This is a genomic window from Siminovitchia thermophila, assembly GCF_016909185.1.
Taxonomy (GTDB): Bacteria; Bacillota; Bacilli; order Bacillales; family Bacillaceae_C; genus Siminovitchia; species Siminovitchia thermophila.
In genome coordinates, this window is the sequence record NZ_JAFBFH010000033.1 from 1 (window position 1) to 56305 (window position 56305).

General features: G+C 41.3%; 51 protein-coding genes. 36 read left to right on the top strand and 15 right to left on the bottom strand.

Features of this window, described 5'->3' with window-relative positions:
* Positions 1-452: 452 nt before the first annotated feature.
* From JOC94_RS18185 to dnaA, 8 genes are all read right to left on the bottom strand, one after another.
* On the bottom strand, positions 453-632 hold the full coding sequence (locus JOC94_RS18185) for a hypothetical protein (protein ID WP_077109413.1): 180 nt from the start codon (positions 630-632) through the stop codon (positions 453-455).
* A 628-nt stretch (positions 633-1260) separates the two neighbouring features.
* Positions 1261-3756 carry a DNA gyrase subunit A gene (gene gyrA, locus JOC94_RS18190; RefSeq protein WP_077109412.1) on the bottom strand — a complete coding sequence of 832 codons (2496 nt, stop codon included), beginning with the start codon at positions 3754-3756 and terminating at the stop codon, positions 1261-1263.
* Between the two features lie 65 nt (positions 3757-3821).
* A complete protein-coding gene (gene gyrB, locus JOC94_RS18195) occupies positions 3822-5741 on the bottom strand; it encodes a DNA topoisomerase (ATP-hydrolyzing) subunit B (RefSeq protein ID WP_077109415.1) in 1920 nt (639 codons plus the stop codon).
* Between the two features lie 58 nt (positions 5742-5799).
* Positions 5800-6039: an extracellular matrix regulator RemB gene (gene remB, locus JOC94_RS18200; protein WP_077109411.1), complete on the bottom strand. Its 240-nt coding sequence runs from the start codon at positions 6037-6039 to the stop codon at positions 5800-5802.
* 12 nt (positions 6040-6051) lie between these two features.
* The gene (gene recF / locus JOC94_RS18205) at positions 6052-7170 is read right to left on the bottom strand and encodes a DNA replication/repair protein RecF (RefSeq protein ID WP_077109410.1); all 1119 of its coding nucleotides are present in this window, start codon (positions 7168-7170) and stop codon (positions 6052-6054) included.
* Positions 7171-7184: 14 nt separating this feature from the next.
* Positions 7185-7400, bottom strand: a complete 216-nt coding sequence (gene yaaA / locus JOC94_RS18210) for a S4 domain-containing protein YaaA (protein ID WP_077109409.1) — start codon at positions 7398-7400, stop codon at positions 7185-7187.
* Positions 7401-7574: 174 nt separating this feature from the next.
* Positions 7575-8711, bottom strand: coding sequence for a DNA polymerase III subunit beta (dnaN, locus tag JOC94_RS18215; RefSeq protein WP_077109408.1), 1137 nt, complete (start codon positions 8709-8711; stop codon positions 7575-7577).
* A gap of 169 nt (positions 8712-8880) precedes the next feature.
* On the bottom strand, positions 8881-10230 hold the full coding sequence (gene dnaA / locus JOC94_RS18220) for a chromosomal replication initiator protein DnaA (protein ID WP_077109414.1): 1350 nt from the start codon (positions 10228-10230) through the stop codon (positions 8881-8883).
* Positions 10231-10734: 504 nt separating this feature from the next.
* Here dnaA and rpmH point away from each other — a divergent pair.
* From rpmH to JOC94_RS18275, 11 genes are all read left to right on the top strand, one after another.
* Positions 10735-10869, top strand: coding sequence for a 50S ribosomal protein L34 (gene rpmH / locus JOC94_RS18225; protein WP_077109407.1), 135 nt, complete (start codon positions 10735-10737; stop codon positions 10867-10869).
* 71 nt (positions 10870-10940) lie between these two features.
* Positions 10941-11300 (top strand): ribonuclease P protein component, encoded by a 360-nt coding sequence (gene rnpA, locus JOC94_RS18230; RefSeq protein ID WP_077109406.1) that lies wholly within the window; start codon positions 10941-10943, stop codon positions 11298-11300.
* 85 nt (positions 11301-11385) lie between these two features.
* The gene (spoIIIJ, locus tag JOC94_RS18235) at positions 11386-12174 is read left to right on the top strand and encodes a YidC family membrane integrase SpoIIIJ (protein WP_077109405.1); all 789 of its coding nucleotides are present in this window, start codon (positions 11386-11388) and stop codon (positions 12172-12174) included.
* A complete protein-coding gene (gene jag, locus JOC94_RS18240) occupies positions 12171-12803 on the top strand; it encodes an RNA-binding cell elongation regulator Jag/EloR (protein WP_077109404.1) in 633 nt (210 codons plus the stop codon). Before spoIIIJ ends, jag begins: the two co-directional genes overlap by 4 nt.
* Positions 12804-13235: 432 nt before the next feature.
* On the top strand, positions 13236-14621 hold the full coding sequence (gene mnmE / locus JOC94_RS18245; RefSeq protein WP_205180041.1) for a tRNA uridine-5-carboxymethylaminomethyl(34) synthesis GTPase MnmE: 1386 nt from the start codon (positions 13236-13238) through the stop codon (positions 14619-14621).
* 42 nt (positions 14622-14663) lie between these two features.
* Positions 14664-16562: a tRNA uridine-5-carboxymethylaminomethyl(34) synthesis enzyme MnmG gene (mnmG, locus tag JOC94_RS18250; RefSeq protein ID WP_077109402.1), complete on the top strand. Its 1899-nt coding sequence runs from the start codon at positions 14664-14666 to the stop codon at positions 16560-16562.
* A 14-nt stretch (positions 16563-16576) separates the two neighbouring features.
* Positions 16577-17293 carry a 16S rRNA (guanine(527)-N(7))-methyltransferase RsmG gene (gene rsmG, locus JOC94_RS18255; protein ID WP_205180043.1) on the top strand — a complete coding sequence of 239 codons (717 nt, stop codon included), beginning with the start codon at positions 16577-16579 and terminating at the stop codon, positions 17291-17293.
* A 97-nt stretch (positions 17294-17390) separates the two neighbouring features.
* The gene (gene noc / locus JOC94_RS18260) at positions 17391-18254 is read left to right on the top strand and encodes a nucleoid occlusion protein (RefSeq protein ID WP_077109400.1); all 864 of its coding nucleotides are present in this window, start codon (positions 17391-17393) and stop codon (positions 18252-18254) included.
* 166 nt (positions 18255-18420) lie between these two features.
* Positions 18421-19182 carry a ParA family protein gene (locus JOC94_RS18265; protein WP_077109399.1) on the top strand — a complete coding sequence of 254 codons (762 nt, stop codon included), beginning with the start codon at positions 18421-18423 and terminating at the stop codon, positions 19180-19182.
* Positions 19175-20023 carry a ParB/RepB/Spo0J family partition protein gene (locus JOC94_RS18270; protein WP_077109398.1) on the top strand — a complete coding sequence of 283 codons (849 nt, stop codon included), beginning with the start codon at positions 19175-19177 and terminating at the stop codon, positions 20021-20023. Before JOC94_RS18265 ends, JOC94_RS18270 begins: the two co-directional genes overlap by 8 nt.
* 35 nt (positions 20024-20058) lie before the next feature.
* Positions 20059-20760, top strand: a complete 702-nt coding sequence (locus tag JOC94_RS18275) for a DUF554 domain-containing protein (RefSeq protein ID WP_077109397.1) — start codon at positions 20059-20061, stop codon at positions 20758-20760.
* Between the two features lie 72 nt (positions 20761-20832).
* Here the strand turns inward: JOC94_RS18275 and yyaC are convergent, their stop codons facing one another.
* Positions 20833-21429, bottom strand: coding sequence for a spore protease YyaC (yyaC, locus tag JOC94_RS18280; protein WP_077112048.1), 597 nt, complete (start codon positions 21427-21429; stop codon positions 20833-20835).
* Positions 21430-21604: 175 nt separating this feature from the next.
* On the opposite strand from yyaC, the gene JOC94_RS18285 reads away from it, so the two are divergent.
* From JOC94_RS18285 to dnaB, 13 genes are all read left to right on the top strand, one after another.
* Entirely contained in the window at positions 21605-22519 is a 915-nt protein-coding gene (locus JOC94_RS18285) for a mechanosensitive ion channel family protein (RefSeq protein WP_408021934.1), read from the top strand.
* Positions 22520-22521: 2 nt separating this feature from the next.
* Positions 22522-22719 (top strand): DUF951 domain-containing protein, encoded by a 198-nt coding sequence (locus JOC94_RS18290; RefSeq protein WP_077112046.1) that lies wholly within the window; start codon positions 22522-22524, stop codon positions 22717-22719.
* 108 nt (positions 22720-22827) lie between these two features.
* Positions 22828-23928 (top strand): redox-regulated ATPase YchF, encoded by a 1101-nt coding sequence (gene ychF, locus JOC94_RS18295; protein WP_077112045.1) that lies wholly within the window; start codon positions 22828-22830, stop codon positions 23926-23928.
* A 274-nt stretch (positions 23929-24202) separates the two neighbouring features.
* Positions 24203-25345: a thiolase family protein gene (locus tag JOC94_RS18300; RefSeq protein ID WP_205180045.1), complete on the top strand. Its 1143-nt coding sequence runs from the start codon at positions 24203-24205 to the stop codon at positions 25343-25345.
* 24 nt (positions 25346-25369) lie between these two features.
* Entirely contained in the window at positions 25370-26923 is a 1554-nt protein-coding gene (gene menE, locus JOC94_RS18305) for an o-succinylbenzoate--CoA ligase (RefSeq protein WP_205180047.1), read from the top strand.
* 97 nt (positions 26924-27020) lie between these two features.
* The gene (locus tag JOC94_RS18310; protein ID WP_077112042.1) at positions 27021-27365 is read left to right on the top strand and encodes a DUF378 domain-containing protein; all 345 of its coding nucleotides are present in this window, start codon (positions 27021-27023) and stop codon (positions 27363-27365) included.
* Between the two features lie 143 nt (positions 27366-27508).
* Positions 27509-27799 (top strand): 30S ribosomal protein S6, encoded by a 291-nt coding sequence (rpsF, locus tag JOC94_RS18315; RefSeq protein WP_077112041.1) that lies wholly within the window; start codon positions 27509-27511, stop codon positions 27797-27799.
* 51 nt (positions 27800-27850) lie between these two features.
* Positions 27851-28360 (top strand): single-stranded DNA-binding protein, encoded by a 510-nt coding sequence (ssb, locus tag JOC94_RS18320; protein WP_077112040.1) that lies wholly within the window; start codon positions 27851-27853, stop codon positions 28358-28360.
* 24 nt (positions 28361-28384) lie between these two features.
* Positions 28385-28621 (top strand): 30S ribosomal protein S18, encoded by a 237-nt coding sequence (gene rpsR / locus JOC94_RS18325; protein ID WP_077112039.1) that lies wholly within the window; start codon positions 28385-28387, stop codon positions 28619-28621.
* A 696-nt stretch (positions 28622-29317) separates the two neighbouring features.
* On the top strand, positions 29318-30253 hold the full coding sequence (locus JOC94_RS18330) for a YybS family protein (RefSeq protein WP_205180049.1): 936 nt from the start codon (positions 29318-29320) through the stop codon (positions 30251-30253).
* 25 nt (positions 30254-30278) lie between these two features.
* Complete coding sequence (locus JOC94_RS18335) at positions 30279-32252, top strand: DHH family phosphoesterase (protein WP_077112037.1); 1974 nt, start codon at positions 30279-30281, stop codon at positions 32250-32252.
* A complete protein-coding gene (rplI, locus tag JOC94_RS18340; protein ID WP_205180051.1) occupies positions 32249-32698 on the top strand; it encodes a 50S ribosomal protein L9 in 450 nt (149 codons plus the stop codon). The genes JOC94_RS18335 and rplI overlap by 4 nt, the downstream gene beginning before the upstream one ends.
* Before the next feature lie 124 nt (positions 32699-32822).
* The gene (gene dnaB / locus JOC94_RS18345) at positions 32823-34187 is read left to right on the top strand and encodes a replicative DNA helicase (protein WP_077112035.1); all 1365 of its coding nucleotides are present in this window, start codon (positions 32823-32825) and stop codon (positions 34185-34187) included.
* 252 nt (positions 34188-34439) lie between these two features.
* On the opposite strand, the gene JOC94_RS18350 is transcribed toward dnaB, so the two are convergent.
* The 3 genes from JOC94_RS18350 to JOC94_RS18360 are packed head-to-tail and all read right to left on the bottom strand — an operon-like array spanning position 34440 to position 37823.
* Positions 34440-35837 carry an amidase gene (locus JOC94_RS18350; protein ID WP_205180053.1) on the bottom strand — a complete coding sequence of 466 codons (1398 nt, stop codon included), beginning with the start codon at positions 35835-35837 and terminating at the stop codon, positions 34440-34442.
* A 1-nt stretch (position 35838) separates the two neighbouring features.
* Positions 35839-37158 carry an MFS transporter gene (locus JOC94_RS18355; protein ID WP_205180055.1) on the bottom strand — a complete coding sequence of 440 codons (1320 nt, stop codon included), beginning with the start codon at positions 37156-37158 and terminating at the stop codon, positions 35839-35841.
* 14 nt (positions 37159-37172) lie between these two features.
* Positions 37173-37823 carry a GntR family transcriptional regulator gene (locus JOC94_RS18360; protein ID WP_077112032.1) on the bottom strand — a complete coding sequence of 217 codons (651 nt, stop codon included), beginning with the start codon at positions 37821-37823 and terminating at the stop codon, positions 37173-37175.
* Between the two features lie 651 nt (positions 37824-38474).
* Between JOC94_RS18360 and JOC94_RS18365 the strand changes: the two genes are divergently transcribed.
* The 9 genes from JOC94_RS18365 to rlmH all read left to right on the top strand — a co-directional run bounded on the left by JOC94_RS18365 (position 38475) and on the right by rlmH (position 48644).
* Entirely contained in the window at positions 38475-39761 is a 1287-nt protein-coding gene (locus tag JOC94_RS18365) for an adenylosuccinate synthase (RefSeq protein ID WP_077112031.1), read from the top strand.
* Positions 39762-40462: 701 nt separating this feature from the next.
* On the top strand, positions 40463-41197 hold the full coding sequence (gene yycF, locus JOC94_RS18370) for a response regulator YycF (protein ID WP_205180057.1): 735 nt from the start codon (positions 40463-40465) through the stop codon (positions 41195-41197).
* A gap of 5 nt (positions 41198-41202) precedes the next feature.
* The gene (gene walK / locus JOC94_RS18375) at positions 41203-43029 is read left to right on the top strand and encodes a cell wall metabolism sensor histidine kinase WalK (protein ID WP_077112030.1); all 1827 of its coding nucleotides are present in this window, start codon (positions 41203-41205) and stop codon (positions 43027-43029) included.
* Positions 43026-44333, top strand: a complete 1308-nt coding sequence (locus JOC94_RS18380) for a two-component system activity regulator YycH (protein ID WP_205180059.1) — start codon at positions 43026-43028, stop codon at positions 44331-44333. Before walK ends, JOC94_RS18380 begins: the two co-directional genes overlap by 4 nt.
* A gap of 1 nt (position 44334) precedes the next feature.
* Positions 44335-45144 (top strand): two-component system regulatory protein YycI, encoded by an 810-nt coding sequence (locus tag JOC94_RS18385; protein ID WP_205180061.1) that lies wholly within the window; start codon positions 44335-44337, stop codon positions 45142-45144.
* An 8-nt stretch (positions 45145-45152) separates the two neighbouring features.
* Positions 45153-45947, top strand: coding sequence for an MBL fold metallo-hydrolase (locus JOC94_RS18390; protein ID WP_077112027.1), 795 nt, complete (start codon positions 45153-45155; stop codon positions 45945-45947).
* Positions 45948-46159: 212 nt separating this feature from the next.
* Complete coding sequence (locus JOC94_RS18395) at positions 46160-47365, top strand: S1C family serine protease (protein WP_328799810.1); 1206 nt, start codon at positions 46160-46162, stop codon at positions 47363-47365.
* A 528-nt stretch (positions 47366-47893) separates the two neighbouring features.
* Positions 47894-48052: a CxxH/CxxC protein gene (locus JOC94_RS18400; protein ID WP_205180065.1), complete on the top strand. Its 159-nt coding sequence runs from the start codon at positions 47894-47896 to the stop codon at positions 48050-48052.
* Positions 48053-48164: 112 nt separating this feature from the next.
* A complete protein-coding gene (rlmH, locus tag JOC94_RS18405; RefSeq protein ID WP_205180068.1) occupies positions 48165-48644 on the top strand; it encodes a 23S rRNA (pseudouridine(1915)-N(3))-methyltransferase RlmH in 480 nt (159 codons plus the stop codon).
* On the opposite strand, the gene JOC94_RS18410 is transcribed toward rlmH, so the two are convergent.
* From JOC94_RS18410 to JOC94_RS18420, 3 genes are all read right to left on the bottom strand, one after another.
* On the bottom strand, positions 48579-50300 hold the full coding sequence (locus tag JOC94_RS18410) for a recombinase family protein (protein WP_205180070.1): 1722 nt from the start codon (positions 50298-50300) through the stop codon (positions 48579-48581). The two genes, rlmH and JOC94_RS18410, sit on opposite strands and share 66 nt — an antisense overlap.
* Positions 50301-50382: 82 nt before the next feature.
* Positions 50383-51885 (bottom strand): recombinase family protein, encoded by a 1503-nt coding sequence (locus tag JOC94_RS18415; protein WP_205180073.1) that lies wholly within the window; start codon positions 51883-51885, stop codon positions 50383-50385.
* Positions 51882-52055, bottom strand: coding sequence for a hypothetical protein (locus JOC94_RS18420; RefSeq protein WP_205180075.1), 174 nt, complete (start codon positions 52053-52055; stop codon positions 51882-51884). The genes JOC94_RS18415 and JOC94_RS18420 overlap by 4 nt, the downstream gene beginning before the upstream one ends.
* Positions 52056-52715: 660 nt before the next feature.
* On the opposite strand from JOC94_RS18420, the gene JOC94_RS18425 reads away from it, so the two are divergent.
* From JOC94_RS18425 to JOC94_RS18435, 3 genes are all read left to right on the top strand, one after another.
* Positions 52716-53657 carry a phage/plasmid replication domain-containing protein gene (locus JOC94_RS18425; RefSeq protein WP_213089118.1) on the top strand — a complete coding sequence of 314 codons (942 nt, stop codon included), beginning with the start codon at positions 52716-52718 and terminating at the stop codon, positions 53655-53657.
* A 285-nt stretch (positions 53658-53942) separates the two neighbouring features.
* Positions 53943-55337, top strand: a complete 1395-nt coding sequence (locus JOC94_RS18430) for a DUF2971 domain-containing protein (protein ID WP_205180077.1) — start codon at positions 53943-53945, stop codon at positions 55335-55337.
* Positions 55338-55541: 204 nt separating this feature from the next.
* Positions 55542-55976, top strand: coding sequence for a helix-turn-helix domain-containing protein (locus JOC94_RS18435; RefSeq protein WP_205180078.1), 435 nt, complete (start codon positions 55542-55544; stop codon positions 55974-55976).
* The last annotated feature ends 329 nt before the right edge of the window (positions 55977-56305 follow it).

Below are 56305 nucleotides of genomic sequence, written 5' to 3' on the forward strand. Positions count from 1 at the left end.
TCAATCTGACGAGAAGATGTCAACAACTTTTTAAAATCTTTTTTATCGCGACGCTCTCGCTCGTTCAGACAACGATTATTAATATAACACCTTTTTACTGGCTTGGCAATAGGTTTTTTAAAATTTTTATGGGATTAAAATTTAGAGGAGGATAAGATGTTTCCACTTGCCAAAACGTGCGCTCTGCCGAGGGCTAAGACCGTGGCGAGCCGCATCGAAGGGGAATTAATTCCCCATTGACCCTCCCTCTAATGCTCGCCGAGCAAAAAAACAAAATAAAAAGATATGATAAATTCTCTTGTATTTCATTTCGTTTATTTTGCCATTATCATTTTTCTCAAATCATCAAGTTCAAGTTCGCCATCAACATACCTTTCAGTTTAAGCTCCGATTTTCTTTGATTAATGGTTGGGATTTACCGCCAAAATTTCGGAACATCATACTATACATCTTTATCTGTTATTAAAAATATTTTCCCCTAATTTCATTTTAGTGTAATCATATAGAAATCCCTTTTTTCTCTTTTTAATAACATCAATATTTCTAGTAAGAATCATTGAAATTAATAAATTTATCAACTTTACACCGACTAAAATAAATACTAAAAAACTTACTAATTCCAAATTACTCATATTGATTACCACCCTTTTGCTGCACAAAAAGTTTTAAAGATTTTAGGTGCCTTTGGACTGTTTTTCCACTTTTTACAAGCCGTATAAGCCCCTAGATCTTTTGATTGATATAGTGTTCGGATCATAAAAGCACGTGTTTTTTCACACAACATGTGCTGGTTGTAAGAGATGTCAATCTTATTAACGGCCACTTCATCAATTGTTCGCATGTACCCAATTAAATTTTTTGCGGCTTTTTATATTTCACAAAACGACTAAAACCTTGAGCCATTGCCTTCAAACTTTTGCCTAAATCCTCGCCATCATCGTTATTTTTCACTGATAACGCCTTACAGTATTCCTTTCCACATCATTGTCAAGATGTCGCTATCCAATCCACAATGTCCGTTTGGGCCCGTTTTGCAATCTGTTCCGTAGCCTGTAGTTGCAATTGTTGCCTTGCGCCTGGTTTTTTATGTCACTTTTCAATTTACTCTTGCTGAGTAAGCTAATCAAAATGATAAACGCACGAACCAATCTTTACAATTGAACATCAAAAATATTTCTTAATAATCCAAATACACGCAGCCCGTATATCCATTTTTCACAAAAAAAGAACATCGGGGAATGCTCCGATGCTCCGCATTGCTTATTCGTACAATTCTTCACCTGTGATTTCTTCATCACTCGGCGTTGTTGATATTTCTTCAATTCCTTCGGCTTTTTCCACTTTTGCGACCGTGGCGACAGATTCCTCTTCATCAAGCCTGATCAGAATGACACCTTGTGTATTACGGCCCATGACGGAAATATCTTCAACCGCCATACGAATTAAAATGCCGCCGGCAGTGATCAACATCAGGTCTTCATCACCTTTAACCGTTTCTACAGCAACGACACTTCCCGTTTTCTCGGTAATATGGCAAGTAATTAGACCTTTTCCACCGCGGGATTGTATCCGGTAATCAGCTGCTGGCGTCCGCTTGCCGTAGCCATTTTTTGTTACGACAAGAACATCGTGGTCCTCCTCGAGAATTTCCATTCCAACAACTTCATCGTTTTCGGTTAAATTAATCCCTTTTACGCCAGTTGCCGTTCTTCCCATTGGGCGTACATCTGTTTCAGGAAAGCGGATGAGCAGTCCGTTCTTCGTTCCAATCACGATATCTTTATCGTTATCCGTTAGTTTTACCGAAATAAGTTCGTCGTTTTCCCGAAGGTTCAGGGCGATCAGTCCATTATTTCGGATGTTGGCAAAGGCTGATACCGGCGTTCTTTTAACAATTCCTTCTTTTGTCGCAAAGAACAAGAACCAGTCTTCCAGGACTTCTTCCACGGCGATGATTGTATTGATCCACTCACCTTTATCGATCTCCAGCATATTAATGATCGGCAGTCCCTTGGCCGTCCGGCTGTACTCGGGAATCTCATAACCTTTCTTCCTGTATACTTTTCCTTTGTTTGTAAAGAAAAGGATGGTGTCATGAGTAGACGTCGTAAGTAAATGTTCTACGAAATCATCTTCATTTGTTCCCATTCCTTGAACACCCCGGCCGCCCCGTCTTTGGCTACGGTATGTGGAAATAGGCAGCCGCTTGATATAACCGTTATGGGTTAACGTGATGACAACATTTTCCCTTGGAATCAAATCTTCATCTTCGATGTGTCCCACTCCACCGGAAACAATCTCAGTCCGGCGGCCATCATCAAAGCGCTCTTTAATTTCCGTCAATTCATCGCGAATAATTTGCAACACTTTTTCTTCATCAGCCAGAATGCCTTTTAATTCCGCAATCAGCTTTAGAAGTTGCTGATATTCATCTTCGATTTTTTCTCTTTCAAGACCGGTCAAGCGCTGAAGCCGCATATCAAGAATCGCCTGAGCTTGCTTTTCGCTCAAGTTGAATTGTTCCATTAACCCGGTTCGGGCAATGTCGGTTGTTTCCGACCCCCTGATCAAGCTGATGATGGCATCAATATGATCAAGGGCAATTCTTAATCCTTCTAAAATATGGGCACGGGCCTCCGCTTTTCTCAATTCAAATTCTGTTCGCCTGCGAATGATGACTTTCTGATGTTCCAAATAATGTTCCAAGCATTGCTTTAAGTTCAACACTTTCGGCTGTCCGTCCACAAGCGCCAGCATATTAATACCAAAACTCGTTTGCAAGGCCGTCATTTTATATAGATTATTTAAAATAACATTTGCGTTGGCATCCCTGCGGACTTCCATGACAATTCTCATGCCGGAACGGTCTGATTCATCCCGTAACTCAGTAATGCCGTCCAGTTTTTTTTCACGGACCAGTTCGGCAATTCGCTCGATAAGCCTTGCCTTATTCACTTGGAAGGGAATCTCATGGACGATAATCGTTTCCCTTCCGTTTGATTTCGTTTCAATCTCAACCCGGGCCCGCATAATAATGGAGCCACGGCCTGTCTCGTAAGCCCTTCTGATACCGCTTCTTCCCACGATCAGTCCCGCTGTCGGAAAATCCGGTCCTTGAATATATTCCATCAATTCTTGAATCGTTATTTCAGGGTCCCTGCTCAACATCAGAATGCCGTTAATAACTTCACCAAGTTGGTGGGGAGGAATATTCGTTGCCATTCCTACGGCAATCCCGGAAGAGCCGTTGACAAGCAGGTTTGGAAAACGGGCGGGCAACACGACCGGCTCTTTTTCCGAACCGTCATAGTTCTCTTTATAATCAATCGTGTCTTTATTTAGGTCCCGTACAAGCTCCATCGAAATCTTAGACATCCTGGCCTCGGTGTACCTCATGGCGGCCGCCGAGTCGCCATCAATGGAACCAAAGTTCCCATGTCCGTCCACAAGCATGTACCTGTAGCTGAAATCTTGCGCCATCCGAACCATCGTTTCATAAACAGGCGAATCTCCGTGAGGGTGGTATTTTCCGATAACCTCCCCAACGATCCGCGCTGACTTCTTATAAGCTTTATCACTTGTCATCCCAAGGTCATTCATGGCATATAATATCCGCCTATGAACAGGTTTTAATCCATCCCGGACATCGGGAAGGGCGCGGGAGACGATGACGCTCATCGCATAGTCGAGAAAGGATGAACGCATTTCCTGACTTAAATTGATTTCCTTCACATTTGATTCAGGCATATCTGTCATGCTAAAACCTCCCTTATCCCGAAAAAAGCAAGTGAGGATTCTCACAAGCTTTTAACCGGCAAAAATTAAATATCCAAATTCTTTACGTATATTGCATTCTCTTCGATAAACAACCTGCGCGGTTCCACTTTTTCACCCATGAGCATATCAAATGTTTCATCTGCATCAATGGCGTCTTCCAAGGTCACCTGCAGGAGCGTCCTCGCTTTCGGATCCATCGTCGTTTCCCAAAGCTGCTCGGGATCCATTTCTCCGAGTCCTTTATACCTTTGCACAATCGGTTTTGGCTGCTCCGGCAACTCTGCGATCAGAGCATCTAATTCACGATCGGAATAGGTATATAATTCCTTTTTCCCTTGGCTGATTTTATAAAGCGGGGGCTGGGCTATATAAATATAACCCGCTTCAATCAATGGCCGCATATAACGGTAAAAGAGCGTAAGCAACAGCGTCCGGATATGGGCGCCATCCACGTCCGCGTCCGTCATGATCACTATTTTATGGTATCGGGCTTTGGAAATGTCAAAATCGTCTCCGATTCCTGTGCCAAGAGCCGTAATGATCGCCCGCACCTCATTGTTGGACAGGATGCGGTCAAGACGGGATTTTTCAACATTAATAATCTTTCCCTTTAGGGGTAAAATAGCTTGGAAGTGCCGATCCCGCCCTTGTTTTGCGGAGCCGCCGGCGGAGTCTCCTTCCACGATATACAATTCACTGATTTCAGGATCTCTGGAAGAGCAGTCGGCGAGCTTCCCTGGAAGACTGGATATTTCCAATGCATTTTTTCGCCGTGTTAGTTCACGCGCTTTTCGAGCCGCCATCCTCGCTCTGGCGGCCATTAAACCTTTATCGACGATTTTCCTTGCAAGTGTCGGATTTTCCAAAAGGAATTTCTCAAAGTGCTCTGAGAAAAGAGCGTCCGTGATCGTACGGGCCTCTGAGTTTCCAAGTTTCGTTTTCGTTTGTCCCTCAAATTGAGGATCTGGATGTTTGATGGAAATGATGGCGGTCAAACCTTCCCGGACGTCTTCTCCTGACAAATTGCCATCATTTTCTTTGATGATTTGATGCTTTTTGGCATAGTCGTTAATGACTCTTGTCAAAGCAGCCTTAAATCCCGATTCATGCGTTCCACCTTCATATGTGTGGATATTGTTTGCAAAGGAATAAATATTACTTGCATACCCGTCGTTGTACTGCATGGCAATTTCAATAGCGATCTCATCGCGCTCACTGTCGATGTAAATCGGTTCCTCGTGAAGCACTTCTTTCGCTCTGTTCAAGTGCTCTACATAAGACATAATTCCGCCTTCATAGTGGAATTCGAGCTTTTTGGGTTCCTCGCGCTTATCTTCAATCGTCAATTTTAATCCTTTGTTTAAAAAGGCCAGTTCCCGGGTACGGGTAGATAAGGTTTCAAAATCAAATTCAGTCGTTTCCGTAAATATTTCCGGATCCGGTTTGAAGTGAATGACGGTTCCTGTTTGGTCTGTATCACCGATGATTTTCAAATCAAATTGGGGTACGCCTCTTTTATATTTTTGATAATGAATTTTTCCGTTCAAATGTACATATACTTCAAGCTCGCTGGACAACGCGTTGACGACCGATGCGCCAACACCGTGAAGGCCTCCGGAAACTTTATATCCGCCTCCGCCAAATTTTCCGCCGGCGTGGAGGACGGTCAGAATAACTTCAACTGCCGGGCGGCCCATTTTCTCATGAATACCCACTGGTATTCCACGCCCATTGTCTTTAACGGTAATGCTGTTGTCTTCTTCAATAATGAGATTAATTTCATTGCAATATCCAGCCATCGCTTCGTCAATACTGTTGTCCACAATTTCCCATACGAGATGGTGCAAACCTTTTATGCTTGTTGAACCTATATACATCCCGGGACGCTTGCGAACCGCTTCAAGCCCTTCAAGCACCTGGATTTGTTTTTCGTCGTACTGTTTTTGAATGGCCTCTTGTTCCATTGACATGAACGATTCACCTGCACTTTCCATCTATTTTAAAATGAATCAAACATATTGTTCATCTTGTATCGTTCATTGCTTTTTTCTTTAAAGTAGCGAGGGCGACAGGGGTGAGATACATATGATTCGGTGTAATTACGAGCGATTTATAAGGGCCGTCCGCAATATTGACCACACTCTCTTTTTTCTTTTCCAACATATCTTGCATCGGCTCAGACTCATTGACTGTCTGCATATCTAAAATGGCAATGATATCACTCAAACGGACCAATGTATCATCACCTACATGAACATACATACAAGGTCCTCCTCATTCCACTCTCGTGATGTTGCCGTTATGAACTGAAAAACTGGTCGCTTCTCTTATCGTTTCATGGTCAATCCCGCTCGTTGTCGTTGTTGTCACAAACGTTTGAACTTTATCCTGAATGGTATTTAGCAAATGGGATTGGCGAAAATCATCCAATTCGGATAAAACATCATCAAGAAGCAATATCGGGTATTCACCAACTTCCTCAAAAATGAGTTCTATTTCGGCCAGTTTGACAGAGAGGGCAGCAGTGCGTTGCTGGCCTTGTGAGCCAAACGTTTGAACATCTCGCCCGTTAACATAAAAATATATTTCATCTCGATGCGGGCCAATCAGGCTGATTCCCCGGTCTATTTCTCTATTCCTTAAAGTGGAAAGTTTTTCCTCAAATGTTGTTACCATTTTGGACGAATCGGCCTGTTCTGATACATCCAGAGATGGTTTATACCGAATCGTGAGGGACTCAAGGCCTCGGGAAATACCGGAATGAATCGGCTTTGCCCAGTTTTCGAGGATTCGCACAAACTCAAAACGCTTCTGAATAATTTTGACAGCAATGTCAATATACTGTTCTGTTAATACATCCAAAAATGTTTGATCCGTTTGTTTTTTCATTTGCAATTGTTTTAAATACTGGTTTCGCTGCTGCAGAATTTTTTGGTATAAGCCTACATGGTAAAGGTAAAGGGGAGATACTTGGCCAATTTCCATATCAATAAAACGACGCCTTACTTGAGGGCTCCCTTTGACAAGATGGAGATCTTCAGGCGCAAACATCACAACATTCATATTTCCAACATATTGGCTTAATTTCCTTTGCTCTATATGGTTAAATTTGGCTTTTTTTCCTTTTTTGGAAATCGTTAACTCCATGGGAGCAGACCCGCTCTTTTTTTGAATCCTGCCCCTTATTTTAGCATACTCTTCATCCCATCGTATCAAATCCTTGTCATTTGAAGTTCGATGGGACTTGGCCATGCCTAAAACGTAAATGGCTTCCATGACATTTGTTTTTCCTTGGGCATTTTCTCCAACGAACACATTGACTTTATTTTCAAAAGAAAGTGAGAGTGTTTTATAATTTCTAAAATTTTCCAATTCCAATTGCTCAATATACATGGAAAAGACATCCTTTAATGGGCAACAAGAAAACTTCCCGCTCCCTGCACTTCGATACGATCACCCTCATAGAGCTTGCGACCGCGCCTTTGCTCAGGTTCTCCATTGACCAAGACGGTATGCTCGCTCAAAAACCACTTGGCCATTCCGCCTGAATCAATCAGATCGGCAAGCTTTAAAAATTGACCAAGTGTGATGGTGTCCGTTTGAATGACAATTTTTGTTTCCACGCTCTCACTCTTTCCGTTTATGATCTCATACCTTTATTTTACTAAAGATTTACGCTCATGACAAAGAATACGGGGGGCGCCGCCAACGATGATAAAATCATTAAACGAAAAAAGAGCAGACAACGATCATTCCTTGGATGGATATAAAAAACCTGCCTCAAGGGGCAGGCTGTCTTACGCAGTACGAACAGGCAAAATAAGTTGCAAAATGGTCGGATCTTCTACAGATTTAATAATAAAAGGCCTCATGGCGCCCGTAAAGCTGACGGTAATTTCATTGCCTTCCACAGCGCGGAGGGCTTCCATCATGTATTTCGCACTGAACGAAATATTTAAAGCTTCACCCTCAAGTGAATGAATGGGAATTTGCTCCGATACATGGCCGATTTCGGGTGTATTGGAAGAGATTTCAATCATGTTTCCCTCAAGTGATGTAAGTTTGACCACATTGTTTCTTTCTTCCCGGGCCAACAACGAAGCCCTGTCAATGGCGTCATTAAACAATTTGCCTTCAAGAACAATATTTGTCTTATATTCCGCTGGAATGAGTCGAGATGTATCAGGATAATTTCCTTCCAACCGGCGTGAATAAAAGTGAATATTTTTGGTTTTAAAAAGGACCTGGTTATCGGTAATAAAAATATTGACCGGTTGGTCATTATCATCCAGGATCTTGCTAAGCTCAGTAAGGCTTTTGCCAGGGATAACCGTTTGATAACTTTCGTTTTCCGGTAAATCGACTGGTGATGTCTTCATGGCCAGTCTGTGGCTGTCGGTGGCAACACAGGTAAGTGACCCATTTTCAATGTGCCAGTTTACACCTGTCAAGATCGGGCGTATTTCTGAGGTGGACACTGCGAACACTGTTTGTCTGATTAATGTTTTCAAAAGATTGCCCGGCATGGAAAATACAGTTTCATCCGATACTTGGGGAAGAAGGGGGTACTCCTTATGGTCAAGCCCGTTTAGATAGAACTCTGCTTTTCCGGAACGGATGAGTACTTGCCTCGAATCTTCCACCTTCATTTCTACTGTATCCTTTGGTAGTTTTCTGACGATATCTCCGAAAAAACGCGCATTCAGGACAATGCCACCGGGTTGAACCATATCAATCAATTTATCGCCATTTTCTTCAACAGGTATATAAGATTCGATGGAAATGTCGGAATCACTTCCAGTAAAAGTAATGCCATCTTCTGTGGCGACGATTTTAATTCCCGTCAAGATAGGAATGGTTGTTCTTGAAGAAACAGCCCTCATGACATGATTGACACTGTCCGCGAGCCGATTCCGCTGAATGGTAAATTGCATTTTTATTCCCTCACTTCAGCTTTATATATATTATTTTTTAATAAAAAAATCGTAGTAATAGTAGTAGGCGTTGTGGATATGTGGATAAATATGTGAATGACTGGAAATCTCGCCTTATTCACATGTGTACAAGATGTGCATGTCCATGTTCCGGTTATGCACATAATCCTCAATGTGAACTTTTAAGAGAATCCTTGATGTTTTGAATAATAGACTGTAAATCGGCGTCTGTTTCCAATAGCTTTGATATTTTATCATAAGCGTGAATGACCGTGGTATGATCACGGCCGCCAAATTCTTCGCCAATTTTCGGGAGGGAGAGATCCGTAAGCTCCCTTGCCAGGTACATGGCAATTTGTCTTGGAAAAGCGATTGATTTCGTTCTTTTCTTCGCTTTAAAATCTTCAAGTTTCACATTAAATTCGGCTCCAACCACTTTCTGGATATCGAGAACGGTAATGACTTTTGGTTTGGAGCTGGGAATAATATCCTTTAATGCTTCAGCAGTCAAATCCGCATTAATGTCCTTATTAATAAGGGATGAGTAAGCGACAACGCGTATTAACGCACCCTCCAGTTCCCTAATGTTCGTATCGATTTGATTGGCTATGTACAGCATAGCTTCATTCGGTATGTCCAACCCGTCCGCTTTTGCCTTTTTTCTTAAAATGGCGATTCTTGTTTCCAGATCAGGAGGCGTAATATCGGTGATCAACCCCCATTCAAAGCGGGATCTCAAGCGGTCTTCCAATGTCGGAATTTCTTTTGGCGGCCTGTCGCTCGAAATGATAATTTGTTTGCTTTCTTCGTGGAGCGTGTTAAATGTATGGAAAAATTCTTCCTGAGTTTGTTCTTTTCCGGCCAAAAATTGAATATCATCTATTAAAAGCACATCTACATTTCGATATTTATTTCTAAAATCATCGGCTTTATTGTCTCGGATCGAATTAATAAATTCATTTGTAAATTTTTCGGATGACAGGTAGACAACCTTTGCCGTTGGATTGTGCTCTAATACATAATGACCGATGGCATGTAACAAATGTGTTTTTCCAAGCCCGACCCCACCGTAAATAAAGAGCGGGTTATAAGCTTTGGCCGGAGCTTCGGCAACAGCGAGGGATGCTGCATGGGCAAAACGGTTCCCGGCGCCAATAACGAAGGTATCGAACGTGTATTTGGAATTCAGCATATTTTGGTAGTTTTCTTTCCTATGAATTTCTTGTACTGGATGTGGAGCAGCCGGTGTTTTGCTTGCTTCCTCTTCATTTTCAGGGGGAATGATAAATTTTACCTCCAAATTTTCTCCAATAATTTCATATAAAAGTTTAGAAATTAAATCCGCATAGCGTCCCTCTAACCAATCCCTGGCAAATTCATTTGGAGCTGCGACTACTAAAGTTTCACCTTGCAAACGATAGGCTTCAGTAAATTTAAGCCATGTATCAAAACTGGGCTTGCTTATTTTTTGTTCAATATTCTTCAGGACCTGGTCCCAAAGATCGGCCAAGTTTTCCAACATTTACCCCCCTTTATTTTAGTAGATCCCGACTTATTGGTTCCTTTCCAAGAAAAGAAATTGTGGAAAAGTATATAATAGTAGAAAACGGGTATTTCGACAATATCCACTTCTTGTGGACAAAGATATGCAATGGAGGTTTATAAACAATCCACATTCTATCCACAATCTGTGGATAATGATGAGGATTGAGATAGGGCATCCACAAGTAAAACACTATTATCATATCAAATTAAGCATGGTCCTGCAATGAGTGCCAAAGATTATCCACAATGCTAAAAAACGGTAAAAAATAATTATTAACAGCCCTTGGTTTGTGAAAAACTTGTCGATAAATATTGTGAATAAGAAATAATGAACTCACAATTCATCAACAGGCTCGTGTTGGATTAAAATGGATGGAAAAAATGAAGGGGAAGGTTGACAATCTTTCTATGACATCTTTATAATTAGTAAGACTGTCTTAAACGAGAATGATCCAACCCTCGAGGAGGTGTTACTATAATGAAAAGAACATTCCAGCCAAATAGACGTAAAAGAAGTAAAGTTCATGGTTTCCGTGTGCGCATGAGCACGAAAACGGGCCGAAGAATTTTGGCTGCTCGCCGTCGTAAAGGAAGAAAAGTTTTATCCGCGTAGACCACTGAAACGTCTCAGTGGTCTTTTTTCTAATAGATGAGAGAACGGGGCTCAGCTTTTGAGGTGGATGAATGAAGAAAACATTCAGAATTAAAAAAAATACGGAGTTTCAGGCTGTTTTTAGAAAAGGGGCGTCGGTTGCCAATCGGCAATTCGTCGTCTATATACTAGAAAAGAAAGATCAGGGGCATTTTCGGATCGGATTATCCGTCAGTAAAAAAATCGGAAATGCGGTGACGAGAAATCGAATCAAACGATATATCAGGCAATTTTTCCAAGAGAATCAAACACGTGTGAGTCCCATGAAAGATTATGTTATCATCGCCAGGAAACCGGCGGCCGAGATGGATTATCATTCCATTAAAAAGAGTTTGGAACATGTGCTCCTGCTGGGAAAAAGCATACGAAAAGAATCAAATGATAATAAATGAACAGAAGCGGAGAAAAGTGTTAAAATAACGGATAGAGCTGTTATCATCGATACGTTATTCTGATACACAGGGAGGATATAAAGTTTTGAAGAAGAAAATATTTTTATTGTCAGCATTGCTGTTTCTCGTCATCACCGCAGCAGGCTGTTCGACGATTGAAAACCCTGTGCCGATTACATCCGAGAGCACTGGTTTTTGGAGCAAGTATATCGTTTATCCTTTATCATGGCTGATAACGACCACAGCTGAAATGTTCGGCAACAGTTACGGTTTGGGGATAGTGATTGTCACGATTCTCATTCGGTTAGCGATATTGCCGCTGATGATCAAACAAACCAAAAGTTCAAAAGCAATGCAAGCACTTCAGCCGGAAATGCAAAAATTAAGGGAAAAATACAGCTCAAAAGATGCAAAAACCCAGCAACAGCTTCAGCAGGAAATGATGCAGCTGTTTCAAAAACATGGTGTGAATCCGCTGGCAGGCTGTTTTCCGTTGCTGATTCAAATGCCAATTTTAATCGGGTTTTATCAAGCGATTATTCGTACGGAAGAAATTGCTACCCACACATTTTTATGGTTTGATCTCGGAAAGCCGGATCCTTTGTTTTTACTTCCGATTATTGCGGGACTGACTACTTTCCTGCAGCAAAAAATGATGATGGCCGGAATGGAAGGCCAAAATCCGCAAATGCAAATGATGCTGTACATCATGCCAGTAATGATTTTGATTTTTGCAATCAATTTCCCGGCGGCACTTTCCTTATACTGGGTAGTCGGAAATATTTTTATGATCGTCCAAACGTATTTTATAAAACCGCCTGTCGTTCAAAAATCGACGACGAATGAGGGAAAGGTGAGGGGAGCTAAAAAGTGAAACAAGTCACTGCCAACGGACAAACCGTGGAAGAAGCAGTACAATCAGCTTTGGCTCAACTGAATGCAACAAAAGATCAAGTGGAAATTCAAATTGTCGATGAAGGAAAAAAGGGGCTATTCGGGCTCTTTGGTTCTCGTCCGGCTGTCGTTAAAGTAACGTTGAAGCCGGGCGCCATTGAATCCGTCGTGGATTTTTTGCAAAATGTCCTTCGGAATATGGGCATTGAAGCAAACATTGAAACGGTTCAAGAAGATGATCGCAACGTATTTGTCAACATCACTGGTGAAAAAATGGGGCTTTTAATCGGGAAAAGAGGACAAACCGTCAATTCTTTGCAATATTTGACACAACTTGTTGCCAATCGCCATTCAGGGCATTATATAAGAGTCATTTTAAATCCGGAAAATTACCGGGAAAGGCGAAAAGAAACGTTGGCCCGCCTGGCGGAACGCCTTGCGCAAAAAGCAGTTCATGAAGGCGAGCCGATAAAGCTGGAACCAATGCCAAATTACGAGCGAAAGATTATACATACTGTGCTGGCAGATCACCGTGGTGTACAAACCGTGTCAAAAGGGGAAGAACCCAACAGATACGTTGTGATTCAACCAAACACTTCTCAAAGCTGAGAGGTGTTTTTTTTCTGTGTAAGGATACCATTTAGCTCTCAAAAGTGTTGTATCCCTTCCTTATCTATAAAAAAATTTCCATATAAATGAAAAGAGCCAATACTCTCATTCATTGCCGCTAAACAAAAGCCAACCATCTTGGAAAAAGATCAGTTGGAAGCATCAAGGGAAACCAGTTAGAAAAACAAGTTTTGCTTAAAAGGAAGAAAAGGGAGTGTGGTTGAAGCATATTAAAAATGTCGTCTGAACGTTTTGTTACATTCAGGGAAATTTTCAAAGCCAGGAACCTGTCTTACGCCATTGTTATTCACATGTGGATAAGATAAAATAAAGAATGCAGCTTATTCCAATTGTGGATGATTGGCGATAAAAAAGTTATGCACATTGTGCATTGATATATGAATTTTTTTATAAGAAAAGAGGTGAAAAATAATGGATTTCGATACGATTGCCGCGATATCGACCCCGCTCGGCGAAGGAGGAATCGCGATTGTCAGAATCAGTGGCGATGAAGCGGTTCAGATTGCGGATCAAATATTCCGGGGGGCAGGGGGAAAGCAGTTAAAAGATGTGGCAACCCATACCATTCATTATGGATTGCTTGTCAACCCAAAAACGGGTGCGAAGGAAGAAGAAGTGATGGTGACCGTCATGAGGGCGCCACGGACGTATACACGTGAGGACGTGGTGGAAATCAATTGCCATGGCGGGCTCGTCTCGGTAAATCGTGTGCTTCAACTCGTTTTAAATAATGGGGCACGACTTGCAGAACCTGGGGAATTTACGAAAAGGGCATTCTTGAACGGACGTATTGATCTGTCGCAAGCAGAAGCGGTTATCGATCTGATACGGGCAAAGACGGACAAAGCAATGAATATCGCTTTGGAGCAAATGGGCGGCCGTCTTTCAAAATTGATCGCCAAATTGCGTCAGGAGATATTGGAGACACTTGCCCATGTCGAGGTAAACATCGATTATCCTGAATATGATGATGTAGAAGAAATGACGCATCGCCTTTTAGAGGAAAAAGCCATCTATATTCGTGACCAAATAAAAAAATTACTAAATACCGCCGAACAAGGTAAAATATTACGTGAAGGTTTGGCGACTGCCATCATCGGACGGCCAAACGTCGGAAAATCATCCCTCCTAAACAGCCTCGTTCAGGAAAACAAGGCGATTGTGACTGATATACCTGGCACAACGAGGGATGTTATTGAAGAATATGTAAATGTAAGAGGCGTTCCTTTGCGTTTAATTGATACGGCGGGGATCAGAGAAACGGAAGATATTGTTGAACAGATCGGTGTGGAGCGGTCCCGCAAAGTATTAAAGGAAGCGGATTTGATTTTACTCGTACTCAATTCCGCCGAGGAATTTACTTCTGAAGATGAGCAACTTTTTAAAGCCGTTGAAGGAATGGACGTTATTGTTATCGTGAACAAAACGGACTTGCCAAGAAAAATAGATTTGGAAAAAGTAAGGGACATGGCTTCATCACATACCGTTGTGACGACTTCTTTATTGGAAGAAGAAGGGATCGATGATTTGGAACAGGCGATTGCCGATATGTTTTTCCGCGGTGAACTGGAAACGGGTGATTTGACATATGTATCGAACAGCCGTCATATCGCATTATTACATCAGGCGCTTGATGCGATTGAAGATGTCATTACAGGTATTGAAATGGGGACTCCAATCGACATCGTACAGATCGACATGACCAGAACATGGGAATTGCTCGGAGAAATTATTGGTGATACTGTACAGGAAAGTTTGATTGATCAGTTATTTAGTCAATTTTGTCTCGGAAAATAAACAACAGGCGTTAACAGAATAAGTGATAAAGGAGCGTGTAACATGAAGCAATTTGAGGCAGGCCAATATGACGTGGTTGTAGTCGGAGCGGGCCATGCCGGATGCGAAGCTGGACTGGCGGCCGCCAGAATGGGAGCCAAAGTGCTCATGATTACAATTAATCTGGACATGGTTGCTTTTATGCCGTGCAATCCATCTATAGGCGGTCCGGCAAAAGGGGTCGTCGTTCGGGAAATTGATGCCCTTGGCGGAGAAATGGGTAAAAATATTGATAAAACAGCCATCCAAATGAGGATGCTCAATACCGGTAAGGGTCCGGCTGTTCAGGCACTGCGCGCCCAGGCGGATAAATTCCAATACCAGCATGAAATGAAAAATACGCTGGAGAATGAACCGAATATTACACTTCACCAGGGCATGGTGGAACGATTGATCGTTGAAGATGATATATGTCGCGGAGTTGTGACGATGACGGGAGCGGTCTATCGCGCCAAAGCGGTCGTCATTACAACGGGAACTTTCTTGCGCGGAGAAATCATTCTTGGCGAGTTAAAATATTCAAGTGGACCAAACAATCAACAACCGTCCATCAAACTGTCGGAACATCTGCAAGAGCTCGGCTTTGAAATAGAAAGATTTAAAACAGGCACTCCGCCACGCGTGAATAGCCAAACAATTGATTACAGCAAAACGGAAATTCAGCCTGGTGATGAAGAACCGAGGGCATTCAGTTATGAAACGATCAAAAAAGTGACAGACCAATTGCCATGCTGGCTGACGTATACGAATGAACGCACTCATCGTTTGATTGATGAGAATTTGCACCGTTCTCCGATGTTTTCCGGTATGATTAAGGGGACGGGCGCGCGCTATTGTCCATCAATAGAAGATAAGGTTGTTCGTTTTAGTGATAAGCCGCGCCACCAGATTTTTCTCGAACCTGAAGGGCGCCATACAAATGAAGTATATGTCCAGGGACTTTCAACAAGCTTGCCGGAAGAAGTCCAGCATGAACTGATCAAAACGGTTCCCGCTTTAGAACAGGCGCGAATGATGCGTCCGGGATATGCAATCGAATATGATGCGATCGTTCCAACCCAGTTGTGGCCGACTTTGGAAACAAAAAAAGTGAAAAATTTATATACGGCAGGCCAAATTAACGGAACATCCGGTTATGAAGAGGCGGCGGCCCAAGGGCTTATGGCGGGCATTAACGCCGCATGTAATATTTTTGGTAAAGATGAAGTGATTTTAAGCCGCTCCGATGCCTATATCGGCGTATTGATTGATGACCTTGTTACCAAAGGAACAAATGAACCATACCGGCTTTTAACGTCACGTGCTGAATACCGGCTGCTATTGCGCCAGGACAACGCCGACCTTCGCTTGACCGATATAGGATACGAACTGGGACTCATATCTGAAGAACGATACGAGCGGTATAAGCGGAAAAAAGCTGATATTGAATCCGAAATAAAAAGACTGCAAAAAACTATCTTAAAACCAAATGAAAAAACGCAGGCTATGATTAGAGGAGCGGGCGGCAGCGAGCTGAAAGACGGCATTCGTGCATCCGATTTATTAAAGCGTCCCGAAATGAAATATTCCCATATCATCCAGTTGGCGCCCGGTGAAAAAGAACTGCCGCAAGACGTGATTGAACAAGTTGAAATTCAAATTAAATACGAAGGTTATATCGAAAAATCTTTACAGCAAGTTGAAAAGCTGAAAAAACTTGAAAACAAAAAAATTCCCGAAGACATTGATTATGATGCCATCCAGGGCATTGCGACCGAGGCGCGCCAAAAGCTAAACAAAGTCCGTCCGCTTTCCATTGCCCAAGCTTCCCGGATCTCCGGCGTAAATCCAGCGGATATTTCTATTTTGCTAGTGTATATTGAACACGGAAAAATAGCCCGTGTTGCAGGGGATGGCGCTTAAGAAAGGGTTTATCAATGAATAGAGAGCAATTTACAAACGAATTAAAGAAAATGGGTATTGAACTAGACGAGCGTCAGCTCAACCAATTTGAACGGTATTACGAACTGTTGGTGGAATGGAATGAAAAAATGAATTTAACGGCGATCACCGATCATGAGGAAGTGTATTTAAAACACTTTTATGACTCGGTGAGCGCTGCGTTTTTCGTTGATTTTACAGGTTCCCTGTCGCTCTGCGATGTCGGGGCGGGAGCTGGATTTCCGAGTATCCCGCTTAAAATTTGCTTTCCGCAACTAAATATAACGATAGTCGATTCATTAAAAAAGCGGATTACTTTTTTACATGAACTTGCCAAAGAACTGAAACTAGAGAAAGTATTTTTTTATCACGACCGTGCGGAAACATTTGCTCAACATAAAGACTTCCGTGAACGATTTGATATCGTTACCGCGAGAGCAGTAGCAAAAATGTCTGTTTTAACGGAATTATGTCTGCCGCTTGTAAAAAAAGAAGGCATATTTGTGGCAATGAAGGCGGCAAACGCCGAAGAAGAATTAAAGGCGGCCGAAAAAGCGATCAAGCTGCTTGGTGGAAAAGAGCAAGCTGTCCACGATTTTACATTGCCAATAGAAGAAAGCGAAAGAAACATCATTATCATAAAAAAAGTTAAAAAGACTCCAAATAAATATCCGCGGAAACCTGGTACTCCCAATAAACTGCCGCTTGAATAAATATAGTCGGCAAAGGAGCAGTTGTTCGGCAGGGATTTGATTATTGGGATAGAATGTATTTAAAAAAGGGAGTTATTATTTCAAGGTGGTGTGAAGGATGAAACATCCTTTCTCGCGTTTTTTTGGATTGGGCGATAAAGAACTGCCGACAGAAAGAGAGACGGCGGAAGAGAGGGATGAGGTGAAACAAATAACAGTTTCAGACATCATTCCGAATCGTTTTCAACCAAGAACCATATTTGACGAAACAAAAATAGAAGAGTTGGCCCGGACCATTCATACGCATGGGATCATTCAGCCAATCGTCGTCAGGGAAGCAGAAAACAGCCAATATGAAATTATTGCCGGAGAACGAAGGTTCAGGGCAGTCAAGATGCTTGGCTGGGAAAAGATCCCCGCCATCATTAAAAATTTAAGTGACACGGAAACTGCCTCCGTTGCATTAATTGAGAATTTGCAGCGAGAAGAACTGACCCCAATAGAAGAAGCAATAGCTTATGGAAAGCTGCTGGAACTTCATAATTTAACGCAGGAAGCATTGGCGCAAAGATTAGGAAAAGGGCAGTCAACCGTTGCCAATAAACTTCGTTTGCTCAAACTTCCAGAACAAGTTCAAGAAGCTTTATTGAAAAAACAAATTACAGAACGTCACGCCCGGGCGTTAATACCGATAAAAGATCCCGAAAAACAAGTTGAATTGATGAATTTGATCGTTGAAAAAAACTTAAATGTAAAGCAAACGGAAGAACAAGTCGTAAGAATGCTTTCCACCGACAAGCAACAGCCTAAAAGAACGCCGAAAAAAAGAGCAATCAGCAAAGATATGCGGATTGCTGTCAATACGATCCGCCAATCACTTTCTATGGTGGCTGACAGTGGAATCAAACTAGATTCAACGGAAGAAGAGCATGAAGAATACTATCAAATTACGATTAAAATTCCTAAAAAGAAAGATTCATAGAAAATGACGAGCATGAGAAGCTTGAAAAACAAACAAGTTTCTCATTTTTTTACGGATAACTGGAATAAGTAAGAAATTTTTTATTTAAGCGTAATCCTCATAGAATATTTGTTAAAATAAATTAGGTGAGATAATTTACAGGAGGAAGTTAAGGTAGGTGACATAGTTGGGAAAGATCATTTCCATAGCCAACCAAAAAGGAGGAGTCGGAAAAACGACGACTTCTGTTAATTTAGGGGCTTGTTTGGCCTTTATTGGAAAAAAAGTATTGATTGTTGATATTGATCCTCAAGGAAATGCGACAAGCGGCGCAGGAATTGATAAAGGTGAAGTCAACGAATGCATATACGATGTACTTGTAGATGATTTGGCGATTGAAAAGGTGATTAAAGATACAGCGGTAGAAAATTTATATGTGGTTCCAGCGACGATTCAATTGGCAGGGGCAGAAATTGAGCTTGTTCCGACCATTTCGAGAGAAGTTCGCTTAAAGCGCGCGATGGACCAAATCAAGGATGACTTTGACTATATATTAATTGATTGTCCTCCTTCCCTTGGTTTGTTGACCATTAATGCATTGACGGCATCCGATTCCGTCTTAATCCCGGTCCAGTGTGAATACTATGCTCTTGAAGGATTAAGCCAGTTGTTGAACACCGTCCGTCTTGTACAGAAGCATTTAAACCACCATTTAATGATAGAAGGTGTCCTGTTGACAATGCTTGACGCAAGAACCAACCTGGGGCTACAAGTCATTCAAGAAGTAAAAAAATATTTTCAAAACAAGGTATATCAAACCATCATTCCGCGGAACATCCGGTTGAGTGAAGCTCCCAGCCATGGTGAACCGATTATTATTTATGATCCTAAATCCAGGGGAGCGGAAGTATATTTAGATCTCGCAAAGGAAGTGGCTGAAGTTGGCTAAAGGTCTTGGAAAAGGCATTAATGCTTTGTTTGCGAATATGGAAGTAGGAACCGAGGAAGCGGTTCGAGAAATAAGTCTAAGGGAAATTAAACCAAACCCATACCAGCCGCGAAAACTATTTTCCCCTGAAGCGATTGATGAATTAAAAGAATCCATTAAACAGCATGGTATTTTACAGCCTATCATCCTTCGCAAAATCGGAAAGGGCTATGAAATCGTAGCTGGTGAACGGCGCTTTCGTGCTGCAAAGGCCGCCAGATTGGCAACCATTCCTGCCGTCATTAGGGAATTTAATGATGAGCAGATGATGGAACTCGCCGTATTGGAAAATTTACAGCGGGAAGACTTAACACCCATTGAAGAGGCAAGAGCCTATCAAACGTTAATGACCAATTTGAATGTAACACAAGAAGAATTGGCCAAACGGCTTGGAAAAAGCCGCCCGCATATTGCCAACCATGTCAGACTTCTTGCCCTTCCTGCCGATATTCAGAAATATATTACGGAAGGCAAGCTTTCGATGGGGCACGGACGGACATTGCTTGGTTTAAAGCGGAAAGAGCAAATGAAATTAATGGCGGAAAAAACAATCAAAGAGGGACTGAACGTCCGCCAACTTGAAAAACTGATCCAAAACATAAACGAAAATGTTCCACGTGAAACAAAGAAAACACCACCTAAAAAAGATGTGTTTATCAGGGAACAGGAACATCGTTTACGGGAAAAGTTTGGAACAACCGTAACGATTAAGCAAACCAAAAACAAAGGAAAAATTGAAATAGAGTTTTTATCTCCGGAAGATTTAGAGCGCATTTTGGAGTTAATCAATTTACAAGATTAATATGGATGAGACATGGGAAAAAGTCAGGTGAGTACATGGTATTGCTGGGAACGATTGTAAATGGTATTTGCATTATCATCGGTACATTACTCGGAAGAATTTTGCGGTTCATTCCTGAAAAAATGAAAGAAACAGTTATGTACGGTATTGGACTATCCGTTATAGTACTGGGACTGCAAATGGGTTTTAAAAGTGAAAACTTCTTGATCGTCATCATTAGCATCGTGTTTGGCACTGTCCTCGGCGAATGGTGGTCGCTTCATGATCAATTAAATGCCTTGGGACGTTGGCTGGAAAAGCGCTTGGGTTCAAAAGAAGAGGGAACGGTCGCTCAAGGCTTTGTAACAGCAACCCTCATCTTTTTAATCGGCGCGATGGCGATTATCGGGGCGCTCGACAGCGGGATACGAAACGATCATGACGTCCTCTTTACTAAAGCGGTTATCGACGGTTTTACCGCCTTTATTTTATCTACGACACTCGGCATTGGGGTCATTTTTTCCGCTATTCCAGTTGTCGTTTATGAGGGAGTGATCGCGCTATTCGCAACCCAAATCAATCGAATCGTTCCTCAGCCATTAATGGATCATTTTATTTTGGAAATGACGGCAGTTGGTGGCATCATGATTTTTGCTATCGGGCTCAATTTAGTCGGCATAACAAAAATACGGGTTGCGAATTTACTTCCAAGCATTCTTGTCGTGGCCATGATCGTTACAATATTGCATTTTTTTTAGTAAAATATTTAATAAAAATCTAGCTGGGAATTGTGCCACGGTCAAACACTGTGGTTTTTTTATTTTTTCATGTTACTTTGCCGATCTTTTATCAGTCATATGAAAACGCATGCGTTGAAACATACTTTTCTGAAAACAAATGCGGTCCGCTTCCAAAATACCGGCGGAAATTTGCTTGGCCAGTTTCATGACAAGACTTAAGCGGGTGTTTTGCAGGACGACAAATTCCATATGGCCTGCCACATTGACGATTCCCGTAATGGATGCGTGGCCGACTTCGGGCAATTTTTTATGTACCCCGGCCCCCGGCTTGACGGGTCCTGCGTTCACTTTAATGTCGCCGATGCTCGCGATACGTCCGAGACAAGCATCAATTCCGATCATAAAGGGATTCCTGTAATGTGCTTTTATATATTTTAAAATGTTTTCGAGGTTCATGGCATGTACTGGATCATCCAGAGTCCCGAACACATGAAATACATTCAACCCATTTTCTTGTAAAAATGAACCGATTAAAGGCCCTAATGAATCCCCGGTGGAGCGGTCTGTACCGATGCAAACAACAACGATTGGCCGATCAACAGAGCGGGGAAACAGCCCTAATATCGTTTCACATATTTTATGTGAGGCCATTGGATCTTCATAATGTACAATCAGTTCATTTCCCATAAATGATTCCCCTTTCCTGTTCGCTCAGCCAACACGAATGAACCTTGTGATAACCAGTATACGAAGAAGCTGTCTTTTCTATACATGGATAAATTGCCGGCTCCTTTCATGTGTGGAAATGGAAGAAGGTTATTGATAAAATAGGAACCAAATCCAAGGCAAGCCAGGTGAAGACATATTGGAAGAAAAACTCGATCAAGTTGAAAAGCAAACAAACAAGTTCGTAGAAAAGTTTACCGATTTGGATTTATGGATTGATGTCGGCTTTGTGGCATTAAAAATTCTCATGATTTTAGTGCTATCCTTTATTGTGGTAAAAGTCGGAAGGGCAGCAATCCAAAACATTTTTAAAAGAAGAGCGAGAGTGCCTCTTCAGTTTTCAGAACGCAGGGAAGCAACGCTAGTGAAGTTGTTGCAAAACATATTAACTTATACCGTTTATTTTGTGGCGATCGTCACCATATTATCGTCATTGACAGTCGATGTAACGGGCCTTTTGGCTGGTGCGGGGATACTGGGGCTAGCTGTCGGATTTGGCGCCCAAAACCTTGTAAAGGATGTAATTGGCGGTTTTTTCATCATCTTTGAAGACCAATTTTCCGTCGGAGACTACGTAAGAATTGGCCAATTTGAAGGAACCGTTGATGAAATAGGGCTCCGCACTACGAAAATACTGAATTGGACAGGCGAACTATACATTATTCCAAACGGCAATATAACGGAAGTAACAAACTTTTCCCTCCACAACAGTGTCGCCATTGTTGATATCTTTCTCGGATATGACGCGGATTTAAAGAAAGTGGAAGCCCTGATCGAAAGCGTATTGGAAAAGATGCCGGAAAAATACGAGGAGATTGTCAGTCCGCCAAGTATTCTCGGCATTCAACAGTTTGGTGCTTCAGAAGTCATTTTAAGAGTAACGGCCGAAACATTACCGTTACAAAACTGGTACATTGCCCGTGAGATCAGGAAGGCGATCAAACTGGAACTGGATGAACACAAAGTAGATGCTCCGTATCAACGGATTGTCATGTTTTCAGGCACTGATCGTCAAGAGCCATCTCAATTAGGTGAAACAGAAGGGGGATAAAAATGGAGCAAAAAGAATTTGATCTTCATGACGTTGTAGAAATGAAAAAACCGCATCCATGTGGAACAAATCGTTGGCGCATCATTCGTATGGGGATGGATATTAGAATGAAATGTGAAGGCTGCGGCCATAGCGTCATGCTGCCCCGCAGGGAATTTACACGCAAATTGAAAAAAATCTTGGAAAAGCATGAAGGCTAATTCATGCTTTTTCTTATGGTTTACAGGGTTGTCTTTTATAGAAGGACTCTCTATAATTATGAATGGATTGGGGAGAGATTTTCCCTAGAGTAGAGGAGTGACCGATATATGGCTCTAACAGCAGGAATTGTTGGCTTGCCAAATGTGGGCAAATCAACTTTATTTAATGCGATTACAAAAGCCGGGGCAGAAGCTGCCAACTATCCGTTTTGTACGATTGATCCTAATGTGGGGATCGTCGAAGTGCCGGACCCACGCTTGGAAAAATTGACAGAGCTTGTCAAACCGAAAAAAACGGTGCCGACTGCTTTTGAATTTACGGATATTGCGGGGATTGTCAAAGGTGCCAGTAAGGGTGAGGGTCTTGGGAATCAATTTCTTTCCCACATTCGCCAGGTGGATGCCATTTGCCATGTTGTCCGCTGTTTTGCGGATGGAGACATTACCCATGTTTCCGGAAAAGTGGATCCAATTGATGACATCGAAACCATTAATTTGGAATTAATATTGGCCGACTTGGAATCAGTGGATAAACGTATTGGCCGTGTCGAAAAAATGGCCAAACAAAAAGACAAAGAAGCGATGGTTGAATTTGAAGTGCTTAGCAAATTAAAGGAAGCTTTTGAAGCGGATAAACCAGCCAGAGCCCTTGATTTTACGGAAGATCAGGCAAAAGTTGTAAAGCAATTCCACTTATTGACAAGTAAACCGGTATTATATGTAGCAAACGTCGGGGAAGAAGACGTTGCCAATCCTTCTGATAATGAATATGTACGAAAAGTCATGGATTATGCAGAAAATGACAATGCCGAAGTCATTGTCATTAGCGCAAAAATTGAAGAAGAAATAGCGGTTCTGGATGATGAAGAAAAAGCAATGTTCCTCGAAGAGCTTGGCATTAAAGAATCCGGCCTTGACCAGTTGATCCGAGCCGCATATGATCTGCTTGGTTTGGCAACATACTTTACGGCCGGGGAAAAAGAAGTACGTGCTTGGACTTTTAAAAAAGGAATGAAAGCTCCACAATGCGCCGGTATTATCCATACAGACTTTGAAAAAGGATTCATCCGTGCGGAAACAGTTTCTTACGAAGACTTGCTTGCTGCCGGTTCCATGACAGCTGCCCGGGAAGCCGGAAAAGTCCGTTTGGAAGGAAAAGAATATCTCGTTCAGGATGGAGATGTCATTCATTTCCGATTCAACGTCTAACGACTCTGCGAACAGTGCCCTATTTTTATATTTTTTTACACAAATAAACCGAACAATTATAAATGAATTGTTCGGTTTTTGGCTATTTCGTATTTGCTTATGTTCCAGGTTTTTTCGATTAGAAGGCGCGTAAATATGAATATGATGTATATGGCGGCCAGGCAATGCTAAAGCGAGCCTGGTTTTCTTTATGTTATAAAGCAGGATTAAATGGGGGTTACACCGAATGTATGAGGAATAGTTTGATCATTCCAACAAGGAGGAATCTTATTCCATGAGAGAAGTTGTCATAGTCGAGGCTGTCAGAACGCCCGTCGGGAAGAAAAATGGCATGTTAAGCGGCATTCGGCCGGATGAACTGTTAGCCAAAGTGCTGAAAGAGGTGGTTGACAGGGCCGGGATCGACAGTAGCTTGATTGAAGATGTGATTGCCGGCTGTGTCACGCAGGTAGGTGAACAAGCGAATGATATTGCCAGATTGGCCGCATTAATCGCCGGTTTTCCCATTACGGTTCCGGGGGTTACGCTCGACAGACAATGCGGATCAAGCCAACAGGCGGTCCATTTCGCTTCGCAAGCGATATTAAGCGGCGACATGGATGTTGTCATTGCCTGCGGGGTAGAAAGTATGTCACGTGTGCCGATGCTCTCAAACTTGCAAGGGGCAACATATAGTCCACTTTTAACAAATCGCCATGAAATCATCCATCAAGGGTTATCCGCGGAAAGAATTGCGGAAAAGTGGGATTTTACGAGAGAAAAGCTTGATCAATTTGCGCTAAAAAGTCATGAAAAGGCGCTGCGGGCTATCCAAGAAGGGCGGTTTGAAAAGGAAATCATCGAGATCGAGACTGAAAAAGGCATCATGAAAACCGATGAAGGCCCGCGGGAAGATACATCAATGGAAAAGCTTGCTAGTCTTGAACCACCTTTTTTGAAAAAGGGGAGAATCACAGCGGGAAATGCAAGTCAAATCAGTGACGGAGCGGCGGCCATTTTGCTAATGTCCCGGGAAAAAGCAAATGAGCTCGGCATAAAAGCCCGCTTTAGAATCACTGCGAGGTCAGTTGTTGGCTCGGATCCAACACTCATGTTGACAGGGCCGGTACCAGCAACTGAAAATGTATTAAAAAAGGCGGGGATGCGGCTTTCTGACATTGATTTATTTGAAATCAATGAAGCATTTGCTTCAGTCCCGCTGCACTGGCTGAAAGAGACAGGTGCCGATCCTGAGAAATTGAACGTAAACGGAGGAGCCATCGCTTTGGGGCATCCATTAGGAGCAAGTGGAGCAAGAGTCATGGCGACACTGGTTCATGAGTTGGAAAGACAAAATAAAAAATATGGGCTACAGGCAATTTGTGAAGGATTTGGCATGGCAAACGCAACCATTATCGAGCGGTTGGAGGGATCATAAAATAACCTTAAGGAGTGAAAAGAATTGGGGCCGACACTTAGGGATATTTTCGAACAAACTGTTGCCAAATTTCCAAGTAAAGAAGGTTTGGTCGATCGAAGGCTCGGCAAAAGATGGACGTACCAAGAATGGGACGAGGACGTCAACAAGCTTGCCAATGCTTTTAAACAGTCAGGGGTGCAAAAAGGAGACCGTGTTTCCACGGTTTTGTTTAATACGGCCGAATTGGCAACAACATTATTTGCCTGTATGAAAATTGGAGCTGTCTTTAATCCGGTCAATTTTCGGTTAACTGGAAAAGAAGTTGCGTTTATTTTACGAGATGCCAGCCCAAAGCTTGTTTTATTTGAAAACGCAACGGCCAGTGCGGTAAAAATGGCTGCACAATCGTTTCGGGACATGGAATTTTGGTCAATAGATGAATGTCATGAGCCTTTTGCCAAAAGCTATGAAGAGCAGGTAAGCGGCATGTCTTCTAAAAGACCTGAATGTAAACTGCATGAAGATGATCTTTATGCGATCATGTACACATCCGGAACAACTGGAATGCCAAAAGGGGTGATGCATTCTCACCGAAGTATGATTGATCAAAGCACCATTATGTCGGCAGTCATGCGCATTACGAAAAATGAAAGAGGCTTGAGTGTCGCGCCAATGTTTCACTGTGCAGAACTGCATTCTGCTTTTTTACCGCGCATCCTGATGGGCGGATCAAATATCATTATGCATCATTTCGATCCGAAGGAATTGATCAAAACAATTAAGGAAGAAAAAATCAGTTTCTTTTTTGCCGCCCCCACCATGTGGTATATGATGTTGAGGGAAGATTTATCACAAGCCGACTTTTCTTCGCTCCGTGCCGGTCTATACGGAGGGGCGCCGATGGCCCCGGTGCTTGTAAAAGAAGTCAATCAAATGTTAAACATTGACTTATATCAAGCATATGGCATGACGGAAATGGGCCCTGCTATTACTGTATTGTATGAAGATGAACAACTAATCAAATCGGGTTCATCCGGAAAGCCGCTAATCCAGCATGACGTGCGTATCGTCAAAACAAGGGAAGACGGTCCATCTGATCCTGAAGACATATGTGGAGCAGGTGAACTTGGAGAAATCATTGTTCGAGGCCCAAGCACGATGTTGGGATATTATAAACAGCCCGAAGCGACGACAGCAGTTTTTTACAAAGGATGGTACCATTCAGGAGACATCGGGTATGTTGACAGCGAAGGGTATCTTTGGGTGAGTGACCGGGTAAAAGATATGATTATTTCAGGAGGAGAAAACATTTATTCACGAGAGGTGGAAGATGTTTTATTTGAGCACCCGAAAGTATTGGATGCAGCAGTTGTCGGAGAGCCGGATGAAATGTGGGGAGAACGTGTCGTTGCCTTTATCGTGAGTAAAGATGAATTGTTGACAGCGGAAGAACTCGACCGCTTTTGTACGGAACAAGGCCGATTGGCGCGTTATAAGCGTCCGCGACGATATGAATTTGTTGATAAGCTGCCAAGAAATGCAAGCGGCAAACTGCAAAAATATCTATTGAGGGAAAAAAACAAAATAAACGGTTAGTTTTTCCAGTCATAAATACCCTTTTTCTTCAAAAAATAGAACAGAACCAATGGCATTTGTTATTGGTTTGGCCTTTGAGAAAAAGGGGGTGCACTGCGTGACAACACTTCGGAGAATTGCTTTGGCGTTAGTCATTATTGGCGCAATTAACTGGGGATTGATCGGATTATTTAGATTTGACCTCGTTGCGGCCATCTTTGGCGGACAAACTGCCGGCCTGTCAAGACTTGTTTACACATTAGTTGGATTAAGCGGCCTCATTTGTTTGTCTTACTTCTTTGATGGTGATACCGAGGAGGTTGCTCGGGATCGGGAAGTGGATCAGCAAGCAAGGACAAACACAACGAACCAACCGAACTATGGAACAGAGTTTGCTGAAGAACCAGATCTTGATAAATTGTATAACCCTTCACAAGAAACTTACGAAAAAGATAAAGAATGATGTAAAGGCCATGCAGCAGCATGGCTCTTACTTTTTTATGAATTGTTATTCTCTGGACTTTATGATATAATTTTTCCTTGTGAGTAATGAAAATTGCTCCTTGCCCCTTTAGGGGCCGCATAGACCACAAGGAGGTGTAAAAGATGAGAAAGTACGAAATCATGTACATCATTCGTCCAAACATCGAGGAGGAAGCAAAACAATCGCTCATCGAGCGTTTTGATCAAGTATTAACTTCTCATGGTGCAGAGATCATCGAATCAAAAGATTGGGGCAAACGACGTCTTGCATATGAAATCGAGGATTTCCGCGATGGTTTTTACCGTCTAATCCACACAAATGCAAGTCCTGAAGCAGTTCAGGAATTCGATCGGCTTGCAAAAATCAATGATGATATCATCCGTCACATTGTCATTAAAGAAGAAGAAAAATAAATGTTTCACGTGAAACAATTTTAAGAAGTACACGGGAAGGGGTTGATTCTGATGATGAACCGAGTTGTATTGGTAGGCAGATTAACGAGGGATCCGGAATTGCGGTATACCCCAAGCGGGGTGCCGGTCGCCAATTTTACATTGGCTGTAAACCGAACATTTACGAATCAGCAAGGGGAACGCGAAGCGGACTTTATTAATTGTGTCATATGGCGTCGTCCAGCAGAAAATGTCGCCAACTACTTAAAAAAAGGAAGTTTGGCTGGTGTTGATGGCCGGATTCAGTCGCGCAGTTATGAAGGGCAGGACGGAAAACGCGTGTATGTGACCGAAGTTGTTGCGGACAGTGTCCAGTTTCTGGAACCTAGAAGTGCAACCCAACAAGACCGAGGTGGAGATTTTGGAGGAAGCCAATTTGGTGGTGGAACCCAAAAAAGCCAAGGTTATTCTTATGGGCAACAGGAACAACAGGGAAGCCAAGGATATACTCGGACAGATGAAGACCCGTTCTCTAACGATGGACAACCGATCGACATTTCTGATGACGATCTACCATTCTAATCATCATAAAAGGAGGTTATGCAAATGGCAGGTGGACGCAGAGGCGGACGCAAACGCCGGAAAGTGTGTTTCTTTACTTCGAACGGAATTACACACATTGACTATAAAGATATAGACTTGCTTAAGAAGTTTATTTCTGAACGTGGCAAAATTCTTCCGCGCCGTGTAACTGGAACGAGCGCCAAGTATCAAAGAAAATTGACAGTGGCTATTAAACGTGCACGTCAAATGGCGCTTCTTCCGTTTGTTTCAGGTGAATAATGGTTTTCGAAACAGTAAGGGGTAGACTCTTGCTGTTTTTTTGTCCCGCTTTACGGGCTGAACGAGCATCGTAAATGGGGCGATTGGCAGATAAAAGCCGATTGGCTTAACCAACAATCGGCGAAAAAGGTTTCCAGAGATTGGAGCTTCACTTTCTGGCAGTGCCTCTCATTTTAAAAGATGGCAGGAAAACGGGAATGAAATAGAGGATGAACTTCCAGATAAATGGGTTTTAACCACAATCGGCGAAAAAGGTTGCTGGAGATTGGAGCTTCACTTTCCGCTTTAACGGGCAGTAGGCCTCCCAACAAAGCTGAAAGTAAGTCAAAGGGGTAAGATGTTGAGTTAGATTTCCAGTAAAGCTCGATTTTTTCGGGTCGACAAGACAAGTAAAAACCTTCGGCAGCGCCCTAGCGCGCGCGGTTTGATCGCCAAGATGTTTCGACACACCGGATGTGCGGGTGCAAGCGCAGTGGTGCCAAGGTGAGATTCGACAATATCGTCATCGTAAGTGAAAAAGCGTAAGTGTCGTCTTGAGCTTTCCAATAAGATGCTTTCGATCTTAGTCTTTGTTCTGCTTCTTATCAGTAAGATCATCTTTACTGATAAGAAGTTTTACTTTATAGCCATCAGTTGAATGAATAGTCAACAATCGTTAAAATGAAAAGGTATATATGTTTGTGATGAGGTGAAATAGTGAAAGATACCCGAATGCTCACGGAAGGGGCCCTCATGCTCGCTGTGTTTGCTGTGTTGATGTTCCTTTCCGTTTATGTCCCGGTCATTGCGTTTATCACTAGTTTATTTTTGATTCTTCCATTTCTTTTATACAGTGCAAAGCACCCGCTGAAACATGCGTTTCTTTTACTGATCGGTGCTATTGCGATGTCAGCTATTATCAATATCATGTTTGTTCCGATTGCCATCTTGTACGGAACGACAGGGTTGGTGATGGGGTATTGTATTAGAAGCGGAAAGAGCAAACTGATTTCATATATGGCATCAAGTATGGTGTTTTTAGGAAATATTGTTCTCTTTTACATCGCGGCCGTTATACTATTAGAAATCAACCTTATGGATGAATTGATAAAGAGCTTTCGATCTTCGGGCGAAAGTTATGCCGAACTTATGAAATCATTGGGGCAAGTGCCCAATGAGCAAGTTACACAGCAAATAGAAGAAATGATCAAGTTACTGAAAGCATTGGCGCCAAGCTTGCTGATCGGGGTTTCTTTTCTGACAGTCATACTGTTGATGGCTGTGAACTTTCCGATATTGAAAAGAGTCGGCGTGAATGTTCCGCAATTCTCTCCATTCCGTACTTTAAAATTTCCGAGAAGTATTTTATGGTATTATTTAATTACCATCATTATTTCACTTGTAGCTGACTTGGAAGAGGGTACATATTTATATATGGTCGTCATGAATGCGACTTATATTTTGCAAATGATTCTGTTTATCCAGGGATTGGCTTTTATCTTTTATTACAGTTATTTGAAAAGCTGGCCTAAAGCCATTCCAATCATGGCTACGGTCATGACCTTTTTATGGCCGATCTTTTTTTCAATCGTCAAGTTATTGGGTATAATTGACTTAGGTTTTGATTTAAGAGAGCGGTTGGCTAAGAAGTAAATTTAGGATTAAGGGAGCTGAAAGGATGCCTCCATATAAAAAGCAAGGGAAGAACCGTTATCCGATCTTTGGAATAGTCGCTCTTAACGTCGTTCTTCTGATCATCATCAGTTTCCAATACTGGTGGGCGGGTGCATTTGGTGCTCTCTTGCTCGGGATTTTCATTTTCTTTACAATACAAGCGGAAAATGAGAGGCTGCGCGAAACAGAACAATACATCTCGACGATCTCCCATCGCGTTAAAAAGGTGGGAGAAGAAGCGCTGTTGGAAATGCCGATCGGGATCATGCTGATCAATGATGATTATGATATTGAATGGACAAACTCTTATATGGCTTCCTGTTTAAGCGAAAATACACTTGTGGGAAAGACTTTATATGATATCTCGGAAGCGCTTGTTAAACTCGTAAAGGAAGAACGAGCGACGGATATTGTCACATTAAATGAGCGGAAATACCGTGTCCAAGTAAAAAATGAAGAACGCCTTCTTTATTTTTTTGATGTGACAGAAGAAATAGATACGGCCAAACGGTATCAAGAAGAACGTCAGGTTATCGCGACCATTTTAATTGATAATTACGATGACGCTACACAAGGAATGAATGACCAAACGAAAAGTGAACTGAACAGCACCGTTACGGCGCTTTTAAATAATTGGGCCATAGAGCGGGACATCTTCCTGAAAAGAACATCATCCGACCGGTTTATTATTTTATTAAATGAAAAAATTCTCAAGCAATTGGAGCAGGAAAAGTTTTCTATTTTAGATACCGTGAGGGAAACGACAGCAAAGCAACATGTGCCTTTAACGCTCAGTATCGGTGTTGGGCTGGGGGTATCATCCTTTCCTGAACTCGGCGCTTTATCGCAATCAAGCCTGGATCTCGCGCTTGGACGCGGAGGCGACCAGGTTGCCATGAAATTGCCGAACGGGAAATTGAAATTTTATGGCGGGAAGACCAATCCGATGGAAAAAAGAACGCGGGTTCGCGCACGGGTCATTTCCCATGCCTTGAAGGATTTGATTACAGAAAGCGACAAGGTCATTGTCATGGGGCATAAATATCCCGATATGGACGCTATCGGTGCGGCAATCGGTATTAGAAAAGCCGCCCATATGAATCATCGGGAAGGCTATATTGTGATCGATTTTGACGAAATAGACCAGAGTGTCAGAAGGCTGATTGAGGAATTAAAAAATGAACCCGATATTTATACAAGGCTCATTACACCGGAAGATGCCTTGGAAATTGCGACGGAAGATACATTGCTCGTTGTTGTGGACACACATAAGCCATCTCTCGTTATTGAAGAAAAACTGTTAGGTAAAACGGATCGGATCGTTGTCATCGATCACCATCGACGAAGTGAAGATTTTATCAATAAGCCGTTGCTTGTCTATATGGAGCCGTATGCTTCATCCACCTCAGAGCTTGTTACAGAACTGTTGGAATACCAGCCCAAAGGAAAAAAACTGCATCGACTTGAGGCAACCGCTCTTCTTTCTGGCATTATTGTAGATACTAAAAGTTTTACGCTTAGGACAGGTTCCCGAACATTTGATGCGGCTTCTTATTTAAGGTCACGCGGGGCGGACACGGTTCTTGTGCAAAAGTTTCTGAAAGAAGATGTGGAATCGTATGTAAAGCGGGCGAAATTGATAGAAACAATGGAATTTTACGGTGATGGGATTGCGATTGCGACGGGTGCGGATGATGTGATTTATAATCCGATCATGATTGCCCAAACAGCGGATACGCTGCTGACGATGGAAGGTGTAAATGCCTCATTCGTTATTTCAAAGAGAGATGAAAACACTGTCGGCATCAGCGCCCGTTCACTCGGTGAAGTAAATGTTCAAATCGTTATGGAAATGTTGGGCGGAGGAGGCCACTTGTCGAACGCAGCTGTCCAACTGACGGATGTATCCGTTTTGGAAGCCGAGTTGCAATTAAGGCAAGTGTTGGATGAATATTTCGAGGGAGGTCAATCTTCATGAAAGTCATTTTTTTAAAAGATGTCAAGGGAAGAGGAAAAAAAGGGGAAATCAAAGATGTTGCTGTCGGCTATGCACAAAACTTTTTATTTAAACAAGGCTTGGCAATCGAAGCAACTCCCGGAAATTTAAAGGCGCTTGAAAACCAGCAGAAAAAAGAAAAACAGAGAGAAAAAGAGCTGTTGGAAGAATCTAGACAATTAAAGGAAAAACTTGAAAAAATCTCCGTGGAAATCACAGCAAAGTCGGGAGAAGGCGGAAGACTGTTCGGATCGATTACGAATAAACAGATTGCTGATGAATTGAAAAAAACGCATAATGTTAAGGTCGATCGAAGAAAAATTGAACTTGACCAGCCGATCCGTTCACTTGGAGTGACGAAAGTACCGGTCAAAGTCCATCCTGAAGTAACGGCAACACTCAATGTACATGTAAAAGAGCAAAACTGAAATTCATATATGTCTCCATATCATTTCATGGTAAAATGGAATAAGTATTTAAAATGTGATCCGGATACCGGTCACATTTTTTCTATGGCATGTTTTATGCGGGAGCAGGGAGGGGGATTGAACAGTGAATGATTTATTAATAGACCGTACGCCACCGCAAAATATTGAAGCGGAACAGGCAGTGATCGGTGCTGTTTTTCTTGAGCCTTCAGCGATCGTATTAGCATCGGAAATCCTTGTGCCCGAAGATTTTTACCGGAGCGCCCACCAGAAAATTTTTGAAGTGATGATTGAATTAAACGAATCGGGAAAAGCGGTGGATCTTGTCACGGTAACCGAAAAATTGGCGGCATCCAAACTGCTGGAAGATGTAGGAGGAGTTTCTTATTTAAGTGAACTCTCCATATCGGTGCCCACAGCCGCTAATATTGGTTATTATGCCCGGATCGTGGAAGAAAAAGCGCTCCTGCGCCGTTTAATCCGTACGGCCACTGACATTGCCACGAACGGCTACACACGGGAAGACGAAGTGGAAGAACTGCTCGATGAAGCCGAAAAAAGCATTATGGAAGTAGCCCAGCGGAAGAACGCCAGCGCTTTTCAAAACATAAAAGATATTCTCGTCCGAACATATGACAATATTGAAATGCTTCACAACCGTAAAGGGGAAATTACCGGGATTCCTACGGGATTCTCTGAACTGGACAGGATGACCGCAGGCTTCCAGCGAAATGATCTGATCATTGTTGCCGCCCGTCCATCAGTCGGTAAAACGGCTTTTGCATTGAATATCGCGCAGAACGTTGGAACAAAAACCGATGAAAATGTCGCGATCTTTAGCCTGGAGATGGGGGCAGAGCAGCTCGTCATGCGTATGCTTTGTGCCGAAGGCAATATCGATGCCCAAAATTTAAGAACAGGGGCACTGACAGATGAGGATTGGCGTAAGTTGACGATGGCAATGGGGAGCTTGTCCAATTCCGGTATCTATATTGACGATACCCCTGGAATCCGTATTAGTGAAATCCGTTCCAAATGCCGCAGGCTGAAACAGGAACACGGTCTTGGGATGATCTTGATTGATTATTTGCAGCTTATTCAGGGCAGCGGACGTGCTAAAGAAAACCGGCAGCAGGAAGTATCGGAGATTTCCCGTTCATTAAAGGCATTGGCCCGTGAATTGGAAGTTCCCGTCATTGCCTTATCCCAGTTGTCCCGTGGTGTGGAACAGCGTCAGGACAAGCGCCCGATCATGTCTGACATCAGGGAGTCGGGAAGTATCGAGCAGGATGCTGATATTGTGGCATTCCTGTTCCGCGAAGATTATTATGATCAGGAATCAGAAAACAAAAATATCATTGAAATCATTATAGCGAAACAGAGGAACGGCCCGACCGGGACCGTCCAGCTTGCCTTTGTCAAAGAATATAATAAATTCGTCAATTTAGAGAGAAGGTTTGACGATTCCGCCGCGCCGCCTGGCGCATAGCGATTGAGCACTTCGTATTCGGAGTGCTTTTATTTGTGCCTTTTGACGCCAATATAGCCTCGTCACTTTCATGGCTGTCCTTTATGTTTAAAAAGCGAATTTCTAATAAAATAACCAGAGGTGCTGTCCGGAAAGTAATATTTCAGCTTGAAAGTTTAAAAAACCAACCCAAGAATACTGTAAAATCAACATTCTTGGGTTTTAAATGTTAGTTCATGTATTCTAAAATGGACTTTTTAGACAGCTCCCCATTTATTTTTGTGGAAAAGCATCTTGAAATCTGTCTTGATACAATCCGCTTTGTTCCAAAGCATAGCCAAACTGATATAATTCAGCTTCATCACCATGTTTTGCAATGAATTGAACGCCAATTGGCAGGTTATGCATGGATAAGCCGCAAGGAAGCGACAAAGACGGATTGCCTGTATAGTTTGTTGGCGATGTCAATCTTAACAATGCATGGCGAACAGCTTCCGTTTGGCCTTGAATTTGTACTTCCCGCTGGCCAATATTAGTTGGTAGAATAGGGAGTGTCGGAGTGAGCAATACATCGACGTCATCAAAGACCTGATTATATTCGGCAATTAACTGGCTTCTTTCGACTTGTGATTGCACATATTCATAGCCTTTAATAGCTTGACTTGCGACTAATCTTTCAAATACCTCATCGTCTACATCGCCTTTGTGGTTTTGGATAGTATCTTCATGTACCGCCGCAGCTTCTGATTGAATCGTTATACTTTGCGCTATTGCGATTTTATCCAAAATAGGAATATCCACTTTCTTAATGATGACACCGAGTTCTTCATACATATGGATGCAATGAATGACCTCTGCGTGCACTTCTTCGGCGATGAAATCAAAATAATAAGAGGGAATACCTAACGTTTTTCCTTTTACATCTTGGCCAATCAAAGAGGAGTAGTCCTTTTTTTCCATTTTCAAAGAGTACGGATCCTCTGAATCATATCCGGCTATAACGTTTAGCAATAACGCGTTATCCTTTATATTCTTGGTCATCGGTCCAATATGATCAAGAGTATAAGCCAGAGGAAATGATCCTTTTTTGCTCACCAGCCCAAAGGTCGGCTTCATCCCGACAATTCCGCACGCCGAGGATGGAATCCGGATAGATCCGCCTGTATCGGTTCCTAAAGCGCCAGTGACCATGCCGGAGGCAACAGCGGCGCCTGAGCCACTGCTCGATCCGCCGGTAATTTTATCTAAATGATGCGGATTGCGGCACGGCCCAAAATAGGATCGGTCACCGATTGGTCCATAAGCAAATTCATGTGTATTCGTTTTTCCTATTATTACCGCACCGGCATCTTTTAATTTTTGGACAACCGTTGCATCCGTGTCGGGGATAAATTGTTCATATAGTTTCGAACCCATTGTTGTCCGAATCCCTTTTGTAAAAATTAAATCTTTTATGGCAATAGGGATGCCGTGAAGCGGGCTTCTTATTTTGCCGGACAATAACTCCTGTTCGAGTTTTTTGGCGGTTTGTAAAGATTCTTCTTCTGCAACCGTAATAAAGGCATTGCATTTTGGATTTTCTATCGCAATTTTATGCAAAGTTTCTTTTACCAATTCAACAGGTGATAATTCTTTCTTTTTCATTAATTTTGAAATTGATAAAATATCCATATTACGCTTCCGCCTTACTTAATGTATTCGTTACTTGCCGTTGACCAGGTTTCACAAAGAGCATTGCAATCATTCCTGCGCCGGATGCGATCGCAGCTGCCACAAACATCGAAGTGTAACCAAAACTGACAACTAAAAACCCGGTTAATATCGGGGCTATAATGGTAGCTGTATTGGTAATAAAGTGTGTAATGCCGCCAAATGTACCTGCTCGGCTCGGTTCCGTATCAATAATAACCGACCAATAAACAGAATTTGGAAGTGAATTAAACGCATTCCCGATACACATCAAGACCATAACACCGACAATGGTGTTTGCGGTAGGGATCAACATGAAACATATAGCTGTCAATAACAATGAAACAACGGCCAGTCCAGACCTCGCGATTCGCAGACTTCCTGTTTTGAGACGCAAGTAGTCGGAAATTTTTCCGCCAAGCAATACGGTAAAACAGGCTCCAATCCAAGGAATCATTCCCAAATACCAAAGAGATGATAACTGAAAGCCAAATTGATCTTGTAAGTATTTCGGAGTCCAAGTAAGCAATAAAAAGTTAATATATTGGAAAGCAAAATAGCCTAAAGCATTAAAAACGAGTGTCGGATTTTTAAAGAAATGATACCATTTAATTGAATCATCATGCTTACTAACGACTTTTTCATTTGGCAATAAATCTTTTACAGAGCGGATTTTTTCCAACTCTTCCTTTGATACATTCGGGTTTTGCTCGGGTAAATCCGTAAACATTTTTGCCCATATGAAAACCCATACAATTCCCAGGCTGCCCAAAATAATAAACATCATTTTCCAGCTTGTGACAGATAATAGCCCAACTGCGGCAGGCGCTGTTAACAATGCCCCGAGCGGAGTTCCTAATAACCCCAAGGATACAGCAAATCCACGTTCTCTGGGTGTTGCCCAGTTCGCATTTGTTTTATTAATGGTTGAAAACGTCGGCCCTTCGGCAAATCCAAATAAGATACGAATGATGGCAAATCCGGTTAGAGCAGAGCCGCCAAACAGGGCCATACCAATATCTCCGGCAAATGCAGTGGCGATGACAAACAAGGACCAGCCAATTCCGATAAAAATCCAAACAAATTTGGGTCCTTTCTTATCCGCGAGAATTCCTCCGAAGAGAGAACCGAATAAATATCCGAATCCAAAATATCCTAGTACGGCTCCCCATGAAATAGGGTCAAATCCATACTCGCCAATAATATCTTTTTGTGCGTATGAAATGGCTCCTCTATCGATATAGTTGATGATCACCATCAAAACCATCATTAACATAATTTGATAGCGGTAATTATGCTTCATGTAACATCCATCCTTTATAAAGTTGAAAAGTATTTTTGCGCTTCAAATCTCACCCGATCATAATGGTGAGCCAAAGTTTTTTCCACATGATTCGTTTGTAATCCTTCTAACACTTTCAAATGTTCATCAATCACTTCTGTTCGTCTGATCGGACTTTTTAAAACTTTCATCGCGATTCTGCGCATCAAGTCATACACTTGATCACTTATGGAGACCATCTTTTTATTATTGCCAAAATGGTTGATGGTTTTATGAAATTCTTGATCTATTAAAGTAAACTCGTAGTCGGATTGTTTCGTTGAGACCGATTCCATTTTATTGATGATGTTTTGAAGTTGTTCAATTTGTTCACTAGTAATCGTTTCTGCCACTTTTTTTGCCATTGCGGTTTCAAATATTAACCTCACTTCTAAAATATCATCTACATCCTTCATCGTTAAAGGGCTTACATAAGTGCCTTTATAAGGAATTGATATGAGCCATTCTTCCGCTTCTAATCTTTGGATGGCCTCTCTAAATGGTGTTCTGCTTATACCAAATAACTCCTTGGCTTTATTTTCAGTTAGTACTTCATGATCGGTTAAAACCCCCTTGATGATTGCCTCTTTAATGACGTGATAGGATTGTGCTTTTAACGACTTTGGGTTTATAAAAGACATTTCCATCTTTTGTACCTCCTATTGAAAATTAATCTTAAAGCAGTAAAAGTAATTTGTAAATATATAATATATGATACAGAACATTCAGTATTTAATGGCGAATGAATTTTTTATGTTGGAGCATAAGCAGACATTTGAGGGCCACTTTTCCGACTAGAATAGATGATTCGGGAAGGCAGAGGAGCATGGATGGATGTGAATTACATATCAAGAAGACAGTGTGGCTAATAGAAAAACTGTTCGGAGAATGAGTATGATGAACTGGAATCGGCACTTATCAGTTTATGAAAAATTCGTGTTACAAACACTTAGGAAAAGACTTACCAACTGCGTATATAAGGAGGTTGATGTGCCGTAAAAGACCCTGCAGTATCAAGAAACAGGGCAGAGATGGCGTTTAGCGCTTTTTGGTCTTATTCGCTATATGACTTGGCCCGCCTCTTCTTTTTGGGAAAGGGAGCAAGTGAAGAATACTGTTAAAACCTTTACCAAGTAGGTTATAATAAATGAGGGAGAACCTTGCTTTAAAGACGAACAAATTATGATAGTTCAATTGTTAATGTTCGCCTTTTGGCTTGACTCTAGGCAAGGCCCATTGATAAAATATAATTAATTCATATTAGGGTTCATTTTTGAGCCAGCGGAGGTGCTTTTTGCATGTCATCAGTAGTGGTTGTCGGAACGCAATGGGGAGATGAAGGAAAAGGGAAAATTACGGACTTTTTATCAGAAAATGCAGAAGTGATTGCCCGTTATCAAGGAGGCAACAATGCAGGCCACACAATTCAATTTAACAACGTTACATATAAACTGCATTTAATTCCGTCGGGAATTTTTTATAAAGATAAAATCAGTGTAATTGGAAACGGCATGGTGGTTGATCCGAAAGCGCTTGTAAAAGAGCTGGAATATTTGCATGGCCATGCTGTTTCAACGGATAATTTAAGAATTAGCAACAGGGCTCACGTTATTTTGCCTTATCATCTGAAAATTGACGAAGTGGAAGAAGAACGTAAGGGCGCTAACAAAATCGGTACGACAAAAAAAGGAATCGGTCCCGCGTATATGGACAAAGCGGCACGTGTCGGCATTCGGATTGCCGATCTGCTGGACAGGGAAGTGTTCGAAGAAAAACTGACGCGCAACCTGGAAGAGAAAAACCGGCTTCTTGAGCGTTTTTATGAAACAGACGGTTTTAAACTGGAAGATATTTTGGATGAATATTATGAGTACGGACAACAGTTCAAGGAGTATGTGTGTGATACATCTGTTGTGCTGAATGATGCATTGGATGAAGGCAAGCGTGTCCTCTTTGAGGGAGCGCAAGGGGTCATGCTTGATATTGACCAGGGAACATATCCATTTGTAACCTCATCCAACCCGGTCGCAGGCGGTGTGACGATCGGTTCCGGCGTGGGGCCGACGAAAATTGACCATGTTGTCGGTGTATGTAAGGCGTATACGTCAAGAGTGGGAGATGGCCCGTTTCCGACTGAATTGAAAGATGAGATTGGCGATCAAATCCGCGAGGTCGGCCGTGAGTACGGAACGACGACCGGACGCCCGCGCCGTGTTGGCTGGTTTGACAGCGTTGTGGTCAGGCATGCCCGCCGTGTCAGCGGCCTTACAGACCTGTCGTTGAATTCCATTGACGTATTGACGGGTATTCAAACATTGAAAATTTGCACGGCGTATGATTATAAAGGCACAATGATTACAGAATACCCTGCTAACTTGAACATCTTGAAAGAGTGCAAGCCTGTTTACGAAGAATTGCCTGGCTGGACAGAAGACATCACCGGCTGCAAAACACTCGATGAGCTTCCTGCCAACGCACGCCATTACCTGGAGCGCGTTTCGCAATTAACCGGCGTCACACTTTCCATTTTCTCCGTGGGGCCTGATCGCTCGCAAACAAATGTCATAAGAAGTGTTTGGAGATAAAGTGAAATTTGAAAAAGAGGTTGAACATCGTGATCGACATCACTGCTGTTCAGCCTCTTTTTAGGCATGAGGACTTTTCACCGCTACATGGAACTGGACTGGATGCGTGAGATTGATAAAAAATGAATCCGGGAATAGGGCTGAATACGTTTGGAACTGGATGTGCGTGAGTTTCGTATAAAGTGAATCCGGGAATAGGAACCGAAAACGGTTCACATCCTTTCGTGCACAAAAAACATGGTAGGAAACTTCCAGCGTGGGGACAATGTGGCCAGCCCTTTATAGCCGCAAAGATACAAGAGATACGCGCGAGAGTTTCCTGCGATAATAGAATATTATAAGGCGGGAAAAGAGACAGTAAAAAATCATCTATCACAAGAAGTGTTCATAAAACAAAGGGAACAGGCATAGATTAAAAACAACATGAAAATAGTGACATGAAAGAGACAGCCTAAAAGAATTTGTCGAAATATCTTGCTGATCCGCATTTCATATGTTAATATTATCACTAACTTTTATTTTAAAAAGCATTGCGACGACGATGGCTCTCGTAGTGCTTTTTTTACTTTTTATGAACAAAGTTTTTGTATCAATAGCAGGGTGACTGGTATAAAAAGGATTCGGGCGCTTTTGGAACGGGTCCTTTATTTGTGCTAAAATAGAGAGATTAAGAGGAAAAATATAATTTACTAAAATATAGAATGAATGATGAAAGAGGAGATGGGGCCGTGGATAAGAAAATCCTGGTAGTTGATGACGAGAAGCCAATTGCTGATATTCTCCAGTTTAACCTGAAAAAAGAGGGATTTTCTGTGCAATGCGCCTATGATGGCGATGAGGCATTAAAGCTTGTGGAAGAAATGCAACCGGATATGATTCTATTGGACATTATGCTTCCGAACCGGGATGGCATGGAAGTATGCCGCGAAGTGCGTAAAAAATACGACATGCCTATTATTATGCTGACGGCAAAAGATTCGGAAATTGATAAAGTGCTAGGATTGGAATTGGGTGCGGACGATTATGTCACAAAACCATTCAGCACAAGGGAACTGATCGCACGCGTGAAGGCAAACTTGCGCCGCCACTCGCAAATCGCCGAGCAATCGGCGGAGGATGAGAACGATGAAATTAATATTGGTGCACTTACGATTCATCCCAATGCTTACGTTGTTTCCAAAAATGGTGAAACAATTGAACTGACACATCGCGAGTTTGAACTCCTTCATTATCTGGCCAAACATAGTGGTCAAGTCATGACCCGCGAGCATTTGCTCCAAACGGTATGGGGATATGATTACTTCGGAGACGTGCGGACTGTGGACGTTACTGTGCGGCGTCTTCGCGAGAAAATTGAAGACAACCCAAGCCATCCAACATGGATTGTAACCAGAAGAGGGGTCGGCTATTATTTGCGTGTGCCTGAACAGGAGTAGTCTTTATGGAAAAAGTAGGTTTTTTCCGTTCAATCCATGTTAAGTTCGTAACGATTTATTTATTGCTGATTATGATTGCCATGCAAATTATCGGTGTATATTTTATCGGAAAACTGGAAGAACAGTTGATTACAAACTTTAAGCACTCGATAGAAGGCAGGCTTCCATTATTAGAGTACAGCCTGAGCGAAGAGATGAAGAAAGACAGGACAGATGAAGAGGCTCCTTCGCTCGAGGAAGAAGTACGCAAACTGCTTTTTGACTTTTCAGGGGAGGATATCTCCGAGGTTCGCGTCATTAATAACAGAAATATCGTTGTCGGAACGTCTGAAAGAAATAACCAGGGCATTGTTGGACAGAAAACAACAGATGTCATGGTAAAGAGGATTTTGGCTGGCGGGAAGAAAGAAGACAATATTTTTATAGATAAACCATCAAAAGATCGCGTATGGATATTGACGACTCCGATCAAATCTGGAGGAGAAGTGGTCGGAGCCATTTATCTTGTTGCCAAAATTGAAACCGTATTTGACCAGCTGGAAGAGATCAACCAAATATTTATTTCGGCAACATTAATCGCCATGTTCATTACGGCAATACTCGGGATTTTGGTCGCGCGCACGATTACAAGGCCGATTTCTGATATGAAAAGGCAGGCCGTTGCCATGGCTAAAGGCAACTTTTCGCGCAAAGTCCGTGTTTATGGTGATGATGAAATTGGCAAGCTTGCTCTTTCGTTTAATCACTTGACGAGAAAGCTCCAAGAGGCTCAGGCGATGACGGAAGGGGAACGGAGAAAGCTTTCCACAGTTCTTTCCAACATGACGGACGGAGTTATTGCGACGGATAGGAAAGGCCGTATCATTTTGATCAATGAACAAGCGGCCAAAATGCTCTCAGTTTCACGTGAAACAGTCATTTCCCACCCTATTACCGAACTGCTTTTCTTTGAGGATAAAGACAGTTTTGAGGACTTGCTGGAACAGCAGGAACCGATTGTTCTCGATTACAGTACAAATGAATCTCCTTTTATTTTACGGGCGAACTTTTCAGTCATACAACGTGACACCGGGTTCATCAATGGGCTTATCGTTGTGTTGCATGATGTAACAGAGGAGGAGAAAATCGAGGCAGATCGGAGAGAATTTGTTTCAAACGTTTCGCACGAACTGAGAACCCCACTGACAACCATGCGCAGCTATCTTGAAGCATTGTCTGATGGAGCGCTTCATGACAAAGAGTTGGCTCCTCATTTTCTGAATGTCACACAAAATGAAACGGAACGGATGATCCGCCTGGTCAATGACTTGTTGAAGCTCTCGAAAATGGACAGCAAGGACTATGAGATGAATAAAACTTGGGTGGATTTTGTCTCCTTTTTCAGTTCAATCATTGACCGTTTTGAAATGGCGAAAGACCGGAACGTTTCCTTTAGGCGCCAACTTCCCGACAAGGTCATTTTTGTGGAAATAGATGAAGATAAGCTGACACAAGTGTTGGATAATATTATCTCGAATGCGCTCAAATATTCTCCGGAAGGCGGCCAGATTACTTTTAAGCTGAAAGAACTCGATGATAAAATTGAGGTAAGTGTAAGAGACCAAGGTCTTGGCATTCCAAAGGAAAATATAGAGAAAGTATTTGACCGTTTTTACAGAGTCGATAAGGCGCGAACAAGAAGGTTGGGTGGAACCGGCCTGGGCCTTGCCATTGCAAAAGAAATGATAGCAGCCCATGGAGGTCATATTTGGGCAAGAAGCGTGGAAGGAAAAGGTACGGCCATTATTTTCACGCTTCCTTACGATCCTGAACAAAAGGATGATTGGTCGTGAATTACGAAAACATGAAATCGTTCCTGCTTTTTTTCCTTGTCTTAACGAGTGTTGTGTTGACATGGAATTTATGGACGTACCAGCCGAAATATGAATTTAGTGAAGAAAAAAATGTTCACGAAGTATCCATCTCCGATCCGAAAGATGTGGCGGATTTAATCAAACCGGTGGGGGTTTTGTTTCATTTCCAAAAAGACCACTATGGGACGGGCAAGGACGAACATATTGATCAATTACTTGCCGAATTAAACGGCTGGACATTTTACGATTTCAGCGATCCAGTCGTTTATTCGCCTACCCAAATTCGCAAGCTTTCCGAGTCTGGAGAAAATATAGAAATCATCTTTCCCGACCTTGTCCCATTTGATGTGTATAAAAGGGTTTTGCGGTTTGAGTCCAACAATCTTCCTTATGGAGCATTCAACCGGATTGTCATCCGCCTGGATAGTGAAAAGCAAGAAGACGGGTCAGTATATTTCATTTCCACAAAAGATGGAAAGGTATATGAAAGCCATGTTAATCATGATCAGCTTGTTTCATTGTTCAACCATTTGGAAAAGAGTAAAACAAAATATGACGCTTACCAGGCATACAATCTTCCCGATGGGAGAATCAAGTTTCTTCCATCCGAACAAATAGAGGTTCCGCGTTATAAATACTACTCCGACTACATTGAACCCGAAAGCTTCAAAAATGCGCTATTTAAAGATCCGGACTATGTGCGGAGAGATTCGATCACGGATGGCGCAAAATATACGGATGGGACGAGCCTCATGACCGTTGACTACTTGACGAACATGTTTTTTTACGTGAATCCGAGCCAGACCATTAATACTAGGATAAAAAGTGAAGACATGAATGTTTTGGAGAGAAGTATTAATTTTGTCAATGAGCATGCAGGCTGGACTGATAATTACCGTTATCTCAGCATGGACCCGTATGATAAAAACATAAAGTTTTTATTGTTTATAAAAGGGTACCCCGTATTCAGCCAAGAAGGTATGACGAAAATGGAGCTAACTTGGGGAAAAGAAGAAATTTACCAGTATGAGAGACCTTATTTTATTCTGGATATTCCACTTCCCGCCCCTAAGGTTGTGACATTGCCATCCGGAAAAGAAGCAATGGACGAATTGCTTTCCAATCCGGATATTAAAGTCGATTTAATCCAAGAATTCATTATTGGTTACGGACTTGTAAAAGATCCCGAAAATCCCAAGTTATTGACGCTGGAACCTTCCTGGTATTACTTGTACGCAGGTTCATGGCTACGTCTTGATACTGAGGAAATAAAGGGGGAATAACATGGACTGGAGTAGACTGAAAAGCATCTTTATCATCGCATTCCTGACTCTCGATGTTTTCCTCCTGAGCCAGTTGTTGAACAAGGAACGGATCAATCAGCTGGAAGTCAAAATGGATGTCTCATTGGAAGAAAGCTTAAAAAATGACGACATTGATTATAGCAGTATTCCAAAGGAAACCTTTGCTGATCATTACATGAGCGCCAATACGAAAACATTTACGGATGAAGAATTGGAGAAATTGAACAATCAAACGATAAACAGCACCGATCGGACGATGATCCAATCGGAACTAAAGACACCAGTGAAAATCGGAAAAAATTTCGACACGTCCGAATTGGATCAATTCATTAAAAATGAAGTGTTATTTGGTGAGCAATATGTGTTTGGCTATCATGATGAAACAGCTGGGATCATTACGTATTTTCAGAAACACCAGGAAAAGCCATTTTTCATAAATAAAAGCGCAAGCCTGGAGTTTACAGTCACTAAATCAGGAGAAGTTCAGTCTTATAAACAGACGATGCTAGAAAAGATTGAACCGATCAGTGAAAAAGAAGAAGTGCTTCCTGCCATTCGGGCAGTTGAAGCGATTTATCGCAATGGGCTGATGAAGCCGGGAAGTAAAGTGGTTGAAGCGAAACTCGGCTATTACACTGTCGTAAACATGGAAGCTACCCAAGTATTGACACCGACGTGGTGTATTGTCGTGGAACATGAGAAAGAAAAAGAGCAGTTGTTAGTCAATGCATTTGAGGGACAAATTATCGAAGTGAATCCCGGTGACGAAGAAAAAGTGAAATTGGAGTGAACAAGTACATGTCGATGCAATTTAGTGTTTTGGCCAGCGGCAGTTCGGGAAACGCCTTTTATATTGAGACAAATAAACACTCCTTTCTTGTAGACGCCGGAGTCAGTTGCAAAAAAATCGGGGAATTAATGGAGAAAATTGGACGCGATCCAGCAAAGCTAGATGGCATCCTTGTTACCCATGAACATAGCGACCATATTAAGGGCCTGGGTGTCATGGCCAGAAAATACCGGCTTCCCATCTATGCGAATGAAAAAACGTGGAAGGCAATGGACGGCATGCTCGGGGAAGTGGTGACTGATCAAAAATTTGTTTTTGAAGTGGAAGCTGTCAAATCTTTCGGAAGCCTCGACATTGAATCTTTCGGCGTCTCGCACGATGCTGCTGAACCAATGTTTTACATTTTTCGGTCTGAAGGGAAAAAGCTCGTCTTGATCACGGATACAGGTTATGTCAGCGATCGGATGAAAGGGATGATCGCTGATGCGGATACGTATATTTTTGAAAGCAACCATGATATTGAGATGCTGCGGATGGGAAGATACCCGTGGAACGTGAAACGGAGAATATTAAGCGATGTTGGACATGTCTCCAATGAAGACGCGGCTTTGGCGATGAGCGAGGTTATTGGCGACCGGACAAAACGCATTTACCTCGCCCATTTAAGCCGTGACAATAACATGAAAGACCTGGCACGGATGAGCGTTACCCAGACGCTGGCGTCCCGGGGAATTGAAGTGGGAAGCCATGTCAGACTGTTTGATACCGATCCTTACATACCGACCGACCTCGCAGCCGTATAAAAAATGTTTAAATAAGCGTAAATACAGGAATAGATAATGAAAACACGCGGCGGTTGGCTGCCTGTTTTCATTTTTTTGTCCACACCCTAAGCTATTTACAAAATAGAAAACGTTTATTATTTAATTTCTGTCGCTTTGCGCATTATAATAAGGAATATGAAGGGAAAACCTTTTGGGGAATGGAACGTAGCAAAAGAAAGGAATGGTGTCTAGTGGGACTTTACGATGATCACAGCCCTAACCGCTTTAAAAAGAAAAGAGGCGGATTCTTTTCAGGAATCATCGGCGGAATCATCGGCGCGCTTTTAATGGCCCTGCTCTTTCCAGCATTAGATTGGAATGAACCCCCGAACCAAAACAATGCAGCGATTGAAGAAAATAGAGGCAAAACGGATCACCCATCCAAGAATGTCTCACTTGATGTCACGACAGACATAACCGAGGCAGTGGAAAAAGCCGGAAAAGGTGTGGTAGGCATCACCAATATTCAAACGGCAAAATTTTGGTCTGGCGGGGAGGGCCAGGAAGCGGCAGGGGTAGGATCAGGAGTCATTTATAAGAAAGCGGGGGACAAAGCGCTTATCGTAACGAACAACCATGTGGTCCAAGGCTCTTCGCAACTGGAAGTGACCCTGTCAGACGGCAAAAAAGTTTCCGGGAAACAGCTTGGAGGCGATATATGGACAGATTTGGCGGTCGTTGAGATAGATGCCGATGGAATTGCCGATGACGCCGTAACAGAATTCGGCGACTCTGACGCTTTGAAAATCGGGGAGCAGGTCATGGCAATCGGAAATCCGCTTGGACTCGAATTTGCCGGATCCGTGACCCAAGGCATTATTTCCGGAGTCAATCGGGCGGTGCCCGTCGATATTAACGGAGACGGTGTGGCTGACTGGAATGCGGAAGTCATCCAGACAGATGCCGCCATTAACCCCGGCAATAGCGGTGGAGCGCTTGTCAATATTGCAGGGCAGGTCGTTGGCATCAACTCCATGAAAATTGCGCAAAGCACAGTAGAAGGCATTGGCTTCTCGATTCCGATCAACTATGTTATTCCAATTATTGAAGACCTAGAAAAATACGGTGAAGTCAAACGCCCGTCGATGGGCGTCACATTGCGTGATGTCGCAGAAGTATCCGCCTATCATCAGCAGGAAACACTGAAATTGCCGAAAGACGTAACTACTGGTGTGATGATCGAGTCCGTTATGGCCAATTCACCTGCTGGAAAGGCAGGATTGGAAGAATTGGACGTCATCGTTGAACTGGACGGACAAAAAGTGGACAATGTCATTGCGCTCAGAAAACATTTATACAACACGAAAAAAGTCGGCGATTCGATGGATGTCACGTACTATAGAGGCGGCAAAAAAGAAAAAACCACTATCAAGCTGACGGATGAAGCCAGATTATAAAATGTTAAGCGGGAACAGCCAAATGAGGCTTTCCCGCTTTTCTGATTTAATGGTAAAATAATCTGTGGATAAAGAAAGTGGCGAGTATTTAAGAGAAAGTCGATAGTATATTTTGGGAAGTTGCGAGTAAATCGAGAAAGTGGATAGTGTTTCGATAGGTGGCGAGTAAATTGAGAAAGTCGGTAGTAATTTCGATAGGTCGCAAGTAAATCGAGAAAGTGGACAGTAATTTCGATAGGTCGCAAGTAAATCGAGAAAGTGGACAGTAATTTCGATAAGTCGCAAGTAATCAAGAAAGTCGAAAGTATTTCCAAAAAGTTGCGAGTAATATCGGAAAGAGTATTTTATAAAGATGGCGAGTCTTTCTGAGAGAATCGCGCGCCTTCAAAATTCAATTGCGATCTCGAGAAATACTAATTATTTTTTAAAAAAAGAAGAGTTATCCAGAAAGCGATACGAAATCCATGTTCAAAACGATTTTTTATGGTCATGATTACATGATGATATAAACGGAAAGGAGGTTATTATATGATTTATTGTTGCGGCGAGCACGTTGAACTGGCATTGGATGTCATCGTGGATGAGCACGAAACCTTTCCCAAACTTGAAAAATTAGAAGAAGGAAAAAACTTGTCCACAACTTGTGAATACTGCAAAAAGCACGCTGAATATCTTGTAGGGAACTAATATTCCCATACTAAATGTGGATAGTTTATGTGGATATGTGGATAAGGTATGTGAATAAGTTGTTTGTTTCATGTTTTCAACTTGTGTATAACTTCAGAGAAGGGGAACAGCTATGAATATCACCATCATTTCCGTCGGAAAACTGAAAGAAAAATACTTAAAACAAGGAATTGACGAATACCTCAAGCGCCTCACAGCGTACGCCAAATTAAACATCATCGAACTCCCCGATGAAAAAGCCCCCGAAAACTTAAGCCCAACCCAAATGGAACAAATAAAGAAGAAAGAAGGAGACCGGATCCTTTCCAAAATCAGCCCCAACGCCCACGTCATCGCCCTCTCCATCGAAGGCACCATGAAATCCTCCGAAGAACTCGCAGCACGCTTCGACTACCTTGCCACAACCGGCAAAAGCAAAATCGTCTTTGTCATAGGAGGCTCACTCGGCTTGAGTGCGGAAGTGATGAAACGCGCCGATGAGGCTTTGTCTTTTTCTAAAATGACTTTTCCACATCAGTTAATGCGATTAATATTGGTGGAACAGGTGTACAGGGCGTTTAGGATAATAAAGGGGGAACCGTACCACAAATAGAGGCAAAAAAAGTTGTAGATAAGGTGGTATTTTGTTGTCGGAAGCGGGTATTGGTTGAGAAAATGCAACTTCTTTATCCGTTTCACGATATAGCAAATGAATAAGCGTAAAAGTCTTTGATAAATTGACCTCTGTAAAATCGAAATCCAGTTCAACCTGATGAATAGTTCTTGAACGATTCTCCAGTTGCCTTATTGAAATTTTACCTATGAGTAGCTGTAGCAACTGCTTTTTTTCTTCTCTTGAGGAGCTTTGGTAGACTTCTACAAACTTTTCTAATAGAAATCGAACCAATTCATGTGGAATGACTTTTGTATCTGATGAACTTAGTTGTATGCTGAGTTCATTTTTCTTTTGTTCAAGTTCCGTTTTTTCTTTAGCAACCTGTTGCAGTCGCTCTTGTAAGATGGCGACAGGGAAGAGGTTTTGTTCAAATGCTTCTAAATACTTTTCTTGAAGCTGTTGTATGTCTATTAGCTTCTTTTCAATTTGCTCTAAGTCCCTCTTAAGTACGGAAATGGAGTGAACAGATTGCTTATTTAATGATTGAATTGTTGAGATGAAGTATTCCTTGTTGGCAAGGAAATTTACAATTCGCTCAAACACTTGATTTTCCGCTTCATATGCTTTGATACCATTAGATCTACAGGCAGATGACCCTTTATTATGGAAGTCAGAACAGACATAATAACGATGTTTTCGTTTTGTCCCATCTTTGCGTGTATAGGTAGTAATAGAAGGAACCATACCTTGCCCACAGTCAGGACAACGAAGAAGACTACTTAATAAAAATGGCTCATTTGATTGGCGTTGCTTAAATGACTTGCTCTTTCTTCTGGCTTGCACCAAATGCCAAAGTTCCTCGGTAATAATGGCTTCGTGTTTGCCATCTACAAGAATAGGATTGGGATTTTTACCTTTCCGTCGCTTTGTATCCCAGTTTTCAACTTTAAGCCAACTGATCTTTCCAACATAAATGGGATTATCTAATATTTGAGCGACCCCATTGATAGAAAAGTATCTGTTTCTTTTTGTCCGAAAGCCATGCTTGTTTAAGTGGTTTGCAATTGCTTTTAATCCTTTTCCTGAAAGGTATAGCTCATAGATAAGTTGTACAACTTTTGCTTCTTTTTCATTCATAACAAGTTCCTTTTTAACAGAATCGTAGCCAAAGCAGACCCCGCCGTTCCAGGACCCTTCCAAAGCACGCTGTTTCATGCCAAGTTTTACATTTTCTGACAGTGTATTGCGTTCCATTTCGGCAATGGAAGCCATTAATTGCACAACAAGTCGGCCGATGGGACTTCCAGTGTCAAAGTTCTCTGAGTAAGAGATAAATTTAACACTATTTTCTTCAAACTTATCCAGCACAGTCAGTGTATCTAACATGTTACGGGATAGCCGAGAGATTTTCCAAACAAGAACGGCATCGAACTCATCTTTCTCCACGTCAACCACCAATTGTTGCATAGCGGGGCGACCTGAAATGTTTTTACCACTGACCCCTTCATCGACATATTCTTTTACCACTTGCCAACCATACAGACCTGCATAATTGCGAAGGGTTTGTAGTTGAGCTGTAATACTGTAACCCTCTGTTGCCTGCTCTTCCGTAGAGACACGACAATAAATTGCGACTCGTTTTATTTCATTCATTAAAATGCCTCCTTTCGATAACAGTGTATAATGGAAAAAGAAAAAGGGAAAGAATGTTCTCTTTCCCAACAGAGAAATTATATTATGACACAAGTTTTGAAATAGAATTTATTTCAAAGTGATAATTGATTTGTTTCACGACCCTTTTCACTCTCTTTTTCCCAAGGGGAACGGTTGTAACTTGAATATCTTGAATGATTTCCTTCAATAGCTCCTTTTTCTTTATATCATCTAATGACTGAAAAAACTGTTCAAAGTTATCTAAAATGTTATTAACAATTAACCCTACATTCAAATTATTTTCTAATTCAATGCTTGATTCCACTCTTTTTAGTTTATCATTGATATCCCTCTCGGAACTTTGTAAATGACTAAGTTGATCGGAAAATGCGTCTTCGTCAATTATCTGTTTGTAAAATAAATCGAATAACTGATTTTTATTTGTTTGTAATTCCTTTAATCGCTTTTTAAAGAATTTTATTTGCTCATGTTTGGGTTGTATATCTAACTTTAATTGGGAGGATAATTTCGAAGATAGGAATATTCTTATTTCGGTGGCTTTTAATTTCGAGGATAGTTCAGTGAGGACTTTCTGTTCAGCATCGTTTTTATTGATTAAATTTGCTTTACATAAACCTTTATTCTTATTTTGACTGCATTGATAATAAAGATATTTGCCACCTGATGATTTGTGCTGAACCATTGAAGAATTGCATTCTGGACATTTAAGGAAACCAGATAAAAAGTATGAACCCTTATGAATTTTAACAGGCTGATAGCTACGTTTACTATAAGAGCTTTGTGCTTTAAACCATTGCTCTTCACTAATAATTGCGTGGTGTTGCCCTTTGTAAATTTTCCGTTCTTTCCCTTTTTCACCCCATCGTATAAAACCAGCGTAAATAGGGTTGGTTACGATTGATTTTATAGAAAAGATACTCCAACTTCTTGAATTATCTTCATCCGAAGTATAATGGTTATTCAGATAGGAGGCGATTTTTTTATATCCCCATCCATCTACCACATACCTATCAAAAATAAATCTAACAATTTTCGCTTCAGCTTCATTAATTTGAAGCTTCTTTGCAGGTGTAGAAGAATAACCAAACACCCTTCCGCCGTTAAAAAGGCCCTTTTCCGCACGTTCTTTCATTCCATTTTTACAATGGAATAAAATGTTCCGTCGTTCGTTCTCTGCCATTGCAAATAAAACCTGGAGTAAAAGTATAGATCCCTCCGTTTCAGTGTTAATTCCTTCAGAAATACTAACCAAGTAGTGACCCTTTTTGTGGATTTCATCTAATAAACACATTGCTTCTTTCAAATTACGAGCAAACCGATCCAGCTTCCATACAACAATATAGATAGATTCCTTCTCATTAGAAAGAACGTCATGAAGAAGTTGCCTAAATTCAGGTCTTTCTTTTATAGAAGATCCAGAACCTGATCCCTCATTGTAGATTTTCAGTAATTCAAAATTGGCATACTCGCAATGTCTTCTTACTTCCCGATCTTGCTTAGGAATAGAATAGCCATCAAGTTGAATATCTGTACTTACCCTTAAATAACCAACTGCTTTTTTCAAGATACTTTCTCCTTTCTTTCTGTTGTCTTTTGATATTCATCGAGATTGTCGATAATCAAATCCACAAGTAGGTGTAGAAAGTTATTTGCCTTTATTTTTTGTTTATCTTTTTCACCAAAAATCAGTTCTTTATAATGGGTGTCGAAGTCAAAGATATAGTTGTTTTGCAAATGAATCTTCCTTTCTTTCGGGGTTTTGTTTCGGGGATAGTGCGTCGTCAAAGAGGTTATGACATTTACAACTCAGATTATAGGAGTCTATGAAAAAAAGTAAATAGCAAATGTGTCTGAGGTTTCGTTTGCTAAAGTATTAAAGTAAGGAGGAGGCGATAATAAACTAACATTATTCACTTTCAGCATAAAAACAAAAAGACTGTATTACTTAGATATACAAAAAATCACAATAGGTAGTTAAGCAAGAGGGCGTACTCCTCCCCTTGAAACAAATACACCTATTGAATTGTTCATGTATCTAAGTAAAACAGTCTATAATCTATCAAAATATGTTATATAAAAAATTCTATAAAATATAATAAGAAATATTTTGCCTAATGTCAATAGTTAATTGAGTGTTACAACAATTAATGGAATCAACAGCTCGAACCAGCTCGAACATAAAACCTATTTATTTCAACTTGACTTCTTCGCTATATTGTCAGTAGCCCATTTGATTTTGGGGGCAAGGAAGGATAAATATAGTGGGGCTGGGTGCAAAAATGTAACAGTAAACCCTTGGTGTACAAAGGGTTCCAGCCTCCCAAGATTCACTTGGAGGTGGAGAAGGTGATTCATACAATTAAGTTGTTTTTCCCTATCGAATACTATGAAGTGATGGATTTACAAAAGAGGTTTAATATTTACTACAGGCATTTGAATGATTACTTCGCTGATCACTATGGCGGTAGGTTCAAAGGAGTCACTATTCATATTTCAAACAAAGGGAACGGACAATGGAAATTATATATGTTCATAGATGCGATTCTTCTTCTTGGTAAGTCTGATCTGACGGAAGATGACTATCCTTTAATAGAACAAGAGATAAAAAATATTCTTTGGATTCTCTTTAGACATTTTTCGCATTTCAAACATCATATTTTGCAAAGAATTGATTACCGATACGATGTGATTGTAAAGGAAAAGCACCACCGAGAGCTTCTGCTCCACTTGTATCAGAAGCTTACTAAATCACATCGTTATCAAAAAAAGTATATAGGTAAGCTTGATGCAGAAGGTGTCTTTCAAAAGTATGAAACGACAGTTTATCATTCATCTAAATCGGTACAAGCTGTAGTTTATTCTAAAGAAGAAGAACGAATGTTCAAAAAGGAAGAAATCCAGGAGTATGAAAAAAACGTATTAAGATTTGAAGTACGGATTTTACAAGATCATATTAATTATATGGCAAGAAAGGACAAAGGGAATAGTCGGCCTAAGAAATTAAAGGAATATATGAAAGAAGAAGTTTATCGAGATTATTTCCGTAAATATATGTCTCCCATTTACCACGCTGGAGATTTTTATAAGTTAGAGGAAGCACGAAAACGAATACGAAAATCCCCCCTCACTGATTCCAATAAAAATAAGCTGATTGGATTTTTGAAACAAGTCTCTTCTCACAGCATTGATACTCCGTTAAAATCCTTGACAGACTCCACATTTCGAAACCGCCTGAAAAAGTTGAGTCAACTTGGCATCAATCCAATTCCCATCCCAAAAAATTACCCAAAAGCACCAACAACTTTAAGCAATCCCCTGGATAATATTTTATGGTAAAACAGTTTCAAGTTTTTTGGAGAGTTATAGTTGATGTATGGTCACTCATGGTTATAATAGTAGGTAAGCACGATATTGTGAGTATCGTGTAACATTGCTGAACATGAACTTGAAGTTCAGTACGGCAATAAGTAGATCCATGTTAGAACCACTCCGCTTTCCAGGCTTCGGGTGGTTCTTTTTATTTAAAAATCCAAACATTGAAGTTTCAATATAATAGAAGAAATAATAGTTAAAACAATAATAATTGATCAACTTTAAGAAGTGAAGGAAAGGCGGATGGTGATGTATAGGTTTAGAACTGTGTCAAACTTAATCGGGGAATTTCAAGAGTTACAAAAACAGCAGATATACTTTGCACACCCTGAACAACTAAATGATCCAATGGAAGGAATGCGTCGATATTTCTGGCGGGGAGACGAAATTGTGTGGAGAAATTTGCTAAAGCATTATCTTCTATGCTTAGAGCATGTAGTTACACTGGCAAGATTAACTGAAGAAAATGAACAGATAACAAAAGACGACATTCCAATCTATAAAAGTTTAGAAAATTTGCCAACAGATTTATATAGGGAACGTATTCAGGAAGTATACGAAGTATTCTTTTCCAATCGTTTTGTTCAATCCTATCTAAGTTTTATCATCAAAAATCCATACAAAATTTATTCGGAAGAGCTGTATGTTCATTTAAAATTTTTATTTAGATACGCATTAAATGCTGTTTTTGAAGTAGATGCTAAACATGGATTTATTCCAACATCAGGAGATATTAATGAATTAAAAAGTGATAATGAGCAGGCAGATGCTTTCTTTACGATTTGGGAAAAAATAAGTGAATTACCTGACGGTCAAGAAATGTATGAACATTTAATGAAAGCAGTGCATGAAGTCATGAAAGAAATGGATTTTCAACATATCATTAAATTAAATAGTTCAATTAAAATGCAGAATATATATGTTGAATTTCCACAGATGTATATAGAAGCGATAAAAGCCTTAACTTATCCAGAAGCGTATATAGCTTGCTTTATGGATAATTGTACAAATTCGTCTATTTGGGGGACTTATGGGGATAATCATAGGGGGGTTTGTTTAAAGTACAAAATAAAAGACCAAGAAAAACCTACACTAAAATTAAAAACAATTACAGGATTTTCATCATCAGGAAATACATATGGAACAGTAGAATTTCCATTAAAAAAGATGATTTACTCCAATGAATTTGACGAATTAGATTTCTTTAGAAATATTGGAAGACTACCAGTCGGTCATTTAGAAAGACAATGGTATACAAATGAAAAAGGGGAGCGAAGTATTTGTAGTGAACATTTGTTTTCAAATAAAGAAGAATGGAGGGGTAGGCACTGGGAGTCCTTCGAAACAGCATATTTGAATAAGTTACCTGCGTGGTCACATGAGAGGGAATATCGTATAATCTTGAGTAGTGTTCTTGAAATGTTCAGTGAATCAAAAGATAGACTGCTCGAATACAACTTCGAAGATTTAGAAGCTATTATATTTGGAATTAACACACCAAAAGAAGATAGAATAAAGATTATCGAGATAGTAAATGAGAAGTGTAAAAAAGAAGGTAGAAAACAGTTTGATTTTTACGAAATGGCATATTCAAATATAAAACAGGAAATGGATACAAGGAAAATTCTCTCTTTAAAACTATAACTTTATCAAGTATAAAAATATGCATTAAAAAGAAGTTGGGCGAGTTATATTCACTCTACTTCTTTTTAATTTGAGTATCAGATTCTTAATCTACTACCCAAAGTGAAGTTATCAAACCCTTTTCCCAATCTATAATGATAAAGATCTTCCGATCAATAAATGAGGATTTCCAGATGGAAAAAATCAAAAAAGGAGTAGATTGAAATGGGAAAAGGTAGAAAACAATTGAATGATGATTTTGCTAAGTTGCTGAAAAAACTTCGGTTAGCCAAAGGTTATTCATTGCAACAATTAGCAGATCGAAGTAACGTTACGCCTTCATATTTAAACAGGCTTGAGCGTGGTGAACGAAAGACACCTACTTTCTCGGTACTTCAACATATTGCAGAAGGACTTGACGTAGATGTTAATGTTCTGCTTGGATTAGATGCAAAGGATACAAATGAACCACTTTCATTGGAAGAATTGTTTTTTACCAATGAAATAGAGTTTGGAGGCAAACAGTTAACTGCTGATCAAAAGGAAGTGCTATTGGATATCATCCAGGAGGCATTAGAAACAGAAGCAACACCAGTTGAACTTTTGATGGATTCATTGAAGAAAATTGGAATGTTAATCTGCGAGTTGAAAGAATCGTGATTCATCATCAACGGAGCCAATGATGGTTTTCCGTTGTACATATGGTATATGTATAAAGTAAATACAGTATCAATATTATGTATGTATACGGTTAGGGCAATAACACCAAGAATATTGGATAAATGTCTATAAGGTTATAGATAACATATGCAATTGATATATACATGTTATATAACTACCAAATTCGTTTGACAAGAACAAATATTCTCTTTTATAATCTGATAAAATGAAAGGTGTATTTGGCAAGTAAAAAATGTATGAAATGGCATTTAAAAATGCATGCCACTTGTCGCCTCCAATTATTGCTGTATTAATGATTCTTTATAACG

Excerpts from the sequence above, each read along its gene's own strand:
- JOC94_RS18185 (WP_077109413.1), bottom strand. The coding sequence starts at position 632 with ATGAGTAATTTGGAATTAGTAAGTTTTTTAGTATTTATTTTAGTCGGT.
- gyrA (WP_077109412.1), bottom strand. The coding sequence starts at position 3,756 with ATGACAGATATGCCTGAATCAAATGTGAAGGAAATCAATTTAAGTCAG.
- gyrB (WP_077109415.1), bottom strand. The coding sequence starts at position 5,741 with ATGGAACAAGAGGCCATTCAAAAACAGTACGACGAAAAACAAATCCAG.
- remB (WP_077109411.1), bottom strand. The coding sequence starts at position 6,039 with ATGTATGTTCATGTAGGTGATGATACATTGGTCCGTTTGAGTGATATC.
- recF (WP_077109410.1), bottom strand. The coding sequence starts at position 7,170 with ATGTATATTGAGCAATTGGAATTGGAAAATTTTAGAAATTATAAAACA.
- dnaN (WP_077109408.1), bottom strand. The coding sequence starts at position 8,711 with ATGCAATTTACCATTCAGCGGAATCGGCTCGCGGACAGTGTCAATCAT.
- rpmH (WP_077109407.1), top strand. The coding sequence starts at position 10,735 with ATGAAAAGAACATTCCAGCCAAATAGACGTAAAAGAAGTAAAGTTCAT.
- rnpA (WP_077109406.1), top strand. The coding sequence starts at position 10,941 with ATGAAGAAAACATTCAGAATTAAAAAAAATACGGAGTTTCAGGCTGTT.
- mnmE (WP_205180041.1), top strand. The coding sequence starts at position 13,236 with ATGGATTTCGATACGATTGCCGCGATATCGACCCCGCTCGGCGAAGGA.
- mnmG (WP_077109402.1), top strand. The coding sequence starts at position 14,664 with ATGAAGCAATTTGAGGCAGGCCAATATGACGTGGTTGTAGTCGGAGCG.
- rsmG (WP_205180043.1), top strand. The coding sequence starts at position 16,577 with ATGAATAGAGAGCAATTTACAAACGAATTAAAGAAAATGGGTATTGAA.
- noc (WP_077109400.1), top strand. The coding sequence starts at position 17,391 with ATGAAACATCCTTTCTCGCGTTTTTTTGGATTGGGCGATAAAGAACTG.
- JOC94_RS18275 (WP_077109397.1), top strand. The coding sequence starts at position 20,059 with ATGGTATTGCTGGGAACGATTGTAAATGGTATTTGCATTATCATCGGT.
- yyaC (WP_077112048.1), bottom strand. The coding sequence starts at position 21,429 with ATGGGAAATGAACTGATTGTACATTATGAAGATCCAATGGCCTCACAT.
- JOC94_RS18290 (WP_077112046.1), top strand. The coding sequence starts at position 22,522 with ATGGAGCAAAAAGAATTTGATCTTCATGACGTTGTAGAAATGAAAAAA.
- ychF (WP_077112045.1), top strand. The coding sequence starts at position 22,828 with ATGGCTCTAACAGCAGGAATTGTTGGCTTGCCAAATGTGGGCAAATCA.
- JOC94_RS18300 (WP_205180045.1), top strand. The coding sequence starts at position 24,203 with ATGAGAGAAGTTGTCATAGTCGAGGCTGTCAGAACGCCCGTCGGGAAG.
- rpsF (WP_077112041.1), top strand. The coding sequence starts at position 27,509 with ATGAGAAAGTACGAAATCATGTACATCATTCGTCCAAACATCGAGGAG.
- ssb (WP_077112040.1), top strand. The coding sequence starts at position 27,851 with ATGATGAACCGAGTTGTATTGGTAGGCAGATTAACGAGGGATCCGGAA.
- rpsR (WP_077112039.1), top strand. The coding sequence starts at position 28,385 with ATGGCAGGTGGACGCAGAGGCGGACGCAAACGCCGGAAAGTGTGTTTC.
- JOC94_RS18335 (WP_077112037.1), top strand. The coding sequence starts at position 30,279 with ATGCCTCCATATAAAAAGCAAGGGAAGAACCGTTATCCGATCTTTGGA.
- rplI (WP_205180051.1), top strand. The coding sequence starts at position 32,249 with ATGAAAGTCATTTTTTTAAAAGATGTCAAGGGAAGAGGAAAAAAAGGG.
- JOC94_RS18350 (WP_205180053.1), bottom strand. The coding sequence starts at position 35,837 with ATGGATATTTTATCAATTTCAAAATTAATGAAAAAGAAAGAATTATCA.
- JOC94_RS18355 (WP_205180055.1), bottom strand. The coding sequence starts at position 37,158 with ATGAAGCATAATTACCGCTATCAAATTATGTTAATGATGGTTTTGATG.
- JOC94_RS18360 (WP_077112032.1), bottom strand. The coding sequence starts at position 37,823 with ATGGAAATGTCTTTTATAAACCCAAAGTCGTTAAAAGCACAATCCTAT.
- JOC94_RS18365 (WP_077112031.1), top strand. The coding sequence starts at position 38,475 with ATGTCATCAGTAGTGGTTGTCGGAACGCAATGGGGAGATGAAGGAAAA.
- yycF (WP_205180057.1), top strand. The coding sequence starts at position 40,463 with ATGAATGATGAAAGAGGAGATGGGGCCGTGGATAAGAAAATCCTGGTA.
- walK (WP_077112030.1), top strand. The coding sequence starts at position 41,203 with ATGGAAAAAGTAGGTTTTTTCCGTTCAATCCATGTTAAGTTCGTAACG.
- JOC94_RS18385 (WP_205180061.1), top strand. The coding sequence starts at position 44,335 with ATGGACTGGAGTAGACTGAAAAGCATCTTTATCATCGCATTCCTGACT.
- JOC94_RS18390 (WP_077112027.1), top strand. The coding sequence starts at position 45,153 with ATGTCGATGCAATTTAGTGTTTTGGCCAGCGGCAGTTCGGGAAACGCC.
- JOC94_RS18400 (WP_205180065.1), top strand. The coding sequence starts at position 47,894 with ATGATTTATTGTTGCGGCGAGCACGTTGAACTGGCATTGGATGTCATC.
- rlmH (WP_205180068.1), top strand. The coding sequence starts at position 48,165 with ATGAATATCACCATCATTTCCGTCGGAAAACTGAAAGAAAAATACTTA.
- JOC94_RS18410 (WP_205180070.1), bottom strand. The coding sequence starts at position 50,300 with ATGAATGAAATAAAACGAGTCGCAATTTATTGTCGTGTCTCTACGGAA.
- JOC94_RS18425 (WP_213089118.1), top strand. The coding sequence starts at position 52,716 with ATGGATTTACAAAAGAGGTTTAATATTTACTACAGGCATTTGAATGAT.
- JOC94_RS18430 (WP_205180077.1), top strand. The coding sequence starts at position 53,943 with ATGTATAGGTTTAGAACTGTGTCAAACTTAATCGGGGAATTTCAAGAG.
- JOC94_RS18435 (WP_205180078.1), top strand. The coding sequence starts at position 55,542 with ATGGGAAAAGGTAGAAAACAATTGAATGATGATTTTGCTAAGTTGCTG.